This window comes from Rhodopseudomonas sp. P1, assembly GCF_039642825.1.
Classification (GTDB): Bacteria; Pseudomonadota; Alphaproteobacteria; order Rhizobiales; family Xanthobacteraceae; genus Rhodopseudomonas; species Rhodopseudomonas palustris_H.
In genome coordinates this window covers 797,479-855,149 of the sequence record NZ_CP088006.1, presented here as the reverse complement: position 1 = coordinate 855,149, position 57,671 = coordinate 797,479, and the positions used below count along the sequence as shown (strand labels likewise).

General features: G+C 63.5%; 43 protein-coding genes (2 of these 43 only partly in view). 24 read left to right on the top strand and 19 right to left on the bottom strand.

The window, feature by feature from the left end; all coding sequences use genetic code 11:
* The 5 genes from LRC39_RS03980 to LRC39_RS03960 all read left to right on the top strand — a co-directional run.
* Positions 1-1,283, top strand: the 3' portion of a protein-coding gene (locus LRC39_RS03980; protein ID WP_346296412.1) for a site-specific DNA-methyltransferase. The gene continues 574 nt to the left of window position 1, outside the view; only the last 1,283 of its 1,857 coding nucleotides appear in the window; its start codon lies beyond the left edge, outside the window; it ends in the stop codon at positions 1,281-1,283.
* A gap of 12 nt (positions 1,284-1,295) precedes the next feature.
* Positions 1,296-4,268: a type III restriction-modification system endonuclease gene (locus LRC39_RS03975; RefSeq protein ID WP_346296411.1), complete on the top strand. Its 2,973-nt coding sequence runs from the start codon at positions 1,296-1,298 to the stop codon at positions 4,266-4,268.
* 35 nt (positions 4,269-4,303) lie between these two features.
* Positions 4,304-5,992, top strand: coding sequence for a GmrSD restriction endonuclease domain-containing protein (locus LRC39_RS03970; RefSeq protein ID WP_346296410.1), 1,689 nt, complete (start codon positions 4,304-4,306; stop codon positions 5,990-5,992).
* Between the two features lie 202 nt (positions 5,993-6,194).
* Positions 6,195-6,443 carry a hypothetical protein gene (locus LRC39_RS03965; RefSeq protein WP_346296409.1) on the top strand — a complete coding sequence of 83 codons (249 nt, stop codon included), beginning with the start codon at positions 6,195-6,197 and terminating at the stop codon, positions 6,441-6,443.
* On the top strand, positions 6,418-8,931 hold the full coding sequence (locus LRC39_RS03960) for an AAA family ATPase (RefSeq protein WP_346296408.1): 2,514 nt from the start codon (positions 6,418-6,420) through the stop codon (positions 8,929-8,931). The genes LRC39_RS03965 and LRC39_RS03960 overlap by 26 nt, the downstream gene beginning before the upstream one ends.
* Before the next feature lie 343 nt (positions 8,932-9,274).
* Here the strand turns inward: LRC39_RS03960 and LRC39_RS03955 are convergent, their stop codons facing one another.
* A complete protein-coding gene (locus LRC39_RS03955; protein ID WP_346296407.1) occupies positions 9,275-10,216 on the bottom strand; it encodes a sensor domain-containing diguanylate cyclase in 942 nt (313 codons plus the stop codon).
* A gap of 105 nt (positions 10,217-10,321) precedes the next feature.
* Complete coding sequence (locus LRC39_RS03950; RefSeq protein WP_107357386.1) at positions 10,322-11,026, bottom strand: Crp/Fnr family transcriptional regulator; 705 nt, start codon at positions 11,024-11,026, stop codon at positions 10,322-10,324.
* A gap of 399 nt (positions 11,027-11,425) precedes the next feature.
* On the opposite strand from LRC39_RS03950, the gene LRC39_RS03945 reads away from it, so the two are divergent.
* Together LRC39_RS03945 and LRC39_RS03940 are read left to right on the top strand one after the other, a co-directional pair.
* A complete protein-coding gene (locus tag LRC39_RS03945) occupies positions 11,426-13,789 on the top strand; it encodes a TonB-dependent receptor family protein (RefSeq protein WP_346296406.1) in 2,364 nt (787 codons plus the stop codon).
* Positions 13,790-13,809: 20 nt separating this feature from the next.
* A complete protein-coding gene (locus tag LRC39_RS03940; RefSeq protein WP_346296405.1) occupies positions 13,810-14,244 on the top strand; it encodes an EF-hand domain-containing protein in 435 nt (144 codons plus the stop codon).
* A 54-nt stretch (positions 14,245-14,298) separates the two neighbouring features.
* On the opposite strand, the gene LRC39_RS03935 is transcribed toward LRC39_RS03940, so the two are convergent.
* Both LRC39_RS03935 and LRC39_RS03930 read right to left on the bottom strand, forming a co-directional pair.
* On the bottom strand, positions 14,299-14,916 hold the full coding sequence (locus LRC39_RS03935) for a class I SAM-dependent methyltransferase (RefSeq protein WP_346296404.1): 618 nt from the start codon (positions 14,914-14,916) through the stop codon (positions 14,299-14,301).
* Positions 14,917-15,245: 329 nt separating this feature from the next.
* A complete protein-coding gene (locus tag LRC39_RS03930; RefSeq protein WP_346296403.1) occupies positions 15,246-16,844 on the bottom strand; it encodes an ABC transporter substrate-binding protein in 1,599 nt (532 codons plus the stop codon).
* A gap of 187 nt (positions 16,845-17,031) precedes the next feature.
* Here LRC39_RS03930 and LRC39_RS03925 point away from each other — a divergent pair, with 187 nt between their 5' ends.
* The 8 genes from LRC39_RS03925 (at position 17,032) to LRC39_RS03890 (ending at position 25,871) form a co-directional block, all read left to right on the top strand.
* Positions 17,032-18,693, top strand: coding sequence for an ABC transporter substrate-binding protein (locus tag LRC39_RS03925; protein WP_346296402.1), 1,662 nt, complete (start codon positions 17,032-17,034; stop codon positions 18,691-18,693).
* Positions 18,694-18,846: 153 nt separating this feature from the next.
* Complete coding sequence (locus LRC39_RS03920) at positions 18,847-19,800, top strand: ABC transporter permease (protein ID WP_346296401.1); 954 nt, start codon at positions 18,847-18,849, stop codon at positions 19,798-19,800.
* A gap of 19 nt (positions 19,801-19,819) precedes the next feature.
* Positions 19,820-20,710 carry an ABC transporter permease gene (locus tag LRC39_RS03915; protein ID WP_107342946.1) on the top strand — a complete coding sequence of 297 codons (891 nt, stop codon included), beginning with the start codon at positions 19,820-19,822 and terminating at the stop codon, positions 20,708-20,710.
* Positions 20,711-20,714: 4 nt separating this feature from the next.
* The gene (locus LRC39_RS03910; protein ID WP_346296400.1) at positions 20,715-21,773 is read left to right on the top strand and encodes an ABC transporter ATP-binding protein; all 1,059 of its coding nucleotides are present in this window, start codon (positions 20,715-20,717) and stop codon (positions 21,771-21,773) included.
* A 13-nt stretch (positions 21,774-21,786) separates the two neighbouring features.
* Positions 21,787-21,981, top strand: coding sequence for a hypothetical protein (locus tag LRC39_RS03905; protein WP_107342944.1), 195 nt, complete (start codon positions 21,787-21,789; stop codon positions 21,979-21,981).
* On the top strand, positions 21,978-23,390 hold the full coding sequence (locus LRC39_RS03900; protein WP_346296399.1) for an amidase: 1,413 nt from the start codon (positions 21,978-21,980) through the stop codon (positions 23,388-23,390). The genes LRC39_RS03905 and LRC39_RS03900 overlap by 4 nt, the downstream gene beginning before the upstream one ends.
* On the top strand, positions 23,391-24,368 hold the full coding sequence (locus LRC39_RS03895) for an ABC transporter ATP-binding protein (RefSeq protein ID WP_107354229.1): 978 nt from the start codon (positions 23,391-23,393) through the stop codon (positions 24,366-24,368).
* Positions 24,369-24,497: 129 nt separating this feature from the next.
* A complete protein-coding gene (locus tag LRC39_RS03890; protein ID WP_263990567.1) occupies positions 24,498-25,871 on the top strand; it encodes a PAS domain S-box protein in 1,374 nt (457 codons plus the stop codon).
* A gap of 6 nt (positions 25,872-25,877) precedes the next feature.
* Here the strand turns inward: LRC39_RS03890 and cysC are convergent, their stop codons facing one another.
* Both cysC and cysD read right to left on the bottom strand, forming a co-directional pair.
* The gene (gene cysC / locus LRC39_RS03885) at positions 25,878-27,788 is read right to left on the bottom strand and encodes an adenylyl-sulfate kinase (protein WP_346296398.1); all 1,911 of its coding nucleotides are present in this window, start codon (positions 27,786-27,788) and stop codon (positions 25,878-25,880) included.
* 21 nt (positions 27,789-27,809) lie between these two features.
* Positions 27,810-28,697: a sulfate adenylyltransferase subunit CysD gene (gene cysD, locus LRC39_RS03880; protein ID WP_413776092.1), complete on the bottom strand. Its 888-nt coding sequence runs from the start codon at positions 28,695-28,697 to the stop codon at positions 27,810-27,812.
* A gap of 299 nt (positions 28,698-28,996) precedes the next feature.
* Here cysD and LRC39_RS03875 point away from each other — a divergent pair, with 299 nt between their 5' ends.
* The 5 genes from LRC39_RS03875 to LRC39_RS03855 all read left to right on the top strand — a co-directional run bounded on the left by LRC39_RS03875 (position 28,997) and on the right by LRC39_RS03855 (position 33,935).
* Positions 28,997-29,737, top strand: coding sequence for a phosphoadenylyl-sulfate reductase (locus tag LRC39_RS03875; protein WP_346296397.1), 741 nt, complete (start codon positions 28,997-28,999; stop codon positions 29,735-29,737).
* Positions 29,738-29,861: 124 nt separating this feature from the next.
* Entirely contained in the window at positions 29,862-30,851 is a 990-nt protein-coding gene (locus LRC39_RS03870) for a sulfate ABC transporter substrate-binding protein (RefSeq protein WP_346296396.1), read from the top strand.
* A gap of 292 nt (positions 30,852-31,143) precedes the next feature.
* Entirely contained in the window at positions 31,144-31,980 is an 837-nt protein-coding gene (gene cysT, locus LRC39_RS03865) for a sulfate ABC transporter permease subunit CysT (protein ID WP_346296395.1), read from the top strand.
* 4 nt (positions 31,981-31,984) lie between these two features.
* Positions 31,985-32,899: a sulfate ABC transporter permease subunit CysW gene (gene cysW, locus LRC39_RS03860; protein WP_346296394.1), complete on the top strand. Its 915-nt coding sequence runs from the start codon at positions 31,985-31,987 to the stop codon at positions 32,897-32,899.
* Entirely contained in the window at positions 32,889-33,935 is a 1,047-nt protein-coding gene (locus tag LRC39_RS03855; protein WP_107342933.1) for a sulfate/molybdate ABC transporter ATP-binding protein, read from the top strand. Before cysW ends, LRC39_RS03855 begins: the two co-directional genes overlap by 11 nt.
* Before the next feature lie 58 nt (positions 33,936-33,993).
* Here the strand turns inward: LRC39_RS03855 and LRC39_RS03850 are convergent.
* Positions 33,994-34,942, bottom strand: a protein-coding gene (locus LRC39_RS03850) for an IS630 family transposase (protein WP_346297470.1) whose coding sequence is annotated in 2 segments (ribosomal slippage) — positions 33,994-34,605 and positions 34,607-34,942 — 948 coding nt in all. Because the reading frame shifts where the segments join, the coding sequence is not laid out codon by codon here.
* Positions 34,943-35,862: 920 nt separating this feature from the next.
* Between LRC39_RS03850 and LRC39_RS03845 the strand changes: the two genes are divergently transcribed.
* From LRC39_RS03845 to LRC39_RS03835, 3 genes are all read left to right on the top strand, one after another.
* A complete protein-coding gene (locus LRC39_RS03845; protein WP_430624921.1) occupies positions 35,863-37,368 on the top strand; it encodes a DmsE family decaheme c-type cytochrome in 1,506 nt (501 codons plus the stop codon).
* A 99-nt stretch (positions 37,369-37,467) separates the two neighbouring features.
* Positions 37,468-39,900 carry an MtrB/PioB family decaheme-associated outer membrane protein gene (locus LRC39_RS03840; RefSeq protein WP_346296392.1) on the top strand — a complete coding sequence of 811 codons (2,433 nt, stop codon included), beginning with the start codon at positions 37,468-37,470 and terminating at the stop codon, positions 39,898-39,900.
* 138 nt (positions 39,901-40,038) lie between these two features.
* Positions 40,039-40,323 (top strand): high potential iron sulfur protein, encoded by a 285-nt coding sequence (locus LRC39_RS03835; RefSeq protein ID WP_346296391.1) that lies wholly within the window; start codon positions 40,039-40,041, stop codon positions 40,321-40,323.
* A 171-nt stretch (positions 40,324-40,494) separates the two neighbouring features.
* On the opposite strand, the gene LRC39_RS03830 is transcribed toward LRC39_RS03835, so the two are convergent.
* The 5 genes from LRC39_RS03830 to LRC39_RS03810 all read right to left on the bottom strand — a co-directional run bounded on the left by LRC39_RS03830 (position 40,495) and on the right by LRC39_RS03810 (position 47,873).
* On the bottom strand, positions 40,495-42,021 hold the full coding sequence (locus LRC39_RS03830) for an acyl-CoA synthetase (protein WP_346296390.1): 1,527 nt from the start codon (positions 42,019-42,021) through the stop codon (positions 40,495-40,497).
* Between the two features lie 174 nt (positions 42,022-42,195).
* A complete protein-coding gene (locus tag LRC39_RS03825; protein WP_346296389.1) occupies positions 42,196-43,587 on the bottom strand; it encodes a vWA domain-containing protein in 1,392 nt (463 codons plus the stop codon).
* Positions 43,587-44,534 carry an AAA family ATPase gene (locus LRC39_RS03820; RefSeq protein ID WP_263990556.1) on the bottom strand — a complete coding sequence of 316 codons (948 nt, stop codon included), beginning with the start codon at positions 44,532-44,534 and terminating at the stop codon, positions 43,587-43,589. Before LRC39_RS03820 ends, LRC39_RS03825 begins: the two co-directional genes overlap by 1 nt.
* Before the next feature lie 2 nt (positions 44,535-44,536).
* A complete protein-coding gene (locus LRC39_RS03815; protein ID WP_346296388.1) occupies positions 44,537-45,652 on the bottom strand; it encodes an acyl-CoA dehydrogenase family protein in 1,116 nt (371 codons plus the stop codon).
* 124 nt (positions 45,653-45,776) lie between these two features.
* Complete coding sequence (locus tag LRC39_RS03810; RefSeq protein ID WP_346296387.1) at positions 45,777-47,873, bottom strand: catalase; 2,097 nt, start codon at positions 47,871-47,873, stop codon at positions 45,777-45,779.
* Positions 47,874-48,336: 463 nt separating this feature from the next.
* On the opposite strand from LRC39_RS03810, the gene LRC39_RS03805 reads away from it, so the two are divergent.
* A complete protein-coding gene (locus tag LRC39_RS03805; protein ID WP_346296386.1) occupies positions 48,337-49,296 on the top strand; it encodes an IS110 family transposase in 960 nt (319 codons plus the stop codon).
* Positions 49,297-49,385: 89 nt separating this feature from the next.
* Here LRC39_RS03805 and LRC39_RS03800 read toward each other — a convergent pair whose 3' ends face one another.
* The 7 genes from LRC39_RS03800 to LRC39_RS03770 all read right to left on the bottom strand — a co-directional run.
* Positions 49,386-49,976: a c-type cytochrome gene (locus LRC39_RS03800; protein ID WP_346296385.1), complete on the bottom strand. Its 591-nt coding sequence runs from the start codon at positions 49,974-49,976 to the stop codon at positions 49,386-49,388.
* Positions 49,977-50,209: 233 nt separating this feature from the next.
* Positions 50,210-51,463, bottom strand: a complete 1,254-nt coding sequence (locus LRC39_RS03795; RefSeq protein ID WP_346296384.1) for a PQQ-dependent sugar dehydrogenase — start codon at positions 51,461-51,463, stop codon at positions 50,210-50,212.
* A 263-nt stretch (positions 51,464-51,726) separates the two neighbouring features.
* Positions 51,727-53,376, bottom strand: coding sequence for an OFA family MFS transporter (locus tag LRC39_RS03790; RefSeq protein WP_346296383.1), 1,650 nt, complete (start codon positions 53,374-53,376; stop codon positions 51,727-51,729).
* A 63-nt stretch (positions 53,377-53,439) separates the two neighbouring features.
* Positions 53,440-53,655 (bottom strand): formate dehydrogenase subunit delta, encoded by a 216-nt coding sequence (locus tag LRC39_RS03785; protein ID WP_012494440.1) that lies wholly within the window; start codon positions 53,653-53,655, stop codon positions 53,440-53,442.
* On the bottom strand, positions 53,645-54,475 hold the full coding sequence (gene fdhD, locus LRC39_RS03780; RefSeq protein WP_346296382.1) for a formate dehydrogenase accessory sulfurtransferase FdhD: 831 nt from the start codon (positions 54,473-54,475) through the stop codon (positions 53,645-53,647). The genes LRC39_RS03785 and fdhD overlap by 11 nt, the downstream gene beginning before the upstream one ends.
* The gene (fdhF, locus tag LRC39_RS03775) at positions 54,475-57,321 is read right to left on the bottom strand and encodes a formate dehydrogenase subunit alpha (protein WP_346296381.1); all 2,847 of its coding nucleotides are present in this window, start codon (positions 57,319-57,321) and stop codon (positions 54,475-54,477) included. Before fdhF ends, fdhD begins: the two co-directional genes overlap by 1 nt.
* Positions 57,322-57,333: 12 nt before the next feature.
* Positions 57,334-57,671, bottom strand: the 3' portion of a protein-coding gene (locus tag LRC39_RS03770; protein WP_346296380.1) for a formate dehydrogenase beta subunit. It continues 1,219 nt past the right edge of the window; 338 of the gene's 1,557 nt are visible here — the last part of the coding sequence; its start codon lies beyond the right edge, outside the window — the gene reads right to left on this strand; it ends in the stop codon at positions 57,334-57,336.

Here is a 57,671-nt window from a genome sequence, read left to right as displayed (position 1 = left end):
TCTGCATTTCAATCGATGATGGCGAAATCGCCAATCTTAGAGGTCTATGCGACGAGATTTTCGGAGAAGAAAATCATGTAGCAACCATTGTTTGGCAAAAGCGCTACGTTTCGAACGTCACTGCCAAGTGGCTGTCGGACATGCATGATTACATCGTAATTTATGCTCGTAACAAGGATGCAGTAAAGATCCGCTCCTGGGAGCGAACGCAAGAACAGCTGGAGGCCTACAAAAACCCTGACGAGGATGCGCGAGGTGTATGGCGCGCTCAAGATTTGTCCGCAAGCAAGCCATACGCGGCAGGTTTATTCACGATCACGGGTCCGACTGGCTTGCAGTTTGACCCGCCACCAAATCGATATTGGAGATGTAACAAGGAACAATTCGATAGGTGGGAAGCGGACAATCGAATTTGGTGGGGTGTAAACAAAAACGCTCGTCCAATGCTGAAGGCATTCCTCGAAGAGACTGAGAGAGGGATAACACCTAACACCTGGTGGGACTACAATTTTGCTGGCCACAACAAAGAAGCAACATTGGAGCTTAAGAAGCTTTTCGATGGAGATGCGCCATTCGATACACCAAAGCCCATCAAACTTCTGCAAAGGCTTCTTCAGCTATTTTGCCAAGGCAATGAAACTGTCCTGGATTTTTTCTGCGGCTCCGGGACATTGGGCCACGCCGTACTCAAGCAAAACTTAGAAGAGTCGACTGCGCTACGTTATATAATGGTTCAATTGCCAGAAAGCCTTGATAGAAAAGATTTTGCCACTCTTTCGGGCGTTGTCCGTGCTCGCATGACCTTGGCAGCAAAGGCAATCCAGTCCGAGAATCCTCTGTTTTCAGGTGATCTTGGATATCGATCATTTCGGCTCGATAGTAGCAACATCCGCGCGTGGGATCCCATCCGCGACAATATCGCGGATTCATTAGATCAGGCCGCACAGCATCTCAAAGCCGACCGTTCGGAGCAGGACATTTTGTTTGAGCTATTGCTGAAGCTCGGCCTCGATCTGACAGTCCCGATTGAAGCGAAGACGGTTGCGAACAAGACCGTTCACAGTATCGGTGCCGGTGTGTTGATCGCCTGCCTTGCCGACACGATCGGGGCGAAAGAAGTTGAGCCTTTGGCCTTGGGCATTGCCGACTGGCACGAGAAGCTTGCGCCTGCTGGTGAGACGCAGATCGTCTTCCGAGATAGCGCGTTTGCCGACGATGTGGCAAAAACTAATCTCACGGCCATTCTCCAACAGCACGGGCTTGCAACCGTGCGAAGCCTTTAAGGGCATCGCACGATGAAGTTTCACTTCGAGCCTAATCTTGACTTCCAGCTCCAGGCCATCGACGCGGTCGCGGACCTGTTTCGTGGCCAGGAGACTTGCCGCACGGAGTTCACGGTCACTCGCAATGCCCTTGGCATGCAATTTGAGGCGTTCGAGAGCGACCTTGGCATCGGCAATCGTCTGGCTCTCCTCGATGACGAGCTGATAGCCAACCTGCAAGATATCCAGTTGCGTAATGGCCTTCGGCCTTCGGAAGAGCTGTCATCTGGCGACTTCACCGTCGAGATGGAGACCGGTACCGGCAAGACCTACGTATACCTGCGCACGATATTTGAGTTGAACCGCCGCTTCGGATTCACCAAGTTCGTGATCGTGGTGCCTTCGGTTGCCATCAAGGAAGGTGTCTACAAGACACTTCAGATTACCGAAGACCATTTCCGGTCGCTGTATGCGAATACGCCCTTCGAGTATTTCCTCTACGACTCGACCAAGCTTGGCCAGGTCCGCAATTTCGCTACTAGCCCCAACATCCAGATCATGGTGGTGACCGTCGGAGCAATCAATAAGAAGGACGTGAACAACCTCTATAAGGACAGCGAGAAGACGGGCGGCGAGAAGCCGATTGACCTTATTCGCGCAACGCGGCCCATCGTCATCGTGGACGAGCCGCAAAGCGTCGATGGCGGTCTGGAAGGCCGGGGCAAGGAAGCCCTCGGCGCGATGAACCCGCTTTGCACCCTGCGCTATTCCGCAACCCATGCCGACAAGCACCACATGGTCTTCCGGCTGGACGCGGTGGATGCCTATGAGCGTAAGCTCGTGAAGCAGATCGAAGTCGCGTCCATGACCGTCGATGGCGCGCACAACAAGCCCTATGTGCGGATCGTCTCCGTCAGCAATAAGCGCGGCGCGATCACGGCCAAAATTGAGGTGGACGCTCAAACAGCGGGGGGCGTGCGACGTCTGGAAAAGGTCGTTCAGGACGGGGACGACTTGGAGCAGCTTACCGGGCGTGTCCTCTACAAGGACATCCGCATCGGCGAGATACGCACGGCCAAGGGCGATGAGCTGGTCGAGCTAAAGGTTCCTGGTGGCGAGGAATGGCTGCGCCCCGGTCAGGCCATCGGCGACGTGGACGCAGACGCCCTCAAGCGCCTCATGATCCGCCGCACCATCAAGGAGCATTTGGACAAGGAAAAGCGGCTGGCACCGCTCAAGATCAAGGTCTTAAGCCTGTTCTTCGTCGATGAAGTCGCGGCCTACCGCAGCTACACCGAAGACGGCCAACAGGTGAAGGGCAAATACGCCCTGATGTTTGAGGAAGAGTATCGCCGCCTTGCCAAGCACCCCGACTATCAGGTGCTGTTCAAGGAAGTGGACGTGGAGACCGACGCAAGCGCGGTCCATGACGGCTATTTTTCGATCGACAAAAAGGGCATCTGGAGCGACACGGCGGAAAATAACCAGTCCAACCGCGACAACGCCGAGCGCGCCTACAACCTCATCATGAAGGACAAGGAGCGTCTGCTCAGCTTCGATACCAAGCTCAAATTCATCTTCTCGCATTCTGCATTGCGCGAGGGCTGGGACAACCCGAACGTGTTCCAGATTTGCGCGCTGCGCGAAATCGGCACCGAGCGGGAACGCAGGCAGACTATTGGCCGGGGCTTGCGTCTATGCGTCAACCAATCGGGTGAACGACTGCGCGGCTTCGATATCAACACCCTCACTGTCGTCGCTAACGAAGGCTACGAGGAATTCGCTGAAAAGCTCCAGAAAGAGATCGAAGACGAAACCGGCATCCGCTTCGGGATCGTCGAAGAGCACCAGTTTGCAGGCGTGGCCGTCACCGACGACAAGGGCATGGCAAGCCCGCTTGGCTTCGAAGATTCCAAGGCTCTCTGGCAGCATCTTAGGGCCGAAGGCTATGTGGACGCCAAGGGCAAGGTTCAGGACACGCTGCGCGCCGCCCTTAAGGAAAGCAAGCTCAAGATACCTGCGAAGTACGCGGCTCAGGCAGCCCAGATCACTGACATCCTGCGCAAGCTCTCTGGCCGTCTGGAGATCAAGAACGCGGACGAGCGCGTGCGCATTAAGACGCGACGAGCTGTGCTGGATAGCGAAGCATTCAAAGCCCTTTGGGATCGGATCAAGCACAAGACAACATACCGGGTGGAGTTTGATAACGAGAAGCTGCTTCAAGAGTGTGCCAAGGCTTTGGAAGATGGCCCGGCTATCTCCAAGACACGGGTGCAGATCCGTAAGGCCGATCTGGCTATCGGCAAGGCAGGTGTCGAGGCGAAGGAGACGGCTACCGCTGCCCCGACCACGCTTGACGAGACGGACATCGAGCTGCCGGACCTGCTCACCGACCTTCAGGACAAAACGCATCTGACTCGCCGCAGCATCGTGCGTATCCTGAAGGAAAGCGGTCGGCTGGACGATTTCAAGCGCAATCCGCAAGACTTCATCGAATTGGCTGCTGACACTATCAACCGTGCCAAGCGGCTCGCACTGGTCGATGGCATTAAGTACCAGCGTCTTGGCGATGAGCACTATTACGCACAGGAGCTGTTCCAGACGGAAGAATTGATGGGCTACCTCAAGCAGAGTCTTGAGGTCACTAAGAGCGTCTTCGAGCGCGTCGTCTATGACTCAAGCGGCGTTGAACGCGGTTTTGCGGAAGACCTGGAAAAGAACGAGGCCGTCAAGCTGTACGCAAAGCTGCCGGGCTGGTTCAAAGTCCCAACGCCGCTTGGCACCTACAATCCTGACTGGGCGGTTCTAGTCGAGAAAGATGGGGCCGAGCGGCTGTATTTCGTAGTCGAGACGAAGGGGAGCCTCTTCAAGGACGACCTGCGCCATGCAGAAGGGGCCAAGATCACATGCGGAAAGGCCCACTTCGGAGCTTTGGCCGTGGACGCAAGCCCCGCCAAATTTGAGGTGGCAACGTCGTTGGATGATCTGCTGAAGAAGGCAGGATAAACAGTTTTGAAATAGCGCATCGCTGGGGAAAATGCATGGACGACAATAGATTATCGATGGCTCTGCCGACGCCATCTCATTCTCGCTACACGACCTTGCTCAGCGACATTGAGAAGGGCGAGATCAAGATTCCGCAGTTCCAGAGGGACTTTGTTTGGACGATCCAAAAATCGGCGGCCCTTCTGGACAGTGTCATCAAGGCATATCCAATCGGCACATTCATATTCTGGGACACAAAGGACCGCCTTCGGAGTGTCAAGAACCTAGGGAACGTGAAGCTGCCTGACCCGAAGGACGGAGACATAGTATCTTTCGTCCTGGACGGTCAGCAACGCCTGACGAGCCTCTTCGCGACCCTCAAGGGTCTCAAGGTGAAGCGCGCAAACGGCGTTCTGGAGGACTTTTCTGAAGTTTACGTGGACCTTACCTCCAATGCGGATGAGCAGATCGTCATCACCGACCTGACAGATCGCGATCCGGCCACCTGCATTAAACTTGCCGACCTGCTTTACGGCGGCCTCAAGAAACTCTCAGCTTATCCGGAAACCCTTCATCCAAAACTGGATGAATATAAGGAACGCATTCAGTCCTACGACTTTTCGATCATCAAAGTTCGGGACGTGCCAATTGACGTTGCGACAGAAATCTTCACGCGGATCAACGTAGGAGGAAAGCCGCTCAGCCTCTTCGAGATCATGGTTGCAAAGACTTACGACGAGAAGCTTGAGTTTGATCTGGCTGAGCGGTTCGACGAGCTGATCGCCACCTTGCAAACCGTCGAGTACGAAACAATTTCTGATGCAACTATCCTCCAGCTCATCTCTTTGATACTCAGAAATGACTGCAAGAGGCAAACAATCCTGACGCTGGCGAAGCCGGAGTTCATTGAGACGTGGAGTAAGGTTATCGACGGCATTGAGCGCGCAGTCGATTATTTCTCCGGAACATATCGAATTCCTGTTTCACAATTGCTGCCTTACAACACGCTTCTTGTTCCGTTCGGATATTACTTCTACCGCCATCCCGACAAGCCCGACGCCGAGCAAAGGGCGTTGCTTGAGGATTTCTTCTGGCGATGCTCTCTAGGCGGACGCTATTCGTCATCCGTTGAGAGCAAGCTTGCGCAAGACATCAAGCGCATTGATTTGATTCTGGAAGGAAAGTCGCCGGACTATGATTGGGCGATCGATCTCTCGCCAGAATTCATGATCGAGAACGGTTGGTTCAATGCGGGCCGCAGCTTTGTGAAGGCGATCCTATGTCTCTACGCCTATCATGAGCCCAAGTCATTCAATGATAACGCAAAGGTTAATATCCAGAATGGATGGCTGAAGCAGTCCAATAGCAAAAACTACCACCACTTTTTCCCGCGTGCGCACTTGCAAAAGAAGGGCGTTGAGGAATATCGCATCAACAACGTCCTCAATATCACGATTGTTGATGACTATTTGAATAAACGGAAGATCCGCGCGCGTCCGCCTTCTGACTATATGACCGAATTTAACGGTTCGAACGGCAGCTTGAAGGATGCAATGAAATCTCACCTCATCACTGACCTGGACACGTTCGGCGTTTGGAATGACGACTACGAGTTGTTCATCAAACAACGGGCTGAGGCGGTGAGCGCGGAGTTGAAGAAGCGTGTCATTATCCGCGATGTTGACGCCCATGGACAGGCTCTGAGCACCAACGACTTTGAGGAAGACGCAACTACGTTCGAATGATAGCTGACGAGCTTGTGCTTGCCCGAGGTTGGTTAAGCACTGCGCATGATCACTGAATCCACGGTTACCACGATTCTATGGTGTGAACGCCGTTCCGCGGCTATAGCAGAGGTATCTTTTGCGCATCGACTCTCAGTGCTTGGCGCGGTAGTATACATACATTAAGCGTGAATGGGCGTTTTCATTCTCAATCTGCGCGATCATGACAACGAAGCCGGTCATTGCGAAATCAGAGAACATTGCCGCGAAAGCGGCGTCGCCGGAAGCCGGAGCGTTGTCAAATTTCGAGCGCTTGAGTTCTCACCTGCCTACGGAAAGCTTGGCTGCCAAGCTCCTCGATGCATACCGGACTGCAAAGCCCGGCGAGGGCAAGGCGCAGATGATCAAAATTACCGAAGCGCATTTTAGCGCCGGAAAAGACCACGATGCCAGTAAGGGTTCGAAGAATTGAAATTCAGGGGTTTCGGGGCTTCGGAACGAGCCGCCAATCGATAACGCTGCCAGACACGGTGGCGGTGATCTGGGGCGGGAACAGCCAAGGAAAAACAAGTCTCGCGGAAGCCGTCGAATTTCTTCTGACCGGGCAAATCGCACGTCGCGAACTGCTGGCAAGCTCAAAGGACGAATACTCACAGTCTTTGCGTAACGCCCATATCCCGACGAATTGTGCCGTTTACGTTGAAGCGGAATTCGTGTGCCACGATGGTGTTGCTCGGACTCTCCGCCGCATTCTTACTGCAGACTATGACGGAGCTGATAGTTGCAAGTCGACTCTGCAGATCGATGGCACGGCATGTCATGAAGAAGACATCGAAAAGAAGATAGGCCTAAAGTTGCTGCATCCGCCGCTGCGGGCTCCTATCCTTGCGCAGCACACCTTGGCTTACGTGTTTTCGGCTTCACCCACGGAGCGAGCTGCATACTTTCGAGCGGTTCTCGACACACAAGACCTCGAAGATTTCCGGACAGCCGTCGCAGCTTTGGCGGGTGAATTGCCGGAACCAACGGATCCTTTGCTAGACGACCTCGACGCCGTTTCCAAGATTGAAAATCTCAAGGACAAGGCGGAAGCGATCGCATCGGCAAAGAACAAGGCCGCACTCGATGCTGCGATGTCCGAAGCTGTAACAGCATTGATTGGCATTGTCGGGCAAACGCCGGAGAACACACATCCCAAGCGCGTGGCGCAAATCGTCGCCGCCCTGGAAGAGCGGCGAAAACTTACGTTTCCGCTTGAACTGTTCGCGCGAAAGCCGTTTGCAGGCTGGACTGATCCCACGGCCTCCGTTGCAGCTCTGGCTGCAACTTTCGAAACTGAACGCAAAGCAGTCGATGCGGAGACGCGTCGGCTTGTATCGCTTTATCAAAGCGTGCTGGCCATTCCTGCGATAGCAAAGTGCGATGCGCCGATGGGTTGCCCTGTATGCGGCACGGACAAGGCGCTGACGCCCGACCGGGTCGCGCATATACGGGATCAGGTAGCAAACAACAAATCCTATCAGGAGGCTGAAAAGGCGCTAGCGCAGGAGTTGCGGAGCCTCGACGGCAAGGTGAAGGCGCTCGCTGATAGCAGCTCCCAAGCGCTACCAAAATTTGCACAGTCGTCAATCGCTGAGCGCCGAATGGCGGGGTTCGGCGTCGAGCGGATCGCAGACCTTTCGGGCGACGTCGACGCTACGGCTCTGTGGTTTCAACATGCAGCTAAGGTGTGGCGCAGAACGCGCGATCTGAAAGGACGAGCCTCCGCGCTACGTGACTTAATCAAGGATGCGTTAGAAGATCTGGGCCAGTGGCAAGGATTGCCCGGCCTGAAGTCTGCCCTCGCAGCGCTGAACACCGCCGAAGGCGACTTGGTGCAAGCGCATCAGGACTACACCTCACCTGCGCAGGCGCTCGGAGGGCTGATCAAAGCAGTCGTTGATCTTAGCTCGAACACGCAAGGCTGGGAAGAGCTGATCAATCTGGCAAACAATCCGGCGGCACTACTCAACGCACTGAACGCCAGGCGATCGCACGGCGACCAGTTGAAAGAGCTTGAGAAAGCGCTTCGTCAAATCGACACTGCCAATGGCAGGGTAGCCGATGAGAAATTCGCCGATCTCAGTGGTGAGGTGACGAACTGGTGGGAACGGCTGAGACCCGGCGAGAGAACATATTTCAGCTCGGTACGCCGTCGGAGCGCGAAGGCGCGGCGCACGGTGGATGTGAAAGTGTCGATGTCCGCTGCTGACGACCGGAGCAGCCCCAAGTTACGGGACGCCGTCGCGGTATTCAGCCAGTCGCAGCTGCACTGCCTTGGCCTGTCTCTCTTCTTGGCGCGGGTGATTGATGGAAAGGTCGGGTTTGTTTTGCTGGACGATCCGGTCCTGACAAGCGACGACGATTTCAGGCCAAATTTTTCGTCGACGGTGATCGAAGCTCTCCTCGCCGCTGACATTCAGATTATTGTCGTCACGCAATGTAACGCCAGTTGGAAGGATATTGGGCACCGTTGGGAGCACAAGGGCGTCGCGCAGTTCCAGATGATCCGGGACGATCCCGTGCTCGGAACGGAAATTCGCAGTCAAACCGACGCGTTGGCCACTTTGCTCGCGCAGGCGCAGCCCTATATCCACTCTCAGGATGGGGATTCGCGGAAAAACGGGGCCACGAAAATCCGCCAAGGGATTGAGCGTTTTTCCAAAGAGATCCTCGTGCGATCCAGACAGGCTGGTGGGGATGCTTTGGCGTCCATTACCGACTACGATGGACAGAACTTTGGGAACTTCAGCAATTCTGTCAAAGCCCTGTTAATTAAGGACCCTTCGCACCCCGGCAAGCTGCAAGCCGCGCACAATTACGTCACACCCGGACCGCACGATGACACTCCTCCCTCGACGGCGCAACTTAAGGTCGCTTTGGGCGATCTCAAAAAGCTGAAGAAGGAGTACCTTGGGTAGTTTCGGGCTCCATGCCTCGCTGCATCAGACTGATAACAGATCTTAGTTCATATCCCCGACGCCAACAACGTCCAACATCGCATCTAACAAACGCGCATCTTGCTTCAGCGCTCGATGCAAAACGCCTTCCAATAAGTTCTTGAATATTCATCCGGATTACCCGATACTACCATCCTATCTAGTAACCTGAGGCTCTTCGGGTTCTACGCTTTGAGCGTGTCGGGTGCGCCATTCTGTTTACGTGCAGGATGTGCTCGCGACCTTCCAATTGCATGCCCGACGAACAAGTCGCCGCACGATAGGCACCGCCTTCGCGCGCATGAGCTGACGCGGGTAATACCCCCTAAGCCGCCCTGCTCTGCGCCTGATCCCCGACCAGGCTCACGCGATTCCGCCCTGCAGCTTTGGCCTGATACAGCGCGAGGTCGGCTTCGGCGAACAGGTCGGCGATCCGCCGCTGGTGAGGGCGGCCGATCAGGGCGGCACCGATCGAGGCGCTGACTTTGATGCGATGGCCGTTCCAGAACAGCGGACGGCTCAACATCACGATGGTTCGCCCCAGCACGTCGGCAATCCGCTCGGCGCTAGTCGGCGTCCGCAAGATGATGGCGAATTCGTCGCCGCCGAGACGGCTGATCAGGCCGGCGCTATTGAAGGCGCGGCGCAGGCGCTGGGCTACTTCGCACAGGCAAGCGTCGCCGGCGAGATGGCCGAGCGTGTCGTTGAGCTCCTTGAAGCCGTCGAGATCGATCAGCACCAGCGCCGAGGCGAAGCCATGATGCAGGCTGTCGCCCACCACCTCGCGATAGCGCGTCTGAAAGCAGGCGCGGTTGGCGAGACCGGTGAGAGGATCGGTTTCGGCCTGCCGCCGGAGGCGCTCGATCGCGAGCCGGTCGGATGTGACGTCCTGTTTGCAGCCGAAGATCCGCACCGGACGGCCGCCGTCGCGTAGCGCATTGATCGACAGCCGCATCCAGCGCATTTCGCCGCGCCAGGTGCGGATCTCGGTCTCCAGCGTGATCGGACGTCCGCTCTGGATCACTTCGGCGCGCGCGAGCTCCATGTGGCGACGGGATTCGTCGACATAGAGATCGACGATGCTGGCGCGCCGCAGCGGGTTGCCGATCGGATAGCCGAACAGATCATAGACCGCGGAGGTCCAGTTCAGGCGCTCGGTTGCGAGGTCGCATTCCCAGGCGCCGATCCCAGCGGCAGTCAGGGCCTGATCATAGAGACGTGCGCGAGCCTCGTCCGACAAAACCGAGGCGACAGAGTCTTCCCTCATCGGCGATCCGGCAGCGATCCATACGTCTAATTAAGACCTAAGGACTAGGGCTGCCGCGTTAATGATTCCTATATTCATTTGCCGAACGTGCGCAGGCCGCTCGTCTCAACCAACTCCACACCGCGGCTCGGCGATCTCGGAAATCCGGCTGAGGTCCAGGATCGTCAGGCGGTGGCGACCGCTTTTGACGAGACCTTGTTTCTGCCAGGCGCTGAGGGTGCGGCTGACGGTGAAGTAGGTCAGGCCTGCCATCGAGGCGAGGTCGATCCGGGTCACCGGGGATTCGATATGAATGCCGGCGGACGTCTGGACGCCTGCCTGGGCAGACAGCCGCAGCAGCGAGGCGGCGATCCGCTGCGCGATGCATTTGCCGGTCATCTCGGTCGCACGCTGCAGCATCTCGCGGGTCCGGTCGCCGGCAATGCAGACGACGTTGTCGGCGAGCGCCGGACTCTGCTGGGTCAACGCGATGAACGAACTCGTCCGCCACGCCAGCACCGAGGTGGCCTTGATCGCAGTGGCGGTAGCTGGATATGAGCGCTGGCGAAACGCCGCCACGCAGCACAGATCGCCCGGCCGCATGATCCGCAGCGTGATCTGCTCGCCCTCGCTGTTGAGCTGGGTGACGCGCACCAGGCCGCTGAGGATCTGAAACAGATACTCCGGCACGTCACCCTGGTGAAACAGCGCCTGCCCGGCCGGGAATTGCCGCAGGCTCGACGCGTCCAACAGGCGCGACGTCTCCGCAGGCGGCAATTGCGAGAACAGCGCGCTGCGTGTGGCAGCGGCACGTAGGACACCCTTTTCCATCATCAACCTTGCAACTCTGCGGCATCTATCAGCGGGCGTTTCCTACGCGTCCTTCCTATCAGCGGCGCTGGCCGCTGTGGTTTTGAAGGCCTCTAATCGGCACGTGAACAATTGTCACAGTCGCGAGCTTTTCTAGGGGGCCGCCGCGCCCACGGCCGGCGTTGTTTGCTCGAAAGCAAAAAGCCGCGGCGATGCGCTCGCTATGGTCGGCGCTGATCGAGAAAGCCCGATTGCCATCGAGATCAGAACCGAAAGGTCGTGATCGCGGTCGCTGACGCGGGCCTGTGTGCCGGCTGTCGCGTCCCGCAAGAGCGCGATCTTTCATTCGCAAGGAGGGCGAGCCATCGCCGCGCCGCACGCCGACGAGGCGGGCGATGATCGAATGGACGGGATCGAAGAATGAGAGCGGATGCGCATCCGGACACACGCAGCCTGATCGGCAAGACGCTTGCGGCGGCACCACGCCGGCCGCTGCGAACCATCACGCTGGCGGCCCTGCTGACCTCGAGCAGCCAGCTCTGCTTTGCGCAATCGGCAACGCCCGGCGCCACCATCACGCTCGACACCATCGTGGTCGAGCGGCCGCGCGAAGCGATGCGCGCGCCGGCGCGGCCGCGCTCCGTGGTGCGCCGCGCCGCTCCCGCGACGACGCCAAACGCTGCACCAGTAGCTTCCGTCGCTCAGACGGTGGACTTGGTGCGCGAGCGCTTCAACGTGCTGGCCGGCGGCGTCGCGCTGGTGTCGCAGAAGGACATGCCGAATGCCGGCAACCCGACGCTCGCCAATACGCTATCCGGCGTGCCTGGGCTGATCATCCAGAACTTCCTCGGCGCCAACGACCAGCCGCGGATTCAAATGCGCGGCTCGGCGCAGCAGAACCCGGCCGAGCGCGGCGTGCTGGTGCTGTATAACGGCCTGCCGATCAACCGTGCCGACGGCTCCTACATCGTCGGCTTCGCCAATCCGCGGCAGGCCGAAGCGATCGAGGTGTATCGCGGCTACATGGCCAACCGGCTCGGCGCCACGGTGCTGAGCGGCGCGATCAACTTCATCTCGCCGACCGGATCGAGCCAGCCCGGCGTGCAGATGTCGGTGAGCGGCGGCAGCTTCGGCCAGATCAACAGCAGCGCCCAGATCGGCACCAAGAAAGACAACGTCGACGCCTTCCTGCAATTCGACACCACGCGCCGCGACGGCTTCCGCGACTACAACTCGTCGGACCGCACCAGCCTCAACGCCAATGTCGGCATCGCGCTGTCGGAGAACGTCAAGACCCGGTTCTTCCTGGGCTACACCGACCTCGGCTTCGACGTCGCCGGTCCGATCAATAAGGACGCGCTGTACGCCAATCCGCGGCAGACCGCGACCGGACCGACCGTGGTCAACGGCGTCGCGGTCAATCCGGGGCCGAACGCGGTGCGCGACAAGCCGCGGCGCGACGCCAGCCAGTTCATGATCGGCAACCGCACCACCGCGACGTTCGATGCGCATCTGATCGATATCGCGCTCGGCTACACCTACACCGATGACACCTTCCGGTTTCCGATCTCTTCGGGGGTGCGCGCCACCAAGGGCGGCGACTTCACCGGCCTCGTCCGCTACGCCTACAACCCGGCGGACGCGCTGCTGCCGCTGTTCGAAACCACCGCGCAGTACAGCGTCGGCTCGGCGGATCGCGACTACTATCTCAACCAGAGCGGCATGACCGGTGCGCAGTTCGGCAGCAACCGGCTCGACGCTCAGACGCTGTCACTGTTTGCCGGCGCTAATGTGCCGGTCTGGCAGCAATGGACGGTGTCGCCGGCGATCTCCTATGCCTATGCGACACGCGACAATGACGACCGCTACACCGCCGCGACGCGGCCGACCATCGCGTACAATCCGGCGAAGCCCACGGTGCTGCTGCCGAACGGCTCGGTGCCGACCCAGGACAACGGCTACGCGCGATCCTACTCGGGCTGGAATCCGAGCCTGGCGCTGTCATATCGGCCGGATGCGACGCAGACCTTCTTCATCGCCGGCAGCCACAGCTTCGAGCCGCCGACCCATGACGATCTGATCGCCACCATCAATGGCACGCCGAATTCCAGCCCCGGACGGCCGACGCCAGCCAATCCCAAGCTGGTCGCAGCGGCGTTCGCGACGCCGAACCTGTCGGCGCAGACCGCCGTGACGGTGGAAGGCGGCTGGCGCGGCCGGGCCGACCGGTTCTCGTGGGACGTCGTTACCTACTACTCGTGGATCGACAACGAGCTGCTCAACCTGCGCGACGTCACCGGCGCCTCGATCGGCGCGATCAATGCCGACCGCACCACGCATTTCGGCATCGAACTCGGCGCCGGCGTGAAATTCACCGACAAGCTGTCCGGCCGGCTCGCGTACACCTATCAGGACTTCCGCTTCGTCAACGATCCGCTGCGCGGCAACAACAAGCTCGGCGGCGCTGTGCCGCATCTGATCTACGCGCAACTGCAGCTGCAGGCGACCGACGCCTGGATGGTGCAGGGCGCCGTGCGGTGGAGCCCGGCCGAGGTGCCGGTCGACAATATGAATACGCTCTATGCCGATCCCTACGCGGTGGTCGATCTGCGCAGCGAGTACCGGATCAACAAGAGGTTCCGGGTGTTCGGCGAGATCACCAATTTGTTCAACAAGACCTATGCGGCGACTTCGCTGGTGGTGGATCAGGCGCGGCCCGATCAGGCGGCTTTCCTACCCGGCGACGGCCGCGGCTTCTACGCCGGCATCAAGGCGTCGTTCTGATCAACCAGCAAGGACACGATATGACCAAACGCTTTCTTCTGGCGGCCATCGCGGCTGCCAGCCTTGTCGCGCCGGCGATCGCCGCGGACTCTGTCAGTTTGTCGCACTTCCTGGAGCAATGGGACGGCAACAATGACGGCGTCGTCACGCTGGCCGAGATCAAGCAGGGGCGCGAGCATCGTTTCTACGCCTTCGATACCAATGCCGACGGCTATCTTGATCGCGACGAATATGCGCGCTTCGACAAGGTGCGCGACGCCGGCATCGCGCGGTTCTCAGCCGAAGAGCAGGTCAAAATCCGGCAGATCGCCGACGGCCTGGCGCTGCCGCGTAATGACACTGACGGCGACGGCCGGGTGTCGCGCGCCGAATTCATCGACGGCAGCACCGCGTGGATGAAGGCGATCGACAAGGACGGCGACGGTCAACTGACGTCCCGCGACTTCCCGGACTAACACCAGCGCGATCGTCCCGGCGTGCAGCCTCGCCGGGACGATCGCCACAACGGCTTAGGCCGGCTTGCGCGCCACGACATAATGGGCGTGGCGATTGCTGCCGAAAGTGCGTGAGGCCTCGATCTCGAATCCGGCCTCCGCGATCGCGGCCCGCAACTGCTGCGACGTCAGCGATTTGATCGGCGGCACCCAGCCGATCCGCTGCAGCACCGGGATCACGCCCCAGCGCAGCGCGGGGTTCATGTCGCCGATGCAATAGGTCTTGCTCAGCAGCAAACCGCCCGGCTTCAATCGGTCGCGAATGGTCGACAGCGTGGTGCGGATGTCATCGACCAGATGCAGGATCAAGAACGCGCAGACGGCGTCATAAGGCGGCTCGCCGGTGGAGAGATCCGCATCAGCGACAGCGAAGCTGAGATTGGGCGGAGCCGGCTTCGCGCTGGCGATCCGCACCATTTCGGGTGAGAGGTCGGTCGCGGTCCAATGCGCCACGGCGGGCGCGAGCCGGATCGCAGTGCCGCCGGTGCCGCAACCGATCTCCAGCACCCGATCGGACGGCGACAGCCGCCCGGCCGCGTCCGCCAGCATCGCCTCATAGGCTGCGACGTCCTTGATCGGCCGCGCGGCGTAGCGCCCGGCCATCCGATCCCAAAATCCGCGTTGGCTGGTCATGCTCGCCCGTCCCCCCGCGTCGCGATTGGCGACGGGCGCAGGATAGAACCCGACACGCCCGATGGGCACTCGCCGAACGGATGGTGGTGACGAGTGGTCGCACCGCGCTGGCCGAGGGCCAAACACGTTTGGCCGGCGCTGCTGCGTCGTGGGGCACGACGGGTGCGCAGCGCCACGAATAGGCAGGGCCTGCATCGTTCTTAGGCGACGACACTGACGAACGATAAGCTGAGCTTTGGCCGAGCGATAAGTTTGTGCAGCGGGCGACAAAAAAGGGCTGCGCACTTTCGTACGCAGCCCTTTTTGTGATCGCTAATGTGGGCGCTTGGTTACTGCAGTCCGATCGTGGTCAGGTCCTGAAACCAGTGCTGCGCCTGCACGAAGCTCTTCACCTTCGGCGACAGCGCGTGCGGATTGGTATCGTGCACCACCCACACCAGCGCGGCGTCGTCGACGATCAGCGAATGCGCCTGCGCCAGCAGTTCGTCCTGCTTCTTTGGCTCGAACGTGGTCTTGGCCTCGTCGATCAGCGCATCGACTTTCGGGTTCTTGTAGCCGCCCCAGTTGACGCCGACCGGCGCCACCTGCCCGGAATGGAAGAACCGCACGATCGCATACAGCGGATCGGAAGTGACGTAGGCGATGTTGTTGGCGGTGATGCCGGCGTTGGATTCGTCCGCCGCACCCTTGCGCCACGCGGTGTACAGAACCTCGAGTTCGACCACCTTGAACTCGACGTCGATGCCGATCTCCTTGAAGCTCTGCTGCAGGAACTCGTTCATCGGCAGCGACAGCATCTGGCCGGTGCCGCCATTGGCGATGATGAAGGTGGTCTTCAGCGGCTTCTCCGGCGAATAGCCGGCTTCCTTCACCAGCTTCTTGGCTTCCGCCAGATCGTATTTGATCTTGAACGACGGGTTGCCGAACCACGGGCTCGACGGATCGACCTGACCGACAGCCGGCTTGGCGAGACCGTTCATCAGCCCGACCACCGCCTCGCGATCGATCGCGAGATTGAGCGCCTTGCGCAGGCGAACGTCCGTCCACGGCGAACCGGGCAACACGCTGAGGTGATAGTTCCAGACGTGCGGCGTGACGTTGTCGACGATCTTCATGCCGGCAGCCTTGAGCTGCGGCACCGCGTCGGGCGCAGGCGTTTCGATCAGATCGACCTGGCCGGCCAGCAGTGCATTGGTGCGGGTCAATGCTTCCGGCATCGGGATCAGCACCAGCTTGTCGGTCTTCGGCAGCCGCGACTTGTCCCAATAGTCATCGTTCTTGGTGAGCTCGGCGAGCTCGCGCGGCACCAGCTTGGTGAGCTTGAAGGGACCGGTGCCGGCCGGATTGGCGGCGAACTTATCCCAGTCCTTGCCGACCTTCTCGTACTGCGCCGGACTGGACACCAGGAACCACAACATCTGATAGGGAAAGAACGAGTCGACCGTCTTGGTGGTGATCTCGACGGTGGAATCGTCGATCTTGGCATAGCTCTTCACCGACGGCAGCCGGGTCTTCACCTGCGCGCTCTGCCGCTTGTCGAATTGCGGCGCCTTGTCGTTAAGAACCTTGTCGAGATTCCAGATCACCGCATCGGCGTTGAAGTCGCTGCCGTCGTGAAACTTCACGCCCTTGCGCAGCGTGAAACGCCACTTGGTCTTGTCGGCGTCGTCGACCTTCCATTCGGTGGCGAGCCCCGGCACCAGCTTGCCGGGCCGGTCGCCAACGTTCATCTCCCACGCCACCAGCGGGTCGTAGATCGTGTAGCCGGTGAACTGATACGCGCCGGCGCCGCGATCCGGCTGCCCCGTGGTCAGCGGAATGTCGGCCATCGAGATCCCGTAACGCACCACTGTTTCCGCACGCGCCGCACCGATTGCGCTCGCCGCAGCAAACAACGCGCCCAGCACCCATGAACTCTTAAGTCGCATCGCAACTGATCTCCTGATGACGATGGGCGAACCACTTGCAACGGGCGCGCCACGACGGACCTGCAGTTTTGCATTGGGGGTCTGCGCGTCTTCGTCGAGGCTGGCGGCGTCGGACTGCCGCTTTGGCTGGCACATGCATTGCATTGACCAGCCTGCCAATTAGTCACTGCAAAGGGACTCTCGTCGAATGCGTAATTTTCGTCGTAACAACCGTCGCGCTGCGCTGCTCGCTCTGTCGATGGCAAGCGTCTTCATGGTGCCGTCGCTGGCGTCCGCCGAGTCCGTGCTGCGCATCGGCATGACGGCCGCGGACATTCCGCGCACGCTCGGTCAGCCCGATCAGGGCTTCGAAGGAAACCGCTTCACCGGGCTGACGATGTACGACGCCCTGACGATGTGGGACCTGTCGTCGGCAACCAAAGCGAGCGTCGTCATTCCCGGTCTCGCCACCGAGTGGAAGGTCGAGGACGCTGATCATACAAAGTGGATTTTCAAACTTCGCCCCGGCGTGAAGTTTCACGACGGCAGCGACTTCAACGCCGACGCGGTGGTGTGGAACGTCGATAAGGTGCTTAACAAAGAAGCACCGCAATACGACCCCAGCCAGATCGGCGTGACCGCGTCGCGGATGCCGACACTGGTCTCGGCCAAGAAGATTGATGACCTGACCGTCGAGCTGACCACTAAGGAGCCCGACAGCTTCCTCCCCATCAACCTCACCAACCTGTTCATGGCGAGCCCGACCAAGTGGCAGGCGCTGTACGACAAGGCCGAGGGCGCCGACGCCAAGGCGAAGTCGACCGCCGCCTGGGCCGCCTTCGCCAAAGACGCGTCGGGCACCGGCCCGTGGAAGATGGCGAAGTTCACCCCGCGCGAGCGGCTGGAGCTCACCAAGAACGACGGTTACTGGGACAAGAACCGCGTGCCGCACGTCGATCGCATGGTTCTGCTGCCGATGCCGGAAGCCAATGCCCGGACTGCGGCACTCCTCTCCGGCCAAGTCGATTGGATCGAAGCGCCGGCACCGGATGCGGTGAAGGAGATCGAAGGCCGCGGCTTCAAGATCGAGAAGAACGAACAGCCACACGTCTGGCCGTGGCAGTTCTCGCGGATCGAAGGCTCGCCGTGGAACGACATCCGCGTCCGTCGCGCCGCCAATCTCTGCATCGATCGTGATGGCATGCGCGACGGCCTGCTGTCGGGCCTGATGGTGCCGGCCACCGGCACGTTCGAGCCGGGTCACCCCTGGCGCGGCAAGCCGCAGTTCCAGATCAAGTACGATCTGCCCGCGGCCCAGAAGCTGATGAAGGAAGCCGGCTACGGCCCGACCAAGAAGCTCACCGTCAAGGTGCAGACCTCGGCGTCCGGCTCGGGCCAGATGCTGCCGCTGCCGATGAACGAGTATCTGCAGCAGGCGCTGGCGGAGTGTTACTTCGACGTCAAGCTCGACGTGATCGAATGGAACACGCTGTTCACCAATTGGCGCCGCGGCGTCAAGGATCCGTCGGCGAACGGCTCGGATGCGATCAACGTCACTTACGCGGCGATGGATCCGTTCTTCGCGCTGGTGCGCTTCCTGCAGTCGTCGATGGCGCCGCCGGTGTCGAACAACTGGGGCTACATCAACAACCCGAAGTTCGACGAGCTGGTGAAGAAGGCGCGCACCACCTTCACCGACAAAGAGCGTGACGAAGTGCTCGCCGAGCTCAACGCCGCCTCGATCGACGACGCCGCGTTCCTCTACGTCGCCCACGACGTCGGTCCGCGTGCACTGAGCCCGAAGATCAAGGGCTTCGTGCAGCCGAAGAGCTGGTTCGTCGACTTCTCCCCGGTGTCGATCGCGCCGTAGATCGACACTGAACTCCACCCCGTCATTGCGAGGAGCGAAGCGACGAAGCAATCCAGCCCAGTGCACTGATCACTGGATTGCTTCGCTGCGCTCGCAATGACGGGGAAGACGCCTCGACCCGACTGACTGCATCCTCGTTCGAGTGAGAGTCCCGTGCTCGCCTATATCGCCCGCCGCATCGTCTATGTCGTTCCGATCGTCCTTAGCGTCGCGCTGGTGTGTTTCCTGCTGGTGCACATCACGCCCGGTGATCCGCTGGTCGCAGTGCTGCCGGCGGACGCGTCGCAGGAACTCGCAGCGCAGCTCCGCGCCGCCTACGGCTTCGACCGGCCGCTGCCGGTGCAGTTCGGGCTGTGGCTGTGGAAAGCGGTGCACGGCGATCTCGGCACCTCGATCGCCACCGGCCGTCCGGTGCTGGCCGAGGTGATGCGCGCGGTCAGCAACACGGTGATGCTGGCGATCGCGGCGGCGATCATCGGGTTCTCGTTCGGCCTGCTGTTCGGCCTGATCGCCGGTTACTTCCGCGATACCTGGATCGACAAGCTGGCCACCGGCGTCGCCATCGCCGGCGTCTCGGTGCCGCATTACTGGCTCGGCATGGTGCTGGTGATCGTGTTCTCGGTGCAGCTCAACTGGCTCCCTGCGGTCGGCGCCGGTCCCGGCGGCTCCGGACAATGGGCGTGGGACTGGGCGCACCTGCGCTATCTGATCCTGCCGGCGATCACCACCTCCGTCATTCCGATGGGCATCGTCACTCGCACCGTGCGGGCGCTGACCGGCGATATCCTGTCGCAGGATTTCGTCGAGGCGCTGCGGGCCAAGGGCCTGCGCGAAACCGGGGTGTTCGGCCACGTCATCAAGAACGCAGCGCCGACCGCGCTCGCGGTGATGGGCCTTCAGTTGGGTTACATGCTCGGCGGCTCGATCCTGGTCGAGACGGTATTCTCCTGGCCGGGCTCCGGCCTGCTGCTCAACTCCGCGATCTTCCAGCGCGACCTGCCGCTGCTGCAGGGCACGATCCTGGTGCTGGCGCTGTTCTTCGTGCTGCTCAATCTCTCGGTCGACATCGCCCAGGCGCTGATCGATCCGCGGATCAAGCGGGCCTGATGTCATGGGAGCACCGACGATGAGTTTGACCGCTTCCGACGCCGCACCGCAGACTGCTCCCGCCGGCAAAGCCCGAGGTTATTGGGCCAATGTCGGCCGCCGCCTGATCCGCGACAAGATCGCGCTCGCCTGCGGCATCATCTTGTTGCTGATTGTGCTCGCCGCGGTGCTGGCGCCGTGGCTGCACCTCGCCGACCCGTATCAGGGCTCGATGATCCGGAGGCTGAAGCCGATCGGCACCGCCAACTATCCGCTCGGCACCGACGAGCTCGGCCGCGACATGCTGGCCCGGCTGGTCTATGGCGGCCGGCTATCGCTGTTCATCGGCGTGCTGCCGGTGATCTTCGCGTTCTTGATCGGCACCTCGCTGGGCCTCGTTGCCGGCTACGTCGGCGGCAAGGTCAACACCGCGATCATGCGCACCGTCGACGTGTTCTACGCCTTCCCGTCGGTGCTGCTGGCGATCGCAATTTCCGGTGCGCTCGGCGCCGGCATCACCAACTCGATCGTGTCGCTCACCGTGGTGTTCGTGCCGCAGATCACCCGCGTCGCCGAGAGCGTCACCACCAGCGTCCGCAACATGGACTTCGTCGAAGCCGCACGCGCATCCGGCGCCGGCGCCTTCACCATCATGCGGGTGCACATGCTCGGCAACGTGCTCGGCCCGATCTTCGTTTACGCCACCGGCCTGATCTCGGTGTCGATGATCCTCGCCGCCGGCCTGTCGTTCCTCGGTCTCGGCACCAAGCCGCCGGAGCCGGAATGGGGCCTGATGCTGAACACGCTGCGCACCGCGATCTACGTCAATCCCTGGGTGGCGGCGCTGCCCGGCGTGATGATCTTCGCGGTGTCGATCTGCTTCAACCTGCTGAGCGACTCGATGCGCAGCGCCATGGACATCAGGAACTGACGCGATGAGCAAAGCTGTCTCCGCAATCGCAGAAATCGAAAAGTTCGAGCCGATCGAAGACATCGGCGGCGCCGCCCAGCCGCTGTTGCAGGTAAACGGCCTCACCAAGCACTTCCCGGTGCGCGGCACCGGACTGTTCGGCGGCGCCAAAACGGTGCGTGCGGTCGACGACGTCACCTTCTCGATCGCCAAGGGCGAGACGCTGGGCATCGTCGGCGAGTCCGGCTGCGGCAAGTCGACCACCGCGCGGCTGTTAATGCACCTGATGCCGGTGTCGGCCGGCGAGATCATCTTCGACGCCCGGCAGGTGGGGCGCGAACTCAGCCTACGCGAGCTGCGCCGCGGCATGCAGATGGTGTTTCAGGACAGCTATGCGTCGCTCAACCCACGGCTCACGATCGAAGAGTCGATCGCGTTCGGTCCCAAGGTTCACGGCATGAGCGATGCCAGCGCCCGTGCGCTGGCGCGCGAGCTGCTCGGCAAGGTCGGGCTGCGGCCCGAAAATTTCGCCCACCGCTATCCTCACGAAGTCTCCGGCGGCCAGCGGCAGCGCGTCAACATCGCGCGTGCGCTCGCGCTATCGCCGCGGCTGGTGATCCTCGACGAGTCGGTCTCCGCACTCGATAAGTCGGTCGAGGCGCAGGTCCTGAACCTGCTGGCCGACCTGAAGCGCGAATTCGGCCTGACCTATCTGTTCATCAGCCACGATCTCAACGTGGTACGCTACATCTCCGACCGCGTGCTGGTGATGTATCTCGGCGAAGTCGTCGAACTCGGCCCGGTCGACGAAGTGTGGGACGCGCCGGCGCATCCGTACACGCGGGCGCTGCTCGCGGCGATGCCGTCGTCCGATCCAGATCGTCGCACTGAGGTTCCGCCGATCACCGGCGATCCGCCGAACCCGATCGATCCGCCAGCCGGCTGTCGTTTTCATCCGCGCTGTCCGTTCGCCGAGGCGTTATGCTCGCAGGCCAAGCCGAAGCTGTCGTCGATCGGCGACAGCGGTCATCAGGCCGCGTGCTTCATGTCGATCCCCGGCTCGGGACACAGCCGCGCCCCATAAGGAGAAATCAGCAATGATCAAACCCGACCCCGCCACGATCAAAACGATGGCGGCGATCGCAGGACTTCCGGTCGACGACGAGGTGGCGGCGCGGATCGCCAATTCGATCGGCCCGGCGTTCGACGGCTTCACCCCGGTCGCCGGTACGCTGCCGTTCGATCTCGAACCGTCCACCTACGTCGTGGCGCAAAACGAGGGCGCGCGATGAGCCTGAGCGATCCGGCGCTGCTGACCCTGACCGAAGTTGCCCAGGCGATCGCCGCGAAGAAACTGTCGTCGCGTGACGTCACCCAGGCCTGTCTCGATCGCATCGCGCGGGCGCAGCCGAAGCTCAACGCCTTCATGGCGGTTGAGCCTGAGAGCGCGCTCGCCGCAGCGGATGCGGCGGACGCCGCGCTGGCCAAGGGCGAGCGCAAGGGCCCGCTGCACGGCGTGCCGCTGGCGCACAAGGACATGTACTACGAGACCGGCTTCGTCGTGACCTGCGGCTCCAAGATCCGCCGCGACTTCGTCGCCACCACCACCTCGACCGCACTGCAGCGTCTGAAGGACGCCGGCCAGATTCGGCTCGGCAGCCTGCAGATGTCGGAGTTCGCCTACGGCCCGACCGGGCACAACGCGCATTATGGCGCGGTGCGTAATCCGTGGGGCCTCGACCACATCACCGGCGGCTCATCGTCGGGCTCCGGCTCGGCAGTCGCCGCGCGATTGACGTTTGCGGCGCTCGGCTCCGACACCGGCGGTTCGATCCGGATGCCGGCGCATTTCTGCGGCGTCACCGGGCTGAAGACCACCGTCGGGCTGGTCAGCCGCGCCGGCGCGATGCCGCTGTCGCATTCGCTCGACACTGTCGGGCCGCTGGCCCGCACCGCCGAAGACTGCGCGCTGCTCACCGGGCTGATGGCCGGCGCCGATCCCGCCGATCCGACCGCGTCGCATTGTCCGGTGCCGGACTATCTGGCCGCCACCAAACAACCGCTGCAAGGTCTCAGCATCGGCGTTCCGAAATCGTTCTATGTCGACGATCTCGGCCCCGAGGTCGCACGCGTGCTCGACGACACCAGAACATCACTGGTGCGCGAAGGCGTGCGTGTCATCGAAATCGAACTGCCGGATCAGCGCCAGCTCAGCGCCGCCGCACAGCTCGTGCTCGCTGTCGAAGCCGCCGGCTTCCATGGCCAGTGGATGCGGGAGCGGCCGCAGGACTACGGCCCGCAGGTGCTGATGCGGCTGCAGAACGCGCTGGCGATTCCGGCCGTCACCTACCTTGAAGCGATGCGCTGGCGCGGCGTCGCGCTCGCCGAGTTTGTCGCAGCCGTGGCCGGCGTCGACGCGGTGCTGGCGCCGGTGTCGCCGGTGCCTGCGCCGACGATCGCAGAGAGCGACGTCGGCAACAGCCTGAACGCCGAAGCCGTGATCCAACGGCTGACCCGCTTCACCCGGCCGATCAACTATCTCGGCCTGCCATCGCTGGCGCTACCCTGCGGCTTCTCCAAGGCCGGCCTGCCGATCGGCCTGCAACTGATCGGCCGCCCGTTCGGCGAAGCGACGCTGCTGCGGATCGGCGCAGGCTGGCAGCGCGCCACCGACTTCCATCGGCAATGCCCGGAGCTGTAGATGAGCAACCTGGTCGAAATTCGCGATCTCAACGTCCGCTTCACCGGCGAGCGGACCGTGTACGCCATCAACGATCTCAACCTCTCGCTCGGCCAGGGCGAAGTGCTGGGCCTGCTCGGCGAGTCCGGCTCGGGCAAGAGCGTGACGCTGCGCGCCCTGATGCGGCTGCTGCCGAAGAAGCGCACCGCGATCACCGGCAGCATCCGGGTCGCCGGCCAGGACGTGCTGGCGCTCGATGACGAGGCGCTGTCCACCTTCCGCGGCCAGACCGTGTCGATGATCTTCCAGGAGCCGGCGCTGGCGCTCGATCCGGTCTACACGGTCGGCCAGCAGATCGCCGAGTCGGTGATGCGCCACGAAGGCAAGAGCAAGCGCGAGGCGATGGCCCGCGCGCTCGAGATGCTGGAGGTGGTCCGCATCCCCTCGGCGAAGCGGCGGCTCGACGCCTATCCGCACGAGATGAGCGGCGGCATGCGGCAGCGCGCCATGATCGCGCTGGCGCTAGCCTGCAAGCCGAAGATCCTGCTCGCCGACGAGCCGACCACAGCGCTCGACGCGACCGTGCAGATTCAGATCCTGCTGCTGCTACGCGAACTGCAGCGCGAGTTCGGCATGTCGGTGATCTTCGTCACCCACGATATCGGCGTGGCGATCGAAATCTGCGACCGCGTCGCCGTGATGTATGCCGGCCAGACGATCGAGCAGGGTTCGTTGCGCGATATCGTACGCGAGCCGCAGCATCCTTACGCGCAGGGCCTGCTCGCCTCGACGGTGCATGGCGCTAAACGCGGCGCACGGCTGGAAACCATTCCGGGGGCACCGCCATCGCTCGATACCAAGCCGCAGGCCTGCTCATTCGCGCCGCGCTGCGCCCATGCGCAGCCGCGCTGCTCAGCCGGCCTGCCGCCCGAGGTGGCCCTCGGACCGGGCCGGATGGCGCGATGCGTCCTTGCCGAGCCGGCCGCAATGGTCGGCTAGTTCGCGGAACAAGTCGAAGCGAATTACAAATGAGGTAGCGGGCGACCGCTAACTGGTGTTCATTGCGCGCGGGGTCTGGCCGCCGAATCCGGCCGCCGACATCCCCGTCCAATGGAACTCCGCGCCAGAATGAACCGACAATCCCGGCCTCTTTCGATCGCGCATCGTGACCATCACTTCGCGGCGATCGTCCAGCATTCGTTCGATGCCATCGTCTCCAAGGACGTCGATGGAACCGTGCAGAGCTGGAACCCGGCGGCCGAGCGCATCTTCGGCTGGACCGCCGCCGAGATGATCGGACGTTCGATCCGCGTCCTGATCCCGGCGGATCGTCAGCACGAGGAAGACGATATCTTGCGGCGGATCCGCGCCGGCGAGATGGTGCCGAAGTTTGAAACCGAACGGCTACACAAGAGCGGCCAACGAATCCATGTCGCGGTGACGGTGTCGCCGTTGCGGGACACCGATGGCCGCATCGTCGGCGCCTCGAAGATCGCCCACGACATCACCGAGACCATGGAGATCCGCCATCGGCTGATCGCCAGCGAGCATCAGTTCCGCACCCTTGCCAATTCGATTCCGCAGCTCGCCTGGATCGCCGGCAGCGACGGCACCGTGTTCTGGTACAACGACCGCTGGTTCGACTACACCGGCACCACGCTCGAGCAGATGCAGGGCGAGGGCTGGACCACGGTGCATCATCCCGATCACCTCGAACGGGTCAGCAGCCGGCTGCAGCACAGCTGGGACACCGGCGAAGAGTGGGAAGACACGTTCCCGCTGCGCGGCAAAGACGGTGAATATCGCTGGTTCCTGTCGCGGGCGATGCCGCTGCGCGACCACACCGGCCAGGTGTGGCGCTGGTTCGGCACCAACACCGACATCACCGTGCAGCGCCAGCACGAACAGCAGATTCAGATGCTGATGGGCGAGATCAATCACCGTGCCAAGAACATGCTCGCAGTGGTGCAGGCGATGGTGATGCGCACTGCGGACCGGAGCTTCGCCGAAAGCCTCGGCGCGCGGCTGCAGGCACTCAGCCGCAACCAGGATCTCCTGATCAAGCGCAACTGGTCGGGAACACCGATCGGTGAACTGATCGAATCGCAGCTCGCCGCGGTGAACGACCTGATCAACACCCGGGTGTCGATCGAGGGCGAGCGCGAATTGCTGTTGTCGCCGGTCGCCTCCGAAACGATCGGGCTGGCGATCCACGAGCTGACCACCAATGCGACCAAGTATGGCGCGCTCTCGAATGCGGACGGCAGCGTGCGGATTGCTTGCGACATCCGCGATACGGCGGAGGGCCGCAAGCTCGACCTGATTTGGCATGAGCAAGGCGGCCCGCCGGTCGGCGAGCCGAACCGTGCCGGCTTCGGCACCGTGATGATCGACCGCAATCCCCGCGCCGCGCTCGGCGCCGAGGTCGAGATCAGCTACCCCGAATCCGGCCTGCGGTGGCGTCTGACCGCTCCGCTCGACCGGCTCGTCGCGGTGCCGTAGCCCGCGTCAGATATGCGCTGCGAGATCGGCGAGGTCTTCGATCAGCACGTTGGTCTGCGCCAGCATGGTCTCGACCTGCGCCACGGCTTCGCTGACCGACAGGCCCCCGGTGTCGAGCACCAGTTCGCTGGCGGTCGGCGGCTGATAGTCGTTGCCGATGCCGGTGAAGTTCGGCAACCCGCCAGCGCGCGCCTTGGCGTAGTGCCCCTTCGGATCGCGCTGTTCGCAGACGTCAGCCGAGGTCGCGACATAAATCTCGCGGAAGCGATCACCGGCGATGCGCCGTGCCGCGGCGCGGTCGGCGAGCGCCGGCGATACTGCTGCGACGATGGCCACGTGGCCATTGGCGGCCAGATGCGCGGCGAGCTCGGCGAGGCGACGGATATTCTCCGCCCGGTCCGCCGGCGAAAAGCCGAGGTCACTGTTCAGTCCGGCGCGTAGCGTGTCGCCGTCGAGCAGGATCGGCGAGCCGCCGCGATCGAACAGCCGCCGCTCGAGCGCCCGCGCGATCGTGGTCTTGCCGGAGCCCGGCAGCCCGGTGAACCACAACACCGCGCCGTTGTGGCGATAGCGCGCGGCGCGTTCGCCCGGCAGCAACGCGGACTCAACCGGAACGATATCGGCGGTCGCGGCGCGCTGGCCGCTGTCGACGCTGAGCACCAGACCGCCGCCCGCGATCCGGCCGTTGATTTCGATCACCAGCCGCCCGGTGCGCGGATTGCTATCGGCGGGATCGGCCGCGACCGGCTGCGATAGCGACAGATCGATCTCGCCGACATGGTTGCGTTTGATCTCGGATGCGGCCTCGCTGGCGAGATCGCCGGGATCGACCGCCTTCTCGATCGCCACGACGTTCGCGCGGGTCTCGCGGGTGCCGAGCCGCACCAGCACCGAGGCGCCGGCGGTGAGCGGCTGATCGTGCAGCCAGAAAATCCGCGCGCGCAGCCGGCGGGTGTCGCGCGGAGCATTGCCGGCATGACCGATCACATCGCCGCGCTCGACGAACAGTTCACGGTCGAGCGTAATGCCGACCGAACGGCCGGCACCGAACGCGCCGGCAAGCGGCGTTACCGGCCAACCTTCGACGGTCTTGATCTTGGCAATCTTGCCGGCCGGCATGATGACGATGTCGTCACCCGCCCGCAGATGCCCGGATTCAATACGGCCGGCGACGATACGGCGATCGTCGAACTTGTAGATCGCCTGCACGGCGAGCCGCAGCGGCAGCGCGTCGAGCGGCTGCGCCGGCGTCAGCTTGTCGATCGCCTCGACTACGGTCGGGCCGCTGTACCAGGCGATGTTGTCGGTGCGCGCCGCCACGCCATCGCCCTCACGGGCCGAGATCGGAATCACGGCGGTCGGCGTCACGCCAAGCGAGGTCAGATGCGCAGTGATCTCGTTGCTGATATCGCCGAACCGCGCGGCCGAAAACTCGACGCGGTCCATCTTGTTGACCACCACGGCGACCTGCTTGATGCCGAGCAGCTGCAGCAGATAGCCGTGACGCCGCGTCTGATCGCGCACGCCTTCGAGCGCGTCGATGATCAGCACCGCGCCATCGGCCTGCGAGGCGCCGGTGATCATGTTGCGCAGGAATTCGGCGTGGCCGGGCGCGTCGATCAGCACCACATCGCGCGACGGCGTGCGGAAGCGGATCTGGGTGGTGTCGATGGTGATGCCCTGGTCGCGCTCGGTCTGCAGCGCATCGAGCAGGAACGACCACTCGAACGGCATGCCGCGGCGGGCACTGACCGCCTTCAGCATCTCGAGCTTGCCTTCGGGCAGCGAGCCGGTTTCGTGCAGCAGGCGGCCGACCAGCGTCGACTTGCCGTGGTCGACGTGGCCGACGATGACGATGCGCACCAGCGGACGAACGGCGTCGGCGGCGAGCGAGGCGGGCGGAACGGCGATGGTCATGGCGTCACTCACGGGTACTGATCACAGATAGCCGGCGACACGAAGCCGCTCGAACGCGTCCTCGGTTTCGTGGTCGAGCGCACGGCCGGCGCGCTCCGGCACCTTTGTGGTCTCGAGTTCGAGCAGGATCTCGTCGATCGATGCGGCGTTCGACTCTACCGGGAAGGTGATGTCCTGATCGCCGAGCGAGCGGTAGCGCTTGCCGTTCTGCGACAGATACAGCGGGATGATCGGGATGCCTTCGCGCTTGGTGTAGGCCCAGATGTCGGCCTCCGTCCAATGCAGGATCGGGTGGATGCGCAAATGCGCGCCGGGCGGCGGCGAGGCGTTGAACTGATCCCAGAATTCCGGCGGCTGGTCACGGACATCCCACCCGCCCTCGGTGCCGCGCGGCGAGAACACCCGCTCCTTGGCGCGAGTGGCTTCTTCGTCGCGGCGGATGCCGGCGATCAGTCCGTCGAAGCCGTATTTGGCCAGCGCGAGCTTGAGGCCTTCGGTCTTGCGCGCAGCGGAGCGTGCAGCCGGCGGCAACGTCGGATCGACGCTGTCGATCGGCGGGCATGGATCGACACGCAGATCGAGATCCCATTCCTTCGCGTAGGTATCGCGGAACGCGTACATCTCGGGAAATTTCTTGCCGGTATCGACGTGAAGCGCCGGAAACGGGACGCGGCCGAAGAACGCTTTCCGTGCCAGCCAGATCATCACGTTGGAGTCTTTGCCGAGCGACCACAGCAGCGCCAGCTTCTTCAGCCGGGCGAACGCCTCGCGCAGGATGTAGATGCTCTGCGCCTCCAGCGCGTCGAGGTGATCCATCGCGCGGAGCTGATCAGCAAGCGGCGGCTCAGGCACCAAACTCCGCTCAGGGACCGAAACCAGGGCGGCGGTTTCTCGCGCAGCGAGCGTCATGACAAGCTCCCGAATTGGCGGTCCGGATCAGCGCCGGGCCGGTCGTGGCTACAGGTTCGAAACGCCGTCCGAAGCAGCAGGAGAACGGGCATCTCTGGAACGCGTAAAACGGAGATGGAATTTCTCTTTCGAATGCCATCAGCAGAAAGAATAATTTTCTATCGATGGCGCTTGTAAGATACATAGATAGAAAATATTTCTAGTCAATCCTCCTTCGTGGTCGGGCGAGATGCTGAGCACAATGGCGGAGTGATCGACCGTGATGATCAGGACGTTGTGACCTCAGGACGTAGTGACCGATGACCGAGCTGGCGCAATCTCTCCCCCTCTCCACTCCCGCCTCCACGGGCGTGGAGACGCGCGCGCATGCGCTCGATGCCGCGCTGCGAACCGCCTCGCCGGCCGAAGTCATCGCCGCAGCGCTCCGCGAAATCGGCCGCGATAGACTGGCGCTGGTGTCGTCATTCGGCACCGAGTCCGCCGCACTGTTGAAAGTGATGGCAGACGTCGATCCGGCAATCCCTGTGGTGTTTCTCGATACCGGCTGGCTGTTCGAAGAGACCCTCGCCTATCGCGATACGCTCGCCGACGTGCTCGGCCTGCGCGACGTACGCTCGATCAAGCCGCTCGAGGCCGATCTCGATCGCGACGATGCGGCACGCGAGTTATGGTTTTCCGATCCGGACAAATGCTGCCTGATCCGCAAAGTCGAACCGCTGAAGCGGGCGCTGGCGCCGTTCGACGGCTGGATCAACGGCCGCAAGCGCTTTCAGGGCGGCGTGCGCGCCGACATTCCGGTCGTCGAAGCCGACGGCAAGCGGCTGAAATTCAATCCGTTCGCCAATGTCACGCCGACCGACATCGCGGCGATCTACGCCACCGCCAAGCTGCCGCAGCATCCGCTGCTCGCTTCGGGCTTTCTCTCCGTCGGCTGTATGCCGTGTACCAGCCGCGCTGAAGCCGGTGAGGATACGCGCGCCGGCCGCTGGCGCGGACGCGGCAAGACGGAATGCGGCATTCACACGATCAAGACTTCATAGGACATTGCTGTCGCAACTAAGCGAACATTGAAATGCCGTTTCGTTGACTTGGCCCGCTTTGTTCGTGACCTTCGCCCCTCCGCGCCGACGACACCGATGTCGTCAAGCACAATGGAGACAATCGATGCTTCGTCGTTTCTTCCCCATCCTCGCCGGCCTGATGGTGGCGACCGCCGCGAACGCGGCCGACGTATCGCTGCTGAACGTGTCGTACGATCCGACGCGCGAGCTGTATGCCGATTTCAACAAGTCGTTCGCCGCCGCGTACCAAAAAGAATCCGGCAACAACGTCACGATCAAGCAGTCGCATGGCGGCTCGGGCGCGCAGGCGCGCTCGGTGATCGACGGCCTGCAGGCGGACGTCGTCACGCTGGCACTCGCCTATGACATCGATGCGATCGCCAACAAGGGCTTGCTGGCGAAGGACTGGCAGAAGCGCCTGCCGCAAAACTCCTCGCCCTACACCTCGACCATCGTGTTCCTGGTCCGCAAGGGCAATCCGAAGGGCATCAAGGACTGGGACGATTTGCTCAAGTCCGGCGTCAGCGTGATCACGCCGAACCCGAAAACCTCGGGCGGGGCACGTTGGAACTATCTGGCGGCCTGGGGCTACGCGCTCAAGAAGTCGGGCTCGGCCGAAGGCGCGCGTGACTTCGTCGCCAAGCTCTACAAGCAGGTTCCGGTGCTCGACACCGGCGCGCGCGGCTCCACTGTCACCTTTGTCGAGCGTGGCGTCGGCGACGTGCTGCTGGCCTGGGAGAACGAAGCCTATCTCGCCGTGAAGGAATTCGGCGCCGACAAGTTCGAGATCGTGGCGCCGTCAGTGTCGATCCTTGCCGAGCCGCCGGTCGCGGTGGTCGATACCGTCGTCGACAAGAAGGGCACCCGCGCGACCGCCGAAGCCTATTTGAAGTACCTGTACTCCAAGGACGGCCAGGAAATCGCCGCACGGAACTTCTACCGTCCGCGCGATCCGGAGGTTGCCAAGAAGCACGAAGGCGCGTTCGCCAAGGTCGATCTGTTCACGATCGACGATGTGTTCGGCGGCTGGACCAAGGCGCAGACCGAGCACTTCGCCGACGGCGGCGTGTTCGATAAGATCTACAAGAACTGAGCGACGCGGGCGTCGCAGCGCGACCGCTCATTGGGGGTGACATGCTTCACGGCAACGGCAGCGCGCTCCCTCTCCTCGCGCGCGGGGAGAGGGGTGGGGTGAAAGGGCGCTTCAGCGAGTGTGAGCCTGCGTGCGCCATCTTCAGTGCTTCCGCCCGTCATTGCGAGCCGAAGGCGAAGCAATCCAGCTCCGTGCACGACGCTGGATTGCTTCGTCGCTTCGCTCCTCGCAATGACGCCGATGTGGCGTTGGTGCATGTCGATCTACATGGAAGCTTCGCACAGGTGACGCCATGACTGCTGTTGCGCAACGGCGCTCGTTGCCCGGTTTCGGCCTCACAATGGGGCTGACGATCACCTGGCTATCGCTGATGATCCTGATCCCGCTGGCGGGGCTGTTCGTCAAAACTGCCGAGCTGAGCTTCGCCGACTTTTGGTCGACGGTGACGGCGCCGCGCACCCTGCATGCGCTGAAAATCTCGTTCGGCCTGGCGTTCGCCGCAGCCTGCGTCAATCTGGTCGCCGGGCTGCTGATCGTCTGGGCGCTGGTGCGCTACCGTTTCCCGGGCCGCCGGATCTTCGATGCGATCGTCGACATCCCGTTCGCGCTGCCGACCGCGGTGGCCGGCATCGCGCTGACCACGCTGTTCGCGCAGAAGGGCTGGCTCGGTGCACCGCTGGCGGCGCTCGGTATCAAGGTGGCGTTCACGCCGCTCGGCATTTTCCTGGCGATGATCTTCATCGGCATTCCGTTCGTAGTGCGCACCGTGCAACCGGTGCTGATCGATCTCGACACCGAACTCGAAGAGGCGGCCGAATGCCTCGGAGCTTCGCGCTGGCAGACGATCTGGCGCGTCATTCTTCCCTCACTGACGCCGGCGCTGCTCACCGGCTTCGCCCTCGCCTTCGCGCGCGCAGTGGGCGAATACGGCTCGGTGATCTTCATCGCCGGCAACCTGCCCAACGTTTCGGAGATCGCTCCCTTGCTGATTGTGATCCGGCTATCGGAATTCCGTTATGCCGACGCTACCGCGATCGCGGTGGTGATGCTGATCTTCTCGTTCCTGATCATCTTCATCCTCAACCGGATCCAGCACTGGGCGCAGTCCCGGTCGCTGGCCACGGCGTGACGCCATGACGATGATTGCCACCAGTCAAGTCAGGCGTGCAGCGATCGCATCTGCAAACGCCGCCGCGCCCGCCGCCGCCGGACGCCGTTCAGCCCACACCGAGCCGGCTTGGGTGCGGCTGCTGATCATCGGCTTCGCCCTCACCTTCCTCACCGTGTTCGTGGTCCTGCCGCTGATCCTGGTGTTTTCCGAGGCCCTGGCGAAAGGCGTCGCATTTTATCTGTCGGCGCTGGCCGACGAGGAGGCGCTGGCGGCGATCAAGCTGACGCTGATTGCAGCCGGCATTTCGGTCGGCCTCAATCTGGTGTTCGGTGTCATCGCCGCCTGGGCGATCGCAAAGTTCGACTTTCCCGGCAAGACTTTCCTGATCACGCTGATCGACCTGCCGTTCTCGGTCTCGCCCGTCATCTCCGGCCTCGTCTTCGTGCTGCTGTTCGGCGCGCAGGGCTGGTTCGGACCATGGCTGATGGCGCATGGCGTCCAGATCCTGTTCGCGGTGCCGGCGATCGTGCTGGCGACGACCTTCGTCACCTTCCCGTTCGTGGCGCGCGAACTGATCCCGCTGATGCAGGAGCAGGGCCAGCAGGAAGAAGAAGCCGCGATCTCGCTCGGCGCCAGCGGCTGGACCACGTTCTGGCGCGTCACGCTGCCGAACATCAAATGGGGCCTGCTTTACGGCGTGCTGCTGTGTAACGCCCGCGCAATGGGCGAGTTCGGCGCTGTGTCGGTTGTCTCCGGCCATATCCGCGGCGAGACCAACACCATGCCGCTGCTGGTCGAAATTCTCTACAACGAGTACCAGATGGCCGCCGCGTTCGCGGTCGCTTCGCTGCTGGCGCTGTTGGCGCTGGTGACGCTGATCGTCAAGACCGTGCTGGAAGGCCGCATCGAAGAGGGACTGCATCCCGATGACCATTGAAGTCCGCAACATCGTCAAGGAATTCGGCAGCTTCCGCGCACTCGACAATGTCGACCTGCGGGTCGAGACCGGCGAGCTGATGGCACTGCTCGGCCCCTCCGGCTCCGGCAAGACCACGCTGCTGCGGATCATTGCCGGCCTCGAATGGCCGGACTCCGGCGTGGTGACGATCGACGGCGAAGACGCGCTGGCCCACGGCGCGGCCGAGCGCCACGTCGGCTTCGTATTCCAGCACTACGCGCTGTTCCGGCACATGAACGTGTTCGAGAACGTCGCGTTCGGCCTGCGCGTCCAGCCGCGCAAGATCCGCAAGAGCGAAGCGGAGATCAAGAAGCGGGTCGGCGATCTGCTCGATCTGGTGCAGCTCGGCTGGCTTGCCGATCGCTATCCGAACCAATTATCCGGCGGTCAGCGCCAGCGTATCGCGCTTGCCCGCGCGCTGGCGATCGAGCCCCGCATCCTGCTGCTCGACGAGCCGTTCGGCGCGCTCGATGCCAAGGTGCGCAAAGAACTGCGCGCCTGGCTGCGCAATCTGCACGAGGAGATTCACGTCACCTCGATCTTCGTGACGCACGACCAGGAAGAGGCGCTCGAAGTCGCCAACCGCGTGGTGGTGATGGACAAAGGCCGGATCGAACAGATCGGCTCGCCCGGCGATGTCTATGAGCGCCCGGCATCCGCCTTCGTGCACGGCTTCATCGGGGAGTCGATCGTGCTGCCGGTCGAGGTGCGTGACGGGCGAGTTCGGCTCGGCGACCGTGACCTCGATCTCACCGCGCAGGACACCGCCGCCGGCCCGTCCAAGCTGTTCGTCCGTCGCCACGACGTGACGGTTGGCCCGAGCGGCAGCGGCGTGTTCGAAGGTGCGGTGAAAGCCGTACGTGCGTTCGGCCCGATGCAGCGCGCCGATATCGTGCTGAGCGGCCTCGGTGGCGATACGCTGATCGAGATCGACGCCCCGCGGGATCACTCCCTCAAGGTCGGCGACCGGATCGGCCTGCAGCCCCAGCGCTACCGTATCTTCGCCGACCGTTAGGCCTTGGCTCTTCCGGTTGTGCAGCGCGGCTCGCAGACCTGCGGGCCGCTAGAGCGTTTCACGTTTTGATGGAAGCGTATCCAGCGTTGTTGAAGTAATTGCTGCATTCGGCGGCGGGAATCGTGCCCACGAGGTGGCCGATGTAGTCGCAGGCGGCGTCGATGGTGCGCTTCTGGGCGACGCGCATCCAGTGCTTGATCTTGGCGAAGACCTGCTCGATCGGGTTGAGGTCGGGAGAGTACGGCGGCAGGTACCACAGCCTGGCGCCGGCTCCTCTGATCATCTGGCGGACGGTTGGAGACTTGTGGCTTCCGAGATTATCCATGACGACGATGTCGCCGGGTTTGAGCACCCCAACGAGTTGCTGTTCGACATAGGCACGGAAGCTCTCGCCGTTGATCGGGCCGTCGAACACGCAAGGCGCCGTGAGGCGGTCGCAGCGCAGGGCGCCGAGAAAAGTCAGCGTGCGCCAATGGCCGTGTGGCGCAAAGCTGCGCACCCGCTCGCCCTTCGGTCCCCAGCCGCGTAGTGGGGCCATGTTGGTCTTGATCCAGGTCTCGTCGAGGAAAACCAGCCGACCAGGGTCGAGGCGGTCCTGAAAGCTGCGCCAGCGCTGTCGCCGCCACGCGACATCGGCACGGCCCTGTTCAAGAGCGAACAGTGTTTTTTTTGAAGCTGAGCCCCTCTCGCTTCATGAAGGTCCACACCGCATTGTGGGACACCTTCACGCCTCGCGCGGCGAGTTCGTCCTTCAGCCCATGCAGCGTCAGATGTGGCATCTGCCTGATCCGCTCCACGATGAACGCGCGATGCGGCTCCAGTATAGGCTTGCGGTGTCCACCCATCTTGCCCGGCGCCACCGATCCCGTCTCGCGATAACGCTGGCACCACTTCACGACGGACGACACCGCGACAGCAAACCGGGCCGCTACAGCATGACAGCTCTCGCCGGCCTCAACTGCCGCCACGGCTCGTTCACGAAGATCATTGGAAAGAGGTCGGACCATCGATGCTGGCCTCCGATCCAGCCAGCATCTTGAATCACAAAACCCCGCCCGCCGGAATCCCTCTCGATTCAATCAAGCGATGAACCGCTCTAGAGTTCGGCTCGTCCGATTAGGCCGAGACCGCGCGCGCACTTACCAATCTACCGATCCCACGATTGCGCAACGGTCGACGAGCTCGCGGCCAAGCCCCTCTCCTCCACGGCACCTGATTGCAGAGAAGCACCCAGCGCCACCACTGAGCACCTTGCGGCAGATCGAAATCATCATTTTCTCGCCAATGATAATCATTTGATCACCCCAACCGCAGGACTAGGGACGACAATAAGTAATATGTTGCCGCAGCGGTTTGTCGATGAAGAGCACTTCATACTCGCGCAGCGGTCAACACCTGCGACAGAACGCCACAACCTAAACCACTACGGAACACCATGATCCGCACCAGCGCTGCATTGCGCACAGTGCAATTTGATTAGCTATCATCACGAGTTAGTCGCGACAACGACGACTACTCAATCACCGCATCCCAACTCACTCGCTGCATATGCTAACAGATGTGAGTAATTGATCTCGATCAAATACGCGCTTTAGTACGGCATGTGAATTTTGATGACAGATTGTGACTAATTACTTCCCGGACAATTCCGGCAAGCGTCGTGATGCAGGCTGAACCTGCACCAACGGACTTTTTCAAATTGAAATGATCTTCGCTCGACGTCGCCCGCGACACGTGGACGGCGATCGATGGTGGCTGACAAAAAATCATCGTGCTTTGAGCACTTGCGGGGGACGCAATGGGGGGCTCTCGGGGGGCGGCGGCTGCGCGCGACCAAAATCGGCGCGGCCGCCGGAGCTGGATCTCGTCGCTGTTCGTATCGATTGCGCTGGCCTGGGGGACCTGGCCAGCCGGCGCCGAGCCGGCAATGGTCGAGCACACCGCCTTGCCGCATGACGGCCAGGTCGGCGCGGTCGATCCGTCGGTCAATGCGCTGGTCGACTACGTGCGTGGCCTGCAGAACGCCGGCAAGACTGACCAAAACTTCACGCCGGTGCCGGCCCACGGCCTCGCGCTTGGTAACGGACGTGGCGGCGGGCATGGCAGCATATCGGGCCACGGCGCCTCTGCGCATGGTTCACCCCACGGTTCACCACACGGCGCTTCCGCAGCCGGCCCGCGCTTCGACACGCGGTTTGCCGGGCACGTTTCGATCGAGGCCTTGCTGGCGCTTCCCCAGATCGACGGTGGCCCGCAGCTCGACCAGACCCTGCGGTTGGCGGCTTCGCTGCGCCTCGCCACACTCAGTGAGAAGCGCATCCTGCGTTCTCACGCGACCCGCCATACGCTGGCTGCGCGGCTCGCCCGCGAGCCGGACTACGTAGCTGAGATGCCGGAGCCGGTCCGCGATGCCACCACGGTGACCACCTGGGTCGCGCTGGAAAACTTCGACGACACGATCGAACAGCCGAAGCAGTTCGGCTTCATCGAGATCCTCGCCGCCAAGGCGGATGATTCCCGGCCGGTGCTGATGGTGGCGACGCGCGAGCCGAAGGCTGCGGCCGCCGGGCGTGCGCCGATGGTGGCGCCCGCACCGGGCGATCCCGATGGCCGTTACTTCGTCGGCTCCAAGCCGTGCGAGACTTGCCACGCCGGCCTGTTCGACGAATTTCAGCAGACCGTGATGGGCCGCAACATCAAGTCCGGCAAGGTCACGCCGCAGGGCAAGATGGAATGCGAGACCTGCCACGGCCCCGGCTCGGCGCACGTCAATGGCGGCGGCGGCCGCGAGAAGGGCGGCATCCGCTCGTTCCGGCCGACCGACAGCCGCGGCTTCGACGTCGCCGAGGCCAACAGCGTCTGCCTGAGCTGCCACGAGAAGGGCGACCAGACCTATTGGCAGGGTTCGCAGCACGAGACCCGCGGCCTCGCCTGCGTCAACTGCCACACCGTGATGCGCAAGGTGTCGCCGCGCAATCAGCTCAAGACCGTGCAGGTGATGGACACCTGCTTCCAGTGCCACAAGGATCGCAAGGCGCAGGTGCAGCGCAGCTCGCACATGCCGATCCGCGAAACCAAAATCACCTGCGTCAACTGCCACAACCCGCACGGCAGCGCGACCGAGAAGCTGCTGCGCGAGGCGACCGTCAACGACACTTGCTACACCTGCCACGCCGACAAGCGCGGACCGTTCCTGTTCGAACATCCGCCGGTCCGCGAGAACTGCTTGAATTGCCACGAACCGCACGGCTCCAACCACGAGTCGCTGCTGATCGTTGCGCGGCAGCGGCTGTGCCAGCAGTGCCATACCAACCCGCACAACCAGCCAGGTCTGCCGACGTCGGCGCGCTGGGCGGTCGGGAACGCCTGCCAGAATTGTCACAACAACATCCACGGCTCCAACGCGCCGTCTGGATCGCGCTGGCACCGATAGCTCGGGCCAGGGACAGCGACGGCTGCGGCCGCCGTCGCTCGCCACACCAACAAGCCGCCAAGGGTGATGGAACGACTCGCGCGAAGGGGGGCCTTTGAAATGGCGTTTAGGCAATTCCTGCTGACGTCCGCCGCAATCTCCGTGGTGACCGCAATGCCGTTGAGCGCGACCGCCGAAACGGCGGCCAAGGAGGAGCCGGCGCGCTCGATCCCCGATTTCGATGCGGCCCATGGTGGCTGGTCATATTCGGGCGAATTCGAAGCCGGCTGGCGCTCGTTCATCCAGCGCCCGCCGAAATCGGCGACGCCCTGGGTATCGCCGACCAATCCGGCCGGCGGCGGCGATCGCAACAACCGTTCCAAGTTCGAAGAGTACGGCCGGATCGCGCCGGGATTTTACGCCGAATATCTGCGGATGACGCTGCAGACCAAGGATGGCACCTACTGGAACGAGCTCCGCGCCGACAATATCGGCAACAACAACCAGCGCTACGTCTTCGACTTCTCGAAAGCCGGCGAGCATTACCTCACCCTGGGTTGGGACGAGATCCCGCATCTCTACAACACCAGCGCGCTGAACATCTGGAACGGCATCGGCACCACGACGCTGACCACGCCGGTCACCATCCCCGGCAACAGCCTGTCGATCGTCGCACCCGCGACTACTACCACGGCCGCGCAGCGCGCCGCGGTCACCAATGCGCTGGCCGGCAAGACCAACCTGATCGACGTCGGCATCGATCGCCGCAAGGGCAGCGCAGCCTATCGCTGGACCCCCGATCCGAACTGGGACGTCAAAGCCAACTATTCGCACGAGACCCGCGAAGGCACACAGATCGCGGGCTTTCCGATCGGCGGCCTCGCCGCCACCGGGCTGCAGCAGATGCAGGCGCCGCGGCCGATCGACGACACCACCCAGATCGGCAAGCTCAGCGGCCAGTACTTCGGTCCGACGCCGTGGGGCGGTCACTACAACGTCCAGGTCGGCGGCGGCTTCTCGCTCTACGACAACAGCTTCAGTTCGTTCACGGTACAGAATCCGTTCTTCGACCCCGCCAATCCGCGGGTGTTCTCGCCGGCGGCGCGGATCAGCCTGATGCCGAGCAATCAGGCCTACAACACCGGCGTCACCACCGGCATCGACCTGCCGTTCAAGACGCGCTGGAACAGCACGTTTCAATACACCACGATGCGGCAGAACGAAGCCTTCATGCCGTTCACCGTCAATCCCAACATCACGACCTTCCTGCTGCCGGCTTCGAGCCTCAACGGCGAGGTCAACACCGCGCTCTACAACACCACTGCCACCACCCAGTGGACGCCGGAATTCCGCACCACCACACGCTATCGCTACTACGACAACGACAACCAGACGCCGGAATTGCTGATGCCAAATTACGTGGTCGAGGATTCGTCCGCCACCGGCATCGCCGCCGGCATCCCACGGCGGTCGCTGTCGATGTCCTACACCAAGCAGAATGCCAGCGGCGAAATGCAGTGGCGCCCCGCCAAATGGGTCACATTCGGCAGCACGTTTGGCTGGGAGCAGTGGGATCGCTCCCGCCGCGACGCCAACGTCACCAACGAGTTCATCGGCAAGCTGACCGCGGACTTCAAGGTCCACGACATCGCGACGCTGCGCACCAGCGGCCAGTATTCCGAACGCCGCTACGATAATTACGACGGCCTGGCGATGGCGCGCGACACCTATTACAGCGCCACCGCCAACAACGGCACCAACTTGCTGATGCGCAAGTTCGATATGGCGAACCGCAACCAGACCAAGGCCAACGCCTTCCTCGACATTTCCGGCCCGGCCGGCAGCGTGTTTCGGGACTTCGTGATTTCACCGACCGCCGGCCTGCGGTTTGAGGACTACCCGGATGATCCGCTATTCTTCGGCCTGAAGAAGAGCAACACCTGGAACGCCGGCATCGACGTTACCTACAGTTTCACGCTAGGCTCCTCGATCCAGGCGTCGTATCTGTACGAAACCTATGATCGCTTCCAGGTCGGCAGTGGCACGCTGACCAACTCGGCGACCGGCCTGCCCAACGCAACTCCCATCAACGCCTTCGGCAGCAACACGCTCGAGAAGGTGCAGACCATCCTGATCGCCAGCACGCTCGAACTGATCCCCGGTGTGCTCGATTTCAAGCTCGGCTATGCGATCTCGTTCTCGCACGAAGATTGGGACTACGGCCCTTATAACGGCTACGCGATGCTGGCGAATGCCGGTGGCAGCGTATATCGGCCGTTCCCGACGGTGTCGGCCAACTATCAACGGCTCGATGCGTCGCTGAAGCACACCATCGATCCGTCGATCGTGGCGAAGCTGGGCTGGACCGGTGAAGTCTACGTCAAGGCGCGTTACATCTGGGAGCGCAACAGCGTCGACAATTGGCAGCAGGATCTGATGTCGCCCTATTTGTATCTGGTCGACACCACGCTGGCGCGGATGATCGACATGGGCGCCACCAATCCGAATTACGACGCGCAATACTTCCAGGTCTCACTCAACGCCAAATGGTGAGCGGCAACGCCGCGATGTGGCGCCGCCTTGCGACAGGATCGGCTCGCACGCGAACGCGGCGAGCTTGCAGCCGGCGGCAAAGACGTGGCTGCCGGCCGATGCCAACCAACGTCAACAACAATGGGAGGACGACAGACGATGAACGACAGACGCAATGACCAGCCGCCGCTGTCGCGGCGCAAGTTGCTGAAGGCCGGTGTCGGTGCCGCGGGCGTCGCCGCGATGCTCGGCGCCGGCGTGGCTGCGGCGAATGCCCAGGTCACCAAGAAAGCCTCGCACAAGGATGCCGGCTATCAGGAGTCGCCGAACGGTGCCAAGCGCTGCGGCACCTGCCGCCAGTTCCGGCCGCCGAGCTCGTGCATCACGGTCGAAAGCCCGATCAGCGAGAACGGCTGGTGCCGCCTCTACGCCGGCAAGGCATAACGCGCCGCTGATCACGTCATCTGCTGCGCAACGACGAGCGGCGCAGCGGTCGCAAGCTCCGGGTCCGATACAGTCGGAGGCGGAGCTTGCGTCATTGCGGGCGCCTGCCCGATCAGCAACGCCCTCGCCGGCGCATGGTCGATGAACTGCGCCCGCTTCAGCGGAGCGCGATCACGCGTCGGCGGTCTCGCGGACCAGGATGCGTTCGCGCAACGTCGGCTTGTGCACCTTGCCGGTGGCGTTGCGCGGCAATGCTTCGACGAAGCTGACGCGCTGCGGACACTTGAACCGCGCCAGCCGCTCGCGGCAGTGCGCCAGCAGCTTCGCCTCGCTCAGCTCTTGGCCGGGTTTGAGCGCGACCACCGCGACGCCGGTTTCGCCCCATTGCGGATCGGGCGCGCCGATCACTGCCGCTTCGGCAATCTCCGGCAGCTGGTACAGAACGTCCTCGACCTCGGCGGGGTAGACGTTCTCGCCGCCCGAAATGTACATGTCCTTGGTGCGGTCGACGATATAATAGAAGCCTTCGTCGTCGACTCGCGCAGCATCGCCGGTGTGCAACCAGCCGTCGGTGAACGAGGTGCGGTTGGCGTCCGGCCTGTTCCAATAGCCGGGGGTGATGTTCGGGCCCTTCACCCAGAGTTCGCCCATCTCGCCCGGCTTCACTGGCTCGCCATCGGGACCGACGATCTTCAGGTCGGCGTGCAGCACCGGCTTGCCGGCCGAGCCGGCCTTGCGCGCGGCATCGTCGGCGTCGAGCATCAACACTGCAGGGCTGGTCTCGGTCATGCCGTAGCCCTGGACCAGGGCACAGCCGCGCTCCTGCCAGATCTTCAATAGCGGCACCGGCATCGGCGCGCCGCCGACGCCGGCGATCTGCAGCCGCGACAGGTCGGTCGCAGCGAACGCCGGATGCTGGCACATGAACTGATAGATCGAGGGCACCCCGAAGAAATGCGTCAGCCCGACCGACGGATCCCCGATGATCGACAGCGCAGCGCCCGGATCGAATGCGCGCATCAGCAGGGTGGTGCCGCCGGCGTGCAGCACCGGATTGGTGTAGCAATTCAGCCCGCCGGTGTGGAACAGCGGCAGGACGCAGAGAAACACCGTGCGCTGCGAGATGAACGCGGGGATGCCGAGATTGACCGCGTTGATGAAGGTCATGCCATGGGTAATCATGGCGCCCTTCGGCTTTCCGGTGGTGCCGGAGGTGTACATGATGGTCGAGACGTCATCGAGCGTCACCGGCTCGGCGGCGCCGAGACGCGGCGAACTCGCCAGCGCGGCCTCATAGGCCGGACCGAACGCCAGCAGATGCGGCACGCCGCACGCGGCCTTCAACTCCGCCGCCATCGGTGCCAGCTCGTCGTCATGCGCCAGCACCCGCGGCGCGGCATCGCCGACGATATAGGACAGTTCGTGCACCGTGAGGCGGACGTTGAGCGGCACGAAGATCGCGCCGAGCCGGAAGCAGGCGAACTGCACCTCCAGCGTCTCGACCGCATTCAGCGCCAGCACCGCGACGCGGTCGCCGCGGCCGACGCCGAGCGTTGCGAGATGCGCCGCCAGCCGGTCGACCCGCTCGTCCATCGCCCGGTAGCTGATGTTTCGGCTGGTGGCGAGATCGACCACCGCGATCCGCTCCGGGCGGACCTCGGCGTGATGGGCGATCCAGTCGAAGTAAGCGAAGCTCATCGGTTTTCTCCCTCGGAAGGCCGGCGGCTCTTGATGGCCGTCTCGACGAGGGAAGTGAAAGCGCGGGCCGGCGGGAAGTCAATCGCCGCTTCTTGTGCGGCGCAACTAACTGCCGCGAAATTGAACCACGCGTGCAGCCGGTCGGCGCAAGACAAGCCGGCGCCGTCCAGAAGGCTACTGATAAGCCGCCACGATATCCGAGACCGCGCGTTCGAGCTGCTTGGCGGTGGCGCATTGCCGGACCACGTTGCAGAACGGCGCGTAGCGGAACATTTCCGAATCGCCCCAGCCCCAGCCCATCCGGCCCTCGGGATTGAGCCAGACCACGCGCTTGGCGCGCTCCGAGATGGTGCGCAGGATGTCGGTGCGCGGATCGAGATTGTTGCTGCGGGCGTCGCCGAGCACGATCACCGTGGTCTTCGGCGTCACGGCGCGCAGCCAGCGCTTTTCGAAATCCGCCAGCGAGGCGCCGTAATCGGACGAGCCGAACCCGACCTTGGACATGATCTCGCGCATCGCGGCTTCCGGCTCCTGCTTGTCGAGGATGTCGCTGACCTCGATCAGGTGGCCGGAGAACGCAAACGAGCGAACGTCGTCGACCACCTCATGAAGGCTGTGGATCAGCAGCAGGAAGAAATCCGACACCTGCGCCACCGAGCCGGAGACGTCGCACAGCGCCACAATCTGCGGCCGGTCGCGATGCCGCCGCTTCCAGGCGGTGAGGAACGGGATGTTGCCCCAGGCGGCGTTGCGCCGGATGGTTCGGCGGACATCGAGATGGCCGCGGCGCTGCCGCTTGCGCGGCTTGCTGTAGCGCTCGCGCAGCCGCCGCGCGATGGCGCGGATCAGCTCCTTCATCTGCTCGACCTGGCGCCGCTCCAGCCGCATCATCGGCGCGTTGCGCAGCACCTCGTGGCGCAGATTCTCGGCCTCCTCGCGGCCGTACAGCAGCAGCGCCTGCGCCACCATTTCGCGCACGCTGTCGCGCAGGCCGTCGAGCGCGGCGGCGAGCCGTTCGGCCTGCGCCGGGTCATCGGCCTTGAGCCGATCAAGATCGTCGCGCAACCGGCCGATGCCGAGCGCTTCCATCATCCGGCTCTGAAACAGGCCTCGCTGGGTGAAGAACCGGATGTTGGAGAGAGATGCTTCGTTGGCAGCACCGGCGAGCGCGGCAGCAACCGCGCTGCGGTCCTGCGCCAGCAGCATCTGCGCCAGCTCGCCAAGTTCCGGCGGCGCCGAGCCTTCGCCGCCGCCCTGTCCCGGCGCGCTGCCGCCGCTCGGCTGCGACGGTGATGTCGCGTTTTCGGACTGCTGATCTGCCCCTTCCGCGGCGTCCGCATTGGTCTTCGGCTCGGGCCGGCTGAAGAACAGGTCGAAGCACTGCGCCAGCGCCTGCTTCTCGTCCTGGGTCTTGGCCAGCGTCACCAGCAGGGTGTCGCGCAACAGGCCGCGATCGGCGAAGCCGACCTCTGACACCGCCCGCATCGCGTCGATACTCTCGGCCGGCGACACCCGCACGCCGGCGCCGCGCGCCGCCCGGAAGAAGCGGTGCAGCTCCTCGCGCATCAGCCGAACACGCCCTCGCGCCCGGCCTTGGCGACGAAGCCGGAGACCTGCGGCAGCGCGGTTTCAATGTCGGCTTCGTACTTCAACAGCACGTTGAGCGTGTCCTTCACCACCTGGTGGTCGAGCTCGCTCGCCTGCAGCAGCACCAGCACCCGCGCCCAGTCGATCGTTTCGCTGACCGACGGCAGCTTCTTCAGATCGAGCGCACGGATCTGGTTGATGAATCCGACCATCTGCTTGCGCAGTGTCTCGCCGGCGCCGGGCACGCGGCTTTCGACGATGCGCTCTTCCAGCCGCTGTTCGGGGAAGCCGATGTGCAGATGCAGGCAGCGCCGCTTCAGCGCATCCGACAAGTCGCGCTCGCCGTTCGAGGTCAGCAGCACCAGCGGCTTCACCGTAGCGCTGATGGTGCCGAGTTCGGGGATCGTCACTTGGTAGTCGGACAGGATTTCGAGCAGAAGCGACTCGAACTCGGCGTCCGACTTGTCGATCTCGTCGACCAGCAGCACGCAGCCCTGCGGCTGCTCCAGCGCCTTGAGCAGAGGTCGCGGCTCGACGAATTCCTTGGAAAAGAACACGTCGCCAAAATCGTGCAGCCGGCCGAGCGCATCGGTCAGCGTCTGCGCGCCGCCGAGCACTTCGCCGAGCTTGTCCTTGAGGATCTGGGTATAGAGCAGCTGCTTGGCGTATTTCCACTCATACAGCGCCTTGGCCTCGTCGAGTCCCTCGTAGCACTGCATCCGGATCATCTGCAGCCCGCGCCAGCTCGCCAGCGCTTTCGCCAGTTCGGTCTTGCCGACGCCGGCGGGGCCTTCGACCAGGATCGGCTTCTCGATCTTCTCGGCCAGATACACCGCGGTAGCGATCTGGCGGCTGGCGATATAGCCGACCGATGCCAAACCCGCGGTGACGGCCTCGATGGATTGCATCGGCAGATTCGCAGTCATAGCTATTGATTGCTCCAGAGAGATTGGCCGAGGGCGATCTGCCGCTGCTTGCGCGGCTCGCGCGCCACATTGGCCAGCACGTCGAATGCCGCCAGCGATCGGGTGAGTTGGTCGTCGATCCGATCCGGCGGCAGCAGCGCGCGCAGCTCATCGACGAGGTTACGCGCCAGACTGCGAACGCCGATTACGCGCGCGCCATTCGGCGGCTCGCCGCTGTCGAGCGCCCGCACCGCGGCGGCGCTTGCCGCCTGCGCCAGCGACAACAGCCCGGCGAGGCGACCGAGCGTGAGCGCGTGATCCTCGCTGGGCTCGATCCGCGCCGCGACGGTGTGAAGCAGCCAGTCGAGGAAGCCGACAGTGGTGGCGGTCGCGACCGTGTCCTCGAGATCGCGGAACGGCAGCGCCATCGCCGGATAAGCGTCGGACATCGTGCCGATCCGCGCCGACGCCGGCACGACACAGTTCTCGAAGCTCAGCTCGCAATGCGACGCCGGCTTCAGCACGTCGAGCGACGGCATCGGAGTCAACGTTAACCCCGCGGTGCCGCGCGGCAGCAGAAACAGGCCGTAGCGCTTGCGGCCCTGCTCGACGCCGGTGATCACCAGCACCAGAAACAGATCGGCGACCGGTCCGTTGGTGATCCACGCCTTGCGGCCGTTGATGACGTAGGCGTCGGCCCGACGTTCGGCGGTCGTCTGGAGATGCTTCGGATGCGCACCGGCGCCGGGCTCGGAGATCGCCACCGCGGCCCAGCCGCGCCCCGAAGCGATCCGCGGCACCAGCTCGTCGCGCTGCGCCGCGTCGGCGAAGCCGGCGATAAAGAACCGCGCGATCAGTTGCCGCCCGGCGAACGCCGTGGCGAGACCGAGTTCTCCGGTCGACGCCGCAATCGCCCGTTCGGCCTGCGCGATCGCCCCGTAGCTGTCGAGCGCCGTGTCGCCGCCGGGAAGGCCGATCTCGAACAGGCCCGCCTCGGCCATCGGTATGAACGGATCGGCACCGGATTGATCTGCGGCCAGCGCCCGCCACCGTGCGATGCGTGCGGCGACCGCCGCTGTCGTCGCCTCTGTCGTCCCGAGGGTCGCGCCTGACGCGCCCGGTGTTCGAAGCTCACTCATGGCTCCGTGTGTAGAACAAGCCCGCGGCGGCGGCGAGTGTTTGTTGTATTCCGGCAAATGGAATGCGCGCGCGGCGAAGCTGACTCCGCCGCGCGCCATCAATGTCGCCGAAGAGCAAGCTTGGTTACACCGCGTGAACCTTCGGCTCGCGCTCCCAGAACCGCAGTTGCGAGCAAAGCTCCAGGAAACGCTCGGCGTCCTTCAGTCCGCCGAGACTCATGACGCCGCCGTCGGGTTCAACACCGGCCTTCTCGAGCAGTGGCGCGGCATCCTTGGTGACTGCAATAAACTTGGCGTGGGCGAAGGCGTCGGCAACGAAGTCGCGCGCGGTCGCCTCCTGTTGCAGTTGCAGGGCGCCGTCTTGCGAGAGCAGTACCGCGACCGCATCGTACAGCACCGACGGCCCACCATTGACCTTCTGCTTCGCCGGCCGCTGCTTACCATCGGACGCGGTGAAGCCGCCGACCTTCGGGGCGATCAGTTCGACCATCGCGCCTTGCTGTGTAGCGGCGGCCTCGAGCGCCGCCAGCAGCTTGGCGTCGGCGCCGTCGCTGACCAGAATGCCGAGCTTGCGGCCCTTGAAGCTGCCCGGCGCATTCCTGACGATGCTGAGCGCCGGCGACGGCGGCAAATCCGTGATCGGCTTGCGGGCCGGCTCGGCAGCCGCCGGCAGCTTGATGCCGAGACCGTCGGCGACCATCTGGGCGAGCGTCTTGTCGACATTGACGAGATGCGACACCACGCGGGCGCGGATCGCCGGCGTCTCGACCTTGCTGAGTTCGAACACGAACGCGTCCTTGATGTGCGTCTGCTCGATCTCGCTCTGGCTGACGTAGAACTGCCGCGCCTGGCTGTAGTGATCGGCGAACAGTTCGCCGCGGGCGCGCCGCCTCTCGCCGGTTTCCTCGGCCGGGAAGCTGCGGAAACCCTTCGGCGTCTCGCGCGGGCCGGTCCCCCAGCTGTTCGGCTCGTAATTGACGCGGCCACGCGGGTTGTTGAACGCCATGTGGCCGTCCTGGGTGAAGCTGTGGAACGGGCACTTCGGCGCGTTGATCGGCAGGTCGGTGAAATTGGTGGTGCCGAGCCGCTTCAGCTGGGTGTCGAGATACGAGAAGTTGCGGCCCTGCAGCAGCGGATCATTGGTGAAGTCGACGCCCGGCACGATGTTGGCGGTGTGGAACGCGACCTGCTCGGTCTCGGCGAAGAAATTGTCGACGGTGCGATCGAGCACCAGCCGGCCGACGCGGCGGATCGGTACGCGCTCTTCCGGAATGATCTTGGTGGCGTCGAGAATGTCAAACTCGAATTCGTCCGCGAAGGCGTCGTCGAACAGCTGCAGGCCAAGCTCCCATTCCGGATAGTCGCCGGCTTGGATCGCATCCCACAGATCGCGGCGATGAAAGTCGGGATCGGCACCGTTCAGCTTCACCGCCTCGTTCCACACCACCGACTGCATGCCGAGCTTCGGCTTCCAATGAAACTTGACGTAGGTCGATTTGCCCTCGGCATTGATCAGCCGGAAGGTGTGGACCCCGAACCCTTCCATGAACCGGAACGAGCGCGGGATGGTGCGATCGGACATGATCCACAGCGCCATGTTGATCGATTCCGGCATCAGCGAGATGAAGTCCCAGAAATTGTCGTGCGCGGTTTGCGCCTGTGGGAAGCCGCGGTCCGGCTCCTGCTTGGCGGCGTGGATCAGGTCGGGAAACTTGATCGCGTCCTGAATGAAGAACACCGGGATGTTGTTGCCGACGATGTCCCAGTTGCCTTCCTTGGTATAGAGCTTCACCGCGAAGCCGCGGACGTCGCGCGCCAGATCCGACGAGCCCTTGTTGCCGGCGACGGTCGAGAACCGCACGAAGGCCGGCGTGCGCTCGCCGGCGCGCTGGAAGATGTCGGCCGCGGTGATGTCGGACAGCGACTCATAGGTCTCGAAGAAGCCGTGCGCGCCGAAGCCGCGCGCATGCACCACGCGCTCGGGAATGCGCTCGTGGTCGAAGTGGAAAATCTTCTCGCGGAACAGAAAGTCTTCCATCAGCGTCGGCCCGCGCCGGCCGATCTTCAGGCTGTTCTGATTGTCGCTGATCGGAATGCCCTGCCGGCTGGTGAGTGCCGGCATATCGCCGCTGGCAACCTGATGGGTCTCGCCGCCAGGCCCGCGATGGATCGATGCGTCGGCCAGCTTGGCGGATTTCAGTTCGGGATGCTTGTCGGCCATGGAACCTCGCGCAGAAGGACAGAGTGACGGCGGCGCGGCTCTCGCGGCGATCGAAGCTATCGCTGCCGTGTCGATCCAACTGTGCGAGAGAGTCGTCCGCCGCTGGACTACGGCGTGAATGCGGATTGGTTCCTGGGATGAAACGAGGGTGCGGCACTAAGGGGGTGTGATCCTGTTCTGTCATCAAGTTCGTAGGTAAGCGCCACACAACTGTCATTCCGGGGCGCTCACGCATGTGAGCGAACCCGGAATCCAGAGGTTATCGGGTGCCTGCCCGGTCAGACCGAGATTCCTGTATCTGCGAGGTGCTGGTGCATAATCAGCACGACGGAGGCCGCTCGGTAGATTCCCGGCCGATCATCTCGCCGTAACCCGGTGCGGGCGCCTCTGTCGGTGTTGCTTGATCGAACAGTCGCACGGGCATTGCCGTTGCGGTGATCGCCCGCATACAGGACCGATGCCCATGACGATTGCAGTGCCGCTTGCGGTTGCGGCCGGCGTCGATGCCGGCCAACGTTTCCTCGATGTCGCGCTGGCTCCGTCGGGCCAGACCTTCCGGATGCCTAATCTGGCCGAGGGCATCGCCGAGATCATCGCCCGCCTCGAACGCTCCGGCGTCAGGCGGGTGGTTCTGGAGGCGATCGGTCCCTATGCCGAACCGCTGGTCAAAGCGCTTTCAGTCGCCGGCTTCGAAGTCGGTATCGTCAATCCGCGCCGGATCAAGGCGTTCCGCGACGCCGAAGGCGGTCGCGCCAAGACCGACAGGCTGGACGCGCGGCTGATTGCGCGCTTCGCTCTCACTATGCCCGAGACCCTGCGCCCCCTGCCGACCGACACCCAACTCGAGCTGAAGGCGTTGTCGCTCCGACGCCGCCAGCTCACCGAGATGATCGCGATGGAGAAGACCCGGATGAAGCAGGTCCGCGGCACGCTCCTGCTCGATAGTCATCGGGCCGCGATCGCCGCGTTGTCGGCGCAGTGCCAAGCCATCGAGGCCGAACTCGCCAGGCGCATCGGCGACGACGCCGAACTCCGCCGCGTCCTTCACATCCTCAAATCGATCCCCGGCATCGGCGAACGGGTGGCTACGCTCCTCATCACCGACCTACCCGAACTCGGCCAGCGCGATCGCAAGGCCATCGCCAGCCTCGCAGGGCTCGCGCCCCACGTCAGCCAATCCGGCGCAGCGCCGCCTCGCGCCGCCATCGCCGGCGGACGTCCTTGCGTTCGCGCCGCCCTCTACATGGCCGCCCTGGTCGCCGCCCGCCACCACCCCAAGCTCCGCGACGACTACAACGCCCTTCGCCTGCAAGGAAAACCCGGAAAGGTCGCGCTCATCGCAATCGCCCGAAAACTGCTCGTCACGGCCAACGCACTCGTCAAAGCCGACACGCCATATCAAGGTAAGACCCTTGACACATGAGACAGTCGCCGGGTTCGCGCGTTGCACGCGCGCCCCGGAATGACTCGTTGAAACGTAAAGCCCCTCTTCCGCGCGATCGAGGAAACACCCTAATTCAAATGCGCCAGATAATGTGCCAGCGCGTAGATCTCTTCTTCGCTGAGCTGATAAGCGACGTCGGCCATCGCCGCCATTGCGCCGCCGGAGCGCTGGCCGGATTTGAATTCGTTCAGCGCCTTGATCAGATATTCTTCGCGCTGACCGGCGAGCCGAGCGGTCGCCTTGATGCCGGCGAAGCTGTCGGTGTGGCAGGATGCGCAGCGCCGTCCCAGCGCGGCCTCGGCGCCCTTGCGCGACAGCTCGGGCTTCTCATCCGGCTTCAGATTCTTCATCGGCGGCAGTGAGGCAAAATACGCCCCGAGATTGCGGATGTCCTCGTTGCTGAGATCCTCGACCACCGAGCGCATATTGGCGTTCTCGCGGGTGCCGGCGCGGAAGAACACCAGCTGCCATTGAATGTAGAGATCGGGCTGTCCGGCCAGCGACGGGGTGTACTCCATCTTGGAGATGCCGTTCTCGCCGTGGCAGATCGTGCAGACCCCGGCCTTGGCCTTGCCGGCCTCGATGTCGCCGGCGACCAGAGGGGAAGCAAGCAAACCAAAACAGAACGACAGCGACAGCGCAGCAAGCAGGCGAGTCATACAAGGGGCCTCTGTTGGCTCAGAGCTTGTGGTTGGAGTTCGTCATTCCGGGATTCGTCGCGGTCGGCGCAGCCGGCCGGGGCGAAGGCCCGCAATCCATAACCACTGCGATCGGGGTGAATCACGAGGGCGGCGGTCGGGCCTGACAACGGGCCCGGGAACATGGTTTCCGGGTTCGCCGCTGCGCGGCGCCCCCGGAATGACGACGTGGGGAGAGTGCGCTCAGCTCGAGCTCATTTGCTGTAGCTGATGCGATAGATCGCGCCGGCCCAGTCGTCGGCCACCAGGATCGAACCGTCCTTGGCCAGCACGATATCGGCCGGACGGCCGAGATAGCCCTGATCGCCTTCGATCCATCCGGTGGCGAAGTCTTCCTGCTTGGCGTTCTTGCCGTCCGGATCGGCGATCACCCGCTTGATCAGGCCGCCCTGATATTTGTGCCGGTTCCACGAGCCGTGTTCGGCAATGAAGATGTTGTTCTTGTACTCGGCCGGGAACTGATCGCCGGTGTAGAATTTCATGCCGAGCGGCGCGACGTGAGCGCCGAGATTCAGCACCGGCGGAGTGAACTCCGAGCACTGATGCCCCATGGCGAATTTCGGATCCGGCATGTCGCCCTGATGGCAATACGGATAGCCGAAGTGCTCGCCCATCTTGCTGATCATGTTGAGCTTGTCGCTCGGCATGTCGTCGCTGATCCAGTCGCGCGCATTCTCGGTGAACCAGTATTTGCCGGTGCGCGGATCGACGTCGCCGCCGACGGAGTTGCGCACGCCGAGCGCGACGATCTCGGCATTGCCGGTCTTCGGATCAACCCGGCGGATCTGCGACACCGAGGTCGGCGGGATGCCGATGTTGAAGGGCGGGCCGAACGGCACGTAGAACCAGCCGTCCTTGTCGGCGGCGAGATACTTCCAGCCGTGCGCCACGTAGGACGGCATGTCGTCATAGACGACCTTGCCGGAGCCGAGATTGTCCAGATTGGCTTCGGCATTGTCGTAGCGGATCAGTTTGTCGATATCGATGACATACAAAGCACCATCGCGATAGGCGAGGCCGGTCGGCATCTTCAGACCTTTGAGGATGGTCTTGACCTGCTTCTTGCCGTCCTTGTCGGTGATCGCATAGACGTTGCCGAGTCCGAACGAGCCGACGAACAGCGTGCCGTTGTCGCCCCACGCCATCTGCCGCGCGGCGAGGACGCCCGAGGCATAAACCTCGATCTTGAAGCCCGGCGGCAGTTTGATCTTCTTCATCATCGCCGCGAGTTCGGCGTCGGACGAACCGGTCGGCGGACCGGCCGGCGGCGCCAGCCCCTTCTGCGCTTCGGTCTCGTCACCGAGGAACCAATCGGGCGGCGGGTTGGTCCAGAATTCCTTGGTGCCGGATTCGTATTTCTTCAGCCCCTGCGCGCCAGCCTGCGATATCGCAGCGGCCGCCAATGCAATGGCGCAGGCAACAGCGGATCGTGTGAAGACCGGTGTCATCGCGTTCACTCCCTCGGCGGCCATTCCGGCCGCTTTGATTCTTATTAGTTGGAACGGCTCGCGTCGGATCGTCGCCGGCGGAGGACGCCGGTGGCGAGACGCTATCACATCCGTTTCGGGAGAGAAGAACGATTGCGAGTGAATCGCGATGAACATTCGCTGCGCCGCAATCGATGCAGTGCAATGAAGCGCGTAGCTCAAACCAAACGATCAAATCAAAAGCGGGACGGCGGCGAACCGCCGTCCCGCGGCTTTGCCCAGGATCAGAAGATCTTCATGGCGTTCTGCAGCGTGATCCAAACGCCCCAGGCGAGCGGAACGCCGACGAACAGCCAGAACGCCGCGGCACGGGCATCGAGCCCACCCTTGCCGATGCCGTAGGATCCGCCGCCGACATTGGCGGCTGCGCCCTTGGCCTGTAGCGCGGCAACTTCCTCGGGCTTCATGAACCACTTGTCGGCGAGTGGCTTGACCATCGCGTTGCAGATCAGGCCGAGCACCAGCATGCCGGCGAGGATATACATCGTGAAGTCATACACCTGCGCGCGCGGCACGCCGGCGGCGATCTGCGCTTCGCGGATGTAATTGACCACCACCGGGCCGATGATGCCGGCGGTCGCCCAGGCGGTCAGCAGCCGGCCGTGGATGGCGCCGACGAACTGGGTGCCGAAGATGTCGGCCAGATACGCCGGCACGGTGGCGAAGCCGCCGCCATACATCGACAGGATGATGCCGAAGGCCAGCACGAACAGCGCCTTGCTGCCCATCGCGGCGAGCGTCGGCACCAGCGCGTAAAGGACGATGCCGAGGAGAAAGAACACGTAATAGGTATTCTTGCGCCCGATGTGATCGGACAGCGACGCCCAGAAGAACCGGCCGGCGATGTTGAACAGCGACAGCAGGCCGGCGAAGCCTGCCGCAATGCCCGCGATCACCGTTTTCTGCTCGGCGGAGAGCTGATTGAACGACAGGTCCGGCAGACCGATCAGCTTGCCGCCGAAGATCTCCTGCAGCATCGGCGACGCCATGCCGATGACTCCGATGCCCGCCGAAACGTTGAGGCACAGCACCGCCCAGATCAGCCAGAACTGCTTGGTCTTGTGCGCGTCCTTGAGGTGCACCTGATGCGCGGTGATGTAGGCGTTGTTCTTCTCCGGCGGGGTCCAGCCGTCCGGCCGCCAGTTCGGCGGCGCCAGGCGATAGGAGAACGCCCCGATGGTCATGAACACGAAGTAGATAAGGCCCATCGCCAGGAAGGTCTGCCACACGCCGACATCGGTCGGGGTCTTGAAAGTGTTCATCAACATGTTGGCCAGCGGGGCGCCGATCATCGCGCCGCCGCCGAAGCCCATGATCGCCATGCCGGTGGCCATGCCGCGCCGATCCGGGAACCACTTCACCAGCGTCGACACCGGCGAGATGTAGCCGAGACCGAGGCCGATGCCGCCGATCACGCCGGAGCCGAGCCACAGCAGCCAGAGCTGATGCAGATAGATGCCGATCGCGCCGAGCACGAGGCCGCCCGCCCAGCACACCGCCGCGACGAAGCCGGCCTTGCGCGGACCGACCCGCTCCAGCCAGCCGCCCCACACCGCGGCCGAAGCCCCGAGCAGCACGAAGAACAGCGTGTACATCCACCCCATCGAGGCGACGCGCCAGTCGCAGGTGGTGGTGAACAGCTCCTGCATGATGGTCATGTCGGCACAGACCTTCGGCGCCGACAGCCCGACCGCGCGCGACAGCGGCAGCCAGAACACGCTGAAGCCGTACGCCATGCCGATGCAAAGGTGGATGCAAAGTGCCGCCGGCGGCACCAGCCAACGATTGAAACCGGCGGTAGCGATAATCCGTTCGCGATCAAAAATACCCGGCCGTGCGCCGGACAGCCGTCCGGCCCCATCCAATATGGTCATGTCGTTTCCTTCCCCTGTTGCGGCCGTCCGTTTTCGGACTGACCGTCGTCGCATGCGCCCTTGCTAAGTTGCCCCTTTCAACGCCTCCACTGCGGCCCGCACCTCGGGCGCGAGTCCATCACCCCCGGCCTCGAGATGCGCGATGATCGCCCGCCGCATCCGCGGCTCCCAGAACTTCTTCAAATGCTCGGTGATACCCGGCACGGCCTTGTCCGGCCCCTGGCTGCGGAAGAACGCGCCGATCTGATTAGCCATATACACCAGCCGGTCAGGCGACATCGGCAGCTCCCCTGTGATCGATGTCGGTGATGCGCTGCGGATGGCTGAACAGCTCGAAGCCATCGGCACGCGCAATCGCAGCCAGCGTAATGCCGGCAGCCTCGGCCATTCGCACCGCAAGTGCGGTCGGCGCCGACACGGCGACCAGCACGGCGGCGCCGATCGCGGCGGTCTTCTGCACCATCTCGACCGAGACCCGGCTGGTCAGCAGCACGATGCCGTTCGATGCATCGATTTTATCTCGGGCGAGCGCGCCGGCGAGCTTGTCGAGCGCATTGTGGCGGCCGACATCCTCACGCACATGAACAATGCCGTGCTCCGGCGTGAAGTAAGCGGCGGCGTGCACCGCGCGGGTTTCGACGTTCAGCTTCTGCAGCGGCGGCAGGGCCTCGATCGCTGCAATGATCTGCTGCGGCGAGAAGCTGCGGCCGGCACAGACGGTCGCGACCGGACGGACCGCCTCGGCGATCGAGTCCACTCCGCAAAGCCCACAGCCGGTCGGACCCGCGATATGCCGGCGGCGCTGCTGCAGGCGCGCGGCGACATCATCCGCGAGCCACATCCGCAGTTCGACGCCGTCGTCGTGCGGCACGATCTCCAGGCTGTCGATCTCGGCGGCTTGCCCGATCACGCCTTCGCTCAGGCTGAAGCCGATCGCGAAGTCTTCCAGATCGGCCGGCGTCGCCATCATCACAGCCTGGGAGGAGCCGTTGTAGCTGATCGCGACCGGCGTCTCGTCGGGGATCGCGCGCGTGCCGGGTTGCATCCGGCCGTGACGCCAGACCTTGGTCTTGCCGGTGTAGACGGTCGGCCGCGCCATCACTCCGCCGCCTCCGCCGGCACCGCGATCCGCCGCGCGGACGTCGCCTGCTGCTCATAGGAGCGCTGCCATTCCGACCGGCCGTTCGACGGCGCGACCTGCACGGCCGTCACCTTGTATTCCGGGCAGTTGGTGGCCCAATCCGAGTACTCGGTGGTGACGACGTTAGCCTGCGTGTCCGGGTGATGGAACGTCGTATAGACAACGCCCGGCGCGACACGGTCGGTGATCAGCGCGCGCAACGTGGTCTCGCCGGCACGGCTGGCGAGCCGCACCCAATCTCCATCACGGACTCCGCGTTGTTCGGCGTCGTGGGGGTGGATCTCAAGCCGGTCCTCGTCGTGCCACACCGTATTGGCGGTGCGCCGGGTCTGCGCGCCGACATTGTACTGCGACAGGATGCGGCCGGTGGTCAGCAGCAGCGGGAAGCGCGGCCCGGTGCGCTCGTCGGTCGCGACATATTCGGTGATGACGAACTTGCCCTTGCCGCGCACGAAATGATCGATGTGCATCACCGGCGTGCCTTCGGGCGCGCGTTCGTTGCACGGCCACTGGATCGAGCCGAGTTCTTCCAGCCGGTCGTAAGACACTCCGGTGAAGGTCGGGGTCAGCGCCGCAATCTCGTCCATGATCTGCGACGGATGGGTGTAGTTCATCTTGTAACCGACCGCCTCGGCCAGCCGCAGCGTGACTTCCCAATCTTCCAGACCGTTCTTCGGCGACATCACCTTGCGGACGCGCTGAATGCGGCGTTCGGCATTGGTGAAGGTGCCGTTCTTCTCCAGGAAGGTCGAGCCCGGCAGGAAGATGTGGGCGTAGTTGGCGGTCTCGTTGAGGAACAGGTCGTGGACGATGACGCATTCCATCGCTTCGAGACCGGCCGCGACGTGCTTGGTGTTGGGGTCGGACTGCAGAATGTCCTCGCCCTGCACATACAACGCCTTGAACGAGCCCTCGACCGCGGCGTCGAGCATGTTTGGAATCCGCAAGCCCGGCTCGTTGTCGAGCTTGACGTTCCACAACGCCTCGAAGCTCTCGCGCACCGAGTCGGTCGAGATGTGGCGATAGCCCGGCAGTTCGTGCGGGAACGAGCCCATGTCGCATGAGCCCTGCACGTTGTTCTGGCCGCGCAGCGGATTCACGCCGACGCCCGGCCGGCCAAGATTGCCGGTGGCCATCGCGAGGTTGGCGATCGCCATCACGGTGGTCGAGCCCTGGCTGTGTTCGGTGACGCCGAGGCCGTAATAGATCGCGCCATTACCGCCGGTGGCGTAGAGCCGCGCGGCTTCGCGCAGGCTCTGCGGATCGACGCCGGTGAAGGCGGCCGTGGCCTCCGGGCTGTGCTTCTCGTCGGACACGAACGCCGCCCAGTGCTCGTATTCGCTCCAGTCGCAGCGCTCGCGCACGAACGCCTCGTTGGCGAGCCCTTCGGTGACGATGACATGGGCGAGCGCGGTCAGCACCGCAACGTTGGTGCCGGGCTTCAGCGGGAGATGCTGCGCGGCTTCGACATGCGCCGAGCGAACTAGGTCGATCCGGCGCGGATCGATCACGATCAGCTTGGCACCCTGACGCAACCGCTTCTTCAGCCGCGAGCCGAACACCGGGTGGCCGTCGGTCGGGTTGGCACCGATGATCATCACCACGTCGGCATGCTCGACCGAGTCGAAATCCTGCGTGCCCGCGGAGGTGCCAAACGCGGTCGACAGGCCGTAGCCGGTCGGCGAGTGGCAGACGCGGGCGCAGGTGTCGACATTGTTGTTGCCGAATCCGGCGCGGATCAGCTTCTGAACCAGGAAAGTTTCTTCATTGGTGCAGCGCGACGAGGTGATGCCGCCGACCGAGTCGCGGCCGTACTTCGCCTGGATCCGCTTCAGCTCGGAGGCCGCGTAGCTGAAGGCTTCGTCCCAGCTCACCTCGCGCCACGGCTCGGTGATCTTGGCGCGGATCATCGGCTTGAGGATGCGCTCCTTGTGGTTGGCGTAGCCCCAGGCGAACCGGCCCTTGACGCAGGAATGGCCGCGGTTGGCCTTGCCATCCTTGTACGGCACCATGCGGACCAGCTCTTCGCCGCGCATCTCGGCCTTGAAGGTGCACCCGACGCCACAGTAAGCGCAGGTCGTCACCACCGAGCGTTCCGGCGTGCCGATCTCGATCACGCTCTTCTCGTTCAGCGTCGCGGTCGGGCACGCCTGCACGCAGGCGCCGCAGGACACGCACTCCGAGCCGAGGAAGCTTTCCTGCATGCCGGGCGACACCACAGAATCAAAGCCTCGGCCGGCGATCGTCAGCGCGAAAGTGCCTTGCACTTCCTCGCAGGCGCGGACGCAGCGCGAGCAGACGATGCATTTCGACGCATCGTACGTGAAGTACGGGTTTGACTCGTCGAGCCCCGGATTGGGATGCTTCTCGCCGGAATATCCATAGCGCACGTCACGTAGGCCCACGGCGCCAGCCATGTCCTGCAGCTCGCAATCGCCGTTCGCCGAGCAGGTCAGGCAGTCGAGCGGGTGGTCGGAGATGTACAGCTCCATCACGCCCTTGCGGATCTGCTTCAGCCGCTCGGTCTGGGTGTGGACGACGAGACCGTCGGCGACCGGCGTGGTGCACGACGCCGGCGTGCCACTGCGGCCGTCGATCTCGACCAGACACAGCCGGCACGAGCCGAACGCATCGACCATGTCGGTGGCGCAGAGTTTCGGGATCGCGGTGCCGATCTCCATTGCGGCGCGCATGATCGAGGTGCCCTCGGGCACCGAGACGCTGCGGCCATCGATCGTCAGCGTCACCATGGTTTCGGAGGACGAGCGCGGCGTGCCGAAATCGGTTTCGTGGACCAGAGCCATATCGATCGTCCTTTATTCCGCGGCCTGCAGGCGGCGCGGCGCGAGGCCGAAATCTTCCGGGAAGTGAGTCAGCGCGCTCAGCACCGGGATCGGCGTCAGGCCGCCCAGCGCGCACAGCGAGCCGAACTTCATGGTGTTGCAGAGGTCTTCCAGCACGGCGATGTTCGGCGCGGGCCGGTCGCCGGCGATGATCTTGTCGACGGTCTCGGCGCCGCGGGTCGAACCGATCCGGCACGGCGTGCACTTGCCGCAGGATTCGTGCGCGCAGAATTCCATCGCAAACCGCGCCTGCTTGGCCATGTCGACGGTGTCGTCGAACACCACCACGCCGCCATGCCCGACCATGCCGC

Coding starts and splice junctions, on each gene's coding strand:
- LRC39_RS03830 (WP_346296390.1), bottom strand. CDS start 42,021: ATGAGCTTCGCTTACTTCGACTGGATCGCCCATCACGCCGAGGTCCGC.
- LRC39_RS03895 (WP_107354229.1), top strand. CDS start 23,391: ATGAGCAACCTGGTCGAAATTCGCGATCTCAACGTCCGCTTCACCGGC.
- LRC39_RS03965 (WP_346296409.1), top strand. CDS start 6,195: ATGACAACGAAGCCGGTCATTGCGAAATCAGAGAACATTGCCGCGAAA.
- LRC39_RS03785 (WP_012494440.1), bottom strand. CDS start 53,655: ATGTCGCCTGACCGGCTGGTGTATATGGCTAATCAGATCGGCGCGTTC.
- fdhF (WP_346296381.1), bottom strand. CDS start 57,321: ATGGCTCTGGTCCACGAAACCGATTTCGGCACGCCGCGCTCGTCCTCC.
- LRC39_RS03795 (WP_346296384.1), bottom strand. CDS start 51,463: ATGACACCGGTCTTCACACGATCCGCTGTTGCCTGCGCCATTGCATTG.
- LRC39_RS03960 (WP_346296408.1), top strand. CDS start 6,418: ATGCCAGTAAGGGTTCGAAGAATTGAAATTCAGGGGTTTCGGGGCTTC.
- LRC39_RS03955 (WP_346296407.1), bottom strand. CDS start 10,216: ATGAGGGAAGACTCTGTCGCCTCGGTTTTGTCGGACGAGGCTCGCGCA.
- LRC39_RS03940 (WP_346296405.1), top strand. CDS start 13,810: ATGACCAAACGCTTTCTTCTGGCGGCCATCGCGGCTGCCAGCCTTGTC.
- LRC39_RS03875 (WP_346296397.1), top strand. CDS start 28,997: ATGACCGAGCTGGCGCAATCTCTCCCCCTCTCCACTCCCGCCTCCACG.
- LRC39_RS03790 (WP_346296383.1), bottom strand. CDS start 53,376: ATGACCATATTGGATGGGGCCGGACGGCTGTCCGGCGCACGGCCGGGT.
- LRC39_RS03935 (WP_346296404.1), bottom strand. CDS start 14,916: ATGACCAGCCAACGCGGATTTTGGGATCGGATGGCCGGGCGCTACGCC.
- LRC39_RS03855 (WP_107342933.1), top strand. CDS start 32,889: ATGACCATTGAAGTCCGCAACATCGTCAAGGAATTCGGCAGCTTCCGC.
- LRC39_RS03890 (WP_263990567.1), top strand. CDS start 24,498: ATGAACCGACAATCCCGGCCTCTTTCGATCGCGCATCGTGACCATCAC.
- LRC39_RS03810 (WP_346296387.1), bottom strand. CDS start 47,873: ATGGCCGACAAGCATCCCGAACTGAAATCCGCCAAGCTGGCCGACGCA.
- LRC39_RS03800 (WP_346296385.1), bottom strand. CDS start 49,976: ATGACTCGCCTGCTTGCTGCGCTGTCGCTGTCGTTCTGTTTTGGTTTG.
- LRC39_RS03910 (WP_346296400.1), top strand. CDS start 20,715: ATGAGCAAAGCTGTCTCCGCAATCGCAGAAATCGAAAAGTTCGAGCCG.
- cysC (WP_346296398.1), bottom strand. CDS start 27,788: ATGACCATCGCCGTTCCGCCCGCCTCGCTCGCCGCCGACGCCGTTCGT.
- LRC39_RS03845 (WP_430624921.1), top strand. CDS start 35,863: ATGGTCGAGCACACCGCCTTGCCGCATGACGGCCAGGTCGGCGCGGTC.
- LRC39_RS03930 (WP_346296403.1), bottom strand. CDS start 16,844: ATGCGACTTAAGAGTTCATGGGTGCTGGGCGCGTTGTTTGCTGCGGCG.
- LRC39_RS03815 (WP_346296388.1), bottom strand. CDS start 45,652: ATGAGTGAGCTTCGAACACCGGGCGCGTCAGGCGCGACCCTCGGGACG.
- LRC39_RS03975 (WP_346296411.1), top strand. CDS start 1,296: ATGAAGTTTCACTTCGAGCCTAATCTTGACTTCCAGCTCCAGGCCATC.
- LRC39_RS03840 (WP_346296392.1), top strand. CDS start 37,468: ATGGCGTTTAGGCAATTCCTGCTGACGTCCGCCGCAATCTCCGTGGTG.
- LRC39_RS03915 (WP_107342946.1), top strand. CDS start 19,820: ATGAGTTTGACCGCTTCCGACGCCGCACCGCAGACTGCTCCCGCCGGC.
- fdhD (WP_346296382.1), bottom strand. CDS start 54,475: ATGGCGCGGCCGACCGTCTACACCGGCAAGACCAAGGTCTGGCGTCAC.
- LRC39_RS03950 (WP_107357386.1), bottom strand. CDS start 11,026: ATGGAAAAGGGTGTCCTACGTGCCGCTGCCACACGCAGCGCGCTGTTC.
- cysT (WP_346296395.1), top strand. CDS start 31,144: ATGACTGCTGTTGCGCAACGGCGCTCGTTGCCCGGTTTCGGCCTCACA.
- LRC39_RS03805 (WP_346296386.1), top strand. CDS start 48,337: ATGACGATTGCAGTGCCGCTTGCGGTTGCGGCCGGCGTCGATGCCGGC.
- LRC39_RS03820 (WP_263990556.1), bottom strand. CDS start 44,534: ATGACTGCGAATCTGCCGATGCAATCCATCGAGGCCGTCACCGCGGGT.
- LRC39_RS03825 (WP_346296389.1), bottom strand. CDS start 43,587: ATGCGCGAGGAGCTGCACCGCTTCTTCCGGGCGGCGCGCGGCGCCGGC.
- LRC39_RS03970 (WP_346296410.1), top strand. CDS start 4,304: ATGGACGACAATAGATTATCGATGGCTCTGCCGACGCCATCTCATTCT.
- cysW (WP_346296394.1), top strand. CDS start 31,985: ATGACGATGATTGCCACCAGTCAAGTCAGGCGTGCAGCGATCGCATCT.
- LRC39_RS03870 (WP_346296396.1), top strand. CDS start 29,862: ATGCTTCGTCGTTTCTTCCCCATCCTCGCCGGCCTGATGGTGGCGACC.
- LRC39_RS03905 (WP_107342944.1), top strand. CDS start 21,787: ATGATCAAACCCGACCCCGCCACGATCAAAACGATGGCGGCGATCGCA.
- LRC39_RS03900 (WP_346296399.1), top strand. CDS start 21,978: ATGAGCCTGAGCGATCCGGCGCTGCTGACCCTGACCGAAGTTGCCCAG.
- LRC39_RS03835 (WP_346296391.1), top strand. CDS start 40,039: ATGAACGACAGACGCAATGACCAGCCGCCGCTGTCGCGGCGCAAGTTG.
- cysD (WP_413776092.1), bottom strand. CDS start 28,697: ATGACGCTCGCTGCGCGAGAAACCGCCGCCCTGGTTTCGGTCCCTGAG.
- LRC39_RS03945 (WP_346296406.1), top strand. CDS start 11,426: ATGAGAGCGGATGCGCATCCGGACACACGCAGCCTGATCGGCAAGACG.
- LRC39_RS03925 (WP_346296402.1), top strand. CDS start 17,032: ATGCGTAATTTTCGTCGTAACAACCGTCGCGCTGCGCTGCTCGCTCTG.